At 52.7% G+C, this 57,671-nt stretch carries 51 protein-coding genes, 4 tRNA genes and 1 other RNA gene; 8 read left to right on the top strand and 48 right to left on the bottom strand.

The window, feature by feature from the left end:
• Positions 1-82: 82 nt before the first annotated feature.
• From Pmgp_RS07950 to glnA, 9 genes are all read right to left on the bottom strand, one after another.
• On the bottom strand, positions 83-2,911 hold the full coding sequence (locus tag Pmgp_RS07950; protein ID WP_134213463.1) for a DNA methyltransferase: 2,829 nt from the start codon (positions 2,909-2,911) through the stop codon (positions 83-85).
• Between the two features lie 15 nt (positions 2,912-2,926).
• Positions 2,927-6,604 carry a DUF6079 family protein gene (locus Pmgp_RS07945; protein WP_134213462.1) on the bottom strand — a complete coding sequence of 1,226 codons (3,678 nt, stop codon included), beginning with the start codon at positions 6,602-6,604 and terminating at the stop codon, positions 2,927-2,929.
• Between the two features lie 17 nt (positions 6,605-6,621).
• Entirely contained in the window at positions 6,622-7,080 is a 459-nt protein-coding gene (gene brxF, locus Pmgp_RS07940; RefSeq protein ID WP_192902847.1) for a BREX-3 system P-loop-containing protein BrxF, read from the bottom strand.
• Between the two features lie 619 nt (positions 7,081-7,699).
• Positions 7,700-8,126: RNase P RNA component class A (gene rnpB / locus Pmgp_RS07935), an RNA gene on the bottom strand.
• Between the two features lie 27 nt (positions 8,127-8,153).
• Positions 8,154-8,870 carry a zinc ribbon domain-containing protein gene (locus tag Pmgp_RS07930; RefSeq protein ID WP_134213460.1) on the bottom strand — a complete coding sequence of 239 codons (717 nt, stop codon included), beginning with the start codon at positions 8,868-8,870 and terminating at the stop codon, positions 8,154-8,156.
• Positions 8,871-8,919: 49 nt separating this feature from the next.
• Positions 8,920-10,038, bottom strand: coding sequence for a Nif3-like dinuclear metal center hexameric protein (locus Pmgp_RS07925; protein WP_134213459.1), 1,119 nt, complete (start codon positions 10,036-10,038; stop codon positions 8,920-8,922).
• Positions 10,029-10,718: a tRNA (adenine(22)-N(1))-methyltransferase gene (locus Pmgp_RS07920; RefSeq protein WP_134213458.1), complete on the bottom strand. Its 690-nt coding sequence runs from the start codon at positions 10,716-10,718 to the stop codon at positions 10,029-10,031. Before Pmgp_RS07920 ends, Pmgp_RS07925 begins: the two co-directional genes overlap by 10 nt.
• 110 nt (positions 10,719-10,828) lie before the next feature.
• The gene (locus tag Pmgp_RS07915) at positions 10,829-11,662 is read right to left on the bottom strand and encodes a nucleotidyltransferase family protein (RefSeq protein ID WP_134213457.1); all 834 of its coding nucleotides are present in this window, start codon (positions 11,660-11,662) and stop codon (positions 10,829-10,831) included.
• 95 nt (positions 11,663-11,757) lie between these two features.
• A complete protein-coding gene (glnA, locus tag Pmgp_RS07910; protein ID WP_134213456.1) occupies positions 11,758-13,176 on the bottom strand; it encodes a type I glutamate--ammonia ligase in 1,419 nt (472 codons plus the stop codon).
• A 326-nt stretch (positions 13,177-13,502) separates the two neighbouring features.
• Here glnA and Pmgp_RS07905 point away from each other — a divergent pair, with 326 nt between their 5' ends.
• Complete coding sequence (locus tag Pmgp_RS07905; protein WP_134213455.1) at positions 13,503-13,922, top strand: hypothetical protein; 420 nt, start codon at positions 13,503-13,505, stop codon at positions 13,920-13,922.
• Positions 13,923-14,014: 92 nt separating this feature from the next.
• On the top strand, positions 14,015-14,194 hold the full coding sequence (locus tag Pmgp_RS07900; protein ID WP_134213454.1) for a hypothetical protein: 180 nt from the start codon (positions 14,015-14,017) through the stop codon (positions 14,192-14,194).
• A 48-nt stretch (positions 14,195-14,242) separates the two neighbouring features.
• Here the strand turns inward: Pmgp_RS07900 and Pmgp_RS07895 are convergent, their stop codons facing one another.
• From Pmgp_RS07895 to thpR, 10 genes are all read right to left on the bottom strand, one after another.
• Positions 14,243-14,551, bottom strand: coding sequence for a YmaF family protein (locus Pmgp_RS07895; RefSeq protein ID WP_192902846.1), 309 nt, complete (start codon positions 14,549-14,551; stop codon positions 14,243-14,245).
• 129 nt (positions 14,552-14,680) lie between these two features.
• Positions 14,681-14,869, bottom strand: coding sequence for a hypothetical protein (locus tag Pmgp_RS07890; RefSeq protein WP_134213452.1), 189 nt, complete (start codon positions 14,867-14,869; stop codon positions 14,681-14,683).
• A gap of 141 nt (positions 14,870-15,010) precedes the next feature.
• A tRNA-Val gene (locus Pmgp_RS07885) sits at positions 15,011-15,086 on the bottom strand.
• 109 nt (positions 15,087-15,195) lie between these two features.
• Positions 15,196-15,271, bottom strand: a tRNA-Glu gene (locus tag Pmgp_RS07880).
• 111 nt (positions 15,272-15,382) lie between these two features.
• A tRNA-Ile gene (locus Pmgp_RS07875) sits at positions 15,383-15,457 on the bottom strand.
• Positions 15,458-15,463: 6 nt separating this feature from the next.
• Positions 15,464-15,538, bottom strand: a tRNA-Asn gene (locus tag Pmgp_RS07870).
• Between the two features lie 64 nt (positions 15,539-15,602).
• Positions 15,603-16,697, bottom strand: coding sequence for an RNA polymerase sigma factor RpoD (gene rpoD, locus Pmgp_RS07865; protein WP_134213451.1), 1,095 nt, complete (start codon positions 16,695-16,697; stop codon positions 15,603-15,605).
• A complete protein-coding gene (gene dnaG / locus Pmgp_RS07860; protein ID WP_134213450.1) occupies positions 16,690-18,585 on the bottom strand; it encodes a DNA primase in 1,896 nt (631 codons plus the stop codon). The genes rpoD and dnaG overlap by 8 nt, the downstream gene beginning before the upstream one ends.
• Before the next feature lie 196 nt (positions 18,586-18,781).
• Positions 18,782-19,792 (bottom strand): deoxyguanosinetriphosphate triphosphohydrolase, encoded by a 1,011-nt coding sequence (locus Pmgp_RS07855; protein ID WP_134213449.1) that lies wholly within the window; start codon positions 19,790-19,792, stop codon positions 18,782-18,784.
• 337 nt (positions 19,793-20,129) lie between these two features.
• Positions 20,130-20,696: an RNA 2',3'-cyclic phosphodiesterase gene (gene thpR, locus Pmgp_RS07850; protein ID WP_134213448.1), complete on the bottom strand. Its 567-nt coding sequence runs from the start codon at positions 20,694-20,696 to the stop codon at positions 20,130-20,132.
• Between the two features lie 273 nt (positions 20,697-20,969).
• Between thpR and Pmgp_RS07845 the strand changes: the two genes are divergently transcribed.
• Genes Pmgp_RS07845 through Pmgp_RS07835 form a run of 3 tightly spaced genes read left to right on the top strand, consistent with a single transcriptional unit; the run spans position 20,970 to position 24,489 of the window.
• A complete protein-coding gene (locus Pmgp_RS07845; protein ID WP_134213447.1) occupies positions 20,970-22,358 on the top strand; it encodes a hypothetical protein in 1,389 nt (462 codons plus the stop codon).
• A 13-nt stretch (positions 22,359-22,371) separates the two neighbouring features.
• Positions 22,372-23,139, top strand: a complete 768-nt coding sequence (locus tag Pmgp_RS07840; protein ID WP_134213446.1) for a PRC-barrel domain-containing protein — start codon at positions 22,372-22,374, stop codon at positions 23,137-23,139.
• Positions 23,140-23,145: 6 nt separating this feature from the next.
• The gene (locus Pmgp_RS07835; RefSeq protein ID WP_134213445.1) at positions 23,146-24,489 is read left to right on the top strand and encodes a VanW family protein; all 1,344 of its coding nucleotides are present in this window, start codon (positions 23,146-23,148) and stop codon (positions 24,487-24,489) included.
• A 355-nt stretch (positions 24,490-24,844) separates the two neighbouring features.
• Here Pmgp_RS07835 and ppdK read toward each other — a convergent pair whose 3' ends face one another.
• The 17 genes from ppdK to yqfC form a co-directional block, all read right to left on the bottom strand.
• A complete protein-coding gene (gene ppdK / locus Pmgp_RS07830) occupies positions 24,845-27,520 on the bottom strand; it encodes a pyruvate, phosphate dikinase (protein ID WP_134213444.1) in 2,676 nt (891 codons plus the stop codon).
• The gene (locus tag Pmgp_RS07825; protein ID WP_192902845.1) at positions 27,510-28,376 is read right to left on the bottom strand and encodes a pyruvate, water dikinase regulatory protein; all 867 of its coding nucleotides are present in this window, start codon (positions 28,374-28,376) and stop codon (positions 27,510-27,512) included. The genes ppdK and Pmgp_RS07825 overlap by 11 nt, the downstream gene beginning before the upstream one ends.
• Positions 28,351-28,989 (bottom strand): transcriptional regulator CcpN, encoded by a 639-nt coding sequence (ccpN, locus tag Pmgp_RS07820; protein ID WP_134213443.1) that lies wholly within the window; start codon positions 28,987-28,989, stop codon positions 28,351-28,353. Before ccpN ends, Pmgp_RS07825 begins: the two co-directional genes overlap by 26 nt.
• Positions 28,990-29,148: 159 nt before the next feature.
• On the bottom strand, positions 29,149-31,242 hold the full coding sequence (glyS, locus tag Pmgp_RS07815) for a glycine--tRNA ligase subunit beta (protein ID WP_134213442.1): 2,094 nt from the start codon (positions 31,240-31,242) through the stop codon (positions 29,149-29,151).
• 3 nt (positions 31,243-31,245) lie between these two features.
• Entirely contained in the window at positions 31,246-32,124 is an 879-nt protein-coding gene (gene glyQ, locus Pmgp_RS07810; RefSeq protein ID WP_134213441.1) for a glycine--tRNA ligase subunit alpha, read from the bottom strand.
• Between the two features lie 462 nt (positions 32,125-32,586).
• The gene (locus Pmgp_RS07805) at positions 32,587-33,000 is read right to left on the bottom strand and encodes a DUF4342 domain-containing protein (protein ID WP_134213440.1); all 414 of its coding nucleotides are present in this window, start codon (positions 32,998-33,000) and stop codon (positions 32,587-32,589) included.
• A 49-nt stretch (positions 33,001-33,049) separates the two neighbouring features.
• Positions 33,050-33,811: a DNA repair protein RecO gene (gene recO / locus Pmgp_RS07800; RefSeq protein ID WP_134213439.1), complete on the bottom strand. Its 762-nt coding sequence runs from the start codon at positions 33,809-33,811 to the stop codon at positions 33,050-33,052.
• Positions 33,812-33,927: 116 nt separating this feature from the next.
• Entirely contained in the window at positions 33,928-34,104 is a 177-nt protein-coding gene (locus Pmgp_RS20250; protein ID WP_243119769.1) for a hypothetical protein, read from the bottom strand.
• Positions 34,101-34,370 carry an MFS transporter gene (locus Pmgp_RS20245; protein ID WP_243119772.1) on the bottom strand — a complete coding sequence of 90 codons (270 nt, stop codon included), beginning with the start codon at positions 34,368-34,370 and terminating at the stop codon, positions 34,101-34,103. The genes Pmgp_RS20250 and Pmgp_RS20245 overlap by 4 nt, the downstream gene beginning before the upstream one ends.
• A gap of 35 nt (positions 34,371-34,405) precedes the next feature.
• Complete coding sequence (gene era, locus Pmgp_RS07790) at positions 34,406-35,314, bottom strand: GTPase Era (RefSeq protein ID WP_134213438.1); 909 nt, start codon at positions 35,312-35,314, stop codon at positions 34,406-34,408.
• Positions 35,315-35,352: 38 nt separating this feature from the next.
• The gene (locus tag Pmgp_RS07785; RefSeq protein WP_243119771.1) at positions 35,353-35,814 is read right to left on the bottom strand and encodes a cytidine deaminase; all 462 of its coding nucleotides are present in this window, start codon (positions 35,812-35,814) and stop codon (positions 35,353-35,355) included.
• 114 nt (positions 35,815-35,928) lie between these two features.
• A complete protein-coding gene (locus tag Pmgp_RS07780; protein WP_134213436.1) occupies positions 35,929-36,630 on the bottom strand; it encodes a diacylglycerol kinase in 702 nt (233 codons plus the stop codon).
• Between the two features lie 146 nt (positions 36,631-36,776).
• Positions 36,777-37,232 carry an rRNA maturation RNase YbeY gene (gene ybeY / locus Pmgp_RS07775; protein ID WP_134213435.1) on the bottom strand — a complete coding sequence of 152 codons (456 nt, stop codon included), beginning with the start codon at positions 37,230-37,232 and terminating at the stop codon, positions 36,777-36,779.
• Complete coding sequence (locus tag Pmgp_RS07770) at positions 37,186-39,369, bottom strand: HD family phosphohydrolase (RefSeq protein ID WP_134213434.1); 2,184 nt, start codon at positions 39,367-39,369, stop codon at positions 37,186-37,188. The genes ybeY and Pmgp_RS07770 overlap by 47 nt, the downstream gene beginning before the upstream one ends.
• A 28-nt stretch (positions 39,370-39,397) precedes the next feature.
• Positions 39,398-40,354, bottom strand: a complete 957-nt coding sequence (locus tag Pmgp_RS07765; RefSeq protein WP_134213433.1) for a PhoH family protein — start codon at positions 40,352-40,354, stop codon at positions 39,398-39,400.
• A gap of 23 nt (positions 40,355-40,377) precedes the next feature.
• Positions 40,378-41,622 carry a sporulation protein YqfD gene (gene yqfD / locus Pmgp_RS07760; protein ID WP_134213432.1) on the bottom strand — a complete coding sequence of 415 codons (1,245 nt, stop codon included), beginning with the start codon at positions 41,620-41,622 and terminating at the stop codon, positions 40,378-40,380.
• A 35-nt stretch (positions 41,623-41,657) separates the two neighbouring features.
• Positions 41,658-41,939: a sporulation protein YqfC gene (yqfC, locus tag Pmgp_RS07755; RefSeq protein WP_134213431.1), complete on the bottom strand. Its 282-nt coding sequence runs from the start codon at positions 41,937-41,939 to the stop codon at positions 41,658-41,660.
• 187 nt (positions 41,940-42,126) lie between these two features.
• On the opposite strand from yqfC, the gene Pmgp_RS07750 reads away from it, so the two are divergent.
• Genes Pmgp_RS07750 through Pmgp_RS07740 form a run of 3 tightly spaced genes read left to right on the top strand, consistent with a single transcriptional unit; the run spans position 42,127 to position 45,181 of the window.
• Positions 42,127-43,119, top strand: a complete 993-nt coding sequence (locus Pmgp_RS07750; protein WP_134213430.1) for a hypothetical protein — start codon at positions 42,127-42,129, stop codon at positions 43,117-43,119.
• A 3-nt stretch (positions 43,120-43,122) separates the two neighbouring features.
• Entirely contained in the window at positions 43,123-44,391 is a 1,269-nt protein-coding gene (locus Pmgp_RS07745) for a radical SAM/SPASM domain-containing protein (protein WP_134213429.1), read from the top strand.
• 31 nt (positions 44,392-44,422) lie between these two features.
• Complete coding sequence (locus Pmgp_RS07740) at positions 44,423-45,181, top strand: hypothetical protein (RefSeq protein ID WP_134213428.1); 759 nt, start codon at positions 44,423-44,425, stop codon at positions 45,179-45,181.
• Positions 45,182-45,285: 104 nt separating this feature from the next.
• Here the strand turns inward: Pmgp_RS07740 and rpsU are convergent, their stop codons facing one another.
• The 12 genes from rpsU to hemW form a co-directional block, all read right to left on the bottom strand.
• Positions 45,286-45,462: a 30S ribosomal protein S21 gene (rpsU, locus tag Pmgp_RS07735; RefSeq protein ID WP_134213427.1), complete on the bottom strand. Its 177-nt coding sequence runs from the start codon at positions 45,460-45,462 to the stop codon at positions 45,286-45,288.
• Positions 45,463-45,643: 181 nt separating this feature from the next.
• On the bottom strand, positions 45,644-45,988 hold the full coding sequence (locus Pmgp_RS07730) for a histidine triad nucleotide-binding protein (protein WP_134213426.1): 345 nt from the start codon (positions 45,986-45,988) through the stop codon (positions 45,644-45,646).
• Positions 45,989-46,066: 78 nt separating this feature from the next.
• On the bottom strand, positions 46,067-47,383 hold the full coding sequence (mtaB, locus tag Pmgp_RS07725) for a tRNA (N(6)-L-threonylcarbamoyladenosine(37)-C(2))-methylthiotransferase MtaB (RefSeq protein ID WP_134213425.1): 1,317 nt from the start codon (positions 47,381-47,383) through the stop codon (positions 46,067-46,069).
• Between the two features lie 2 nt (positions 47,384-47,385).
• Complete coding sequence (locus Pmgp_RS07720) at positions 47,386-48,153, bottom strand: 16S rRNA (uracil(1498)-N(3))-methyltransferase (RefSeq protein WP_134213424.1); 768 nt, start codon at positions 48,151-48,153, stop codon at positions 47,386-47,388.
• Positions 48,150-48,353 (bottom strand): 2-hydroxymuconate tautomerase family protein, encoded by a 204-nt coding sequence (locus Pmgp_RS07715; RefSeq protein WP_134213423.1) that lies wholly within the window; start codon positions 48,351-48,353, stop codon positions 48,150-48,152. The genes Pmgp_RS07720 and Pmgp_RS07715 overlap by 4 nt, the downstream gene beginning before the upstream one ends.
• Positions 48,354-48,394: 41 nt before the next feature.
• A complete protein-coding gene (prmA, locus tag Pmgp_RS07710) occupies positions 48,395-49,321 on the bottom strand; it encodes a 50S ribosomal protein L11 methyltransferase (RefSeq protein ID WP_134213422.1) in 927 nt (308 codons plus the stop codon).
• Between the two features lie 223 nt (positions 49,322-49,544).
• On the bottom strand, positions 49,545-50,672 hold the full coding sequence (gene dnaJ / locus Pmgp_RS07705; protein WP_134213421.1) for a molecular chaperone DnaJ: 1,128 nt from the start codon (positions 50,670-50,672) through the stop codon (positions 49,545-49,547).
• A 385-nt stretch (positions 50,673-51,057) separates the two neighbouring features.
• Entirely contained in the window at positions 51,058-52,896 is a 1,839-nt protein-coding gene (dnaK, locus tag Pmgp_RS07700) for a molecular chaperone DnaK (RefSeq protein WP_134213420.1), read from the bottom strand.
• 32 nt (positions 52,897-52,928) lie between these two features.
• Positions 52,929-53,519, bottom strand: coding sequence for a nucleotide exchange factor GrpE (grpE, locus tag Pmgp_RS07695; RefSeq protein WP_134213419.1), 591 nt, complete (start codon positions 53,517-53,519; stop codon positions 52,929-52,931).
• Positions 53,520-53,555: 36 nt separating this feature from the next.
• Entirely contained in the window at positions 53,556-55,118 is a 1,563-nt protein-coding gene (locus Pmgp_RS07690; protein ID WP_134213418.1) for a TCP-1/cpn60 chaperonin family protein, read from the bottom strand.
• A 14-nt stretch (positions 55,119-55,132) separates the two neighbouring features.
• Positions 55,133-56,173 (bottom strand): heat-inducible transcriptional repressor HrcA, encoded by a 1,041-nt coding sequence (gene hrcA / locus Pmgp_RS07685; protein WP_134213417.1) that lies wholly within the window; start codon positions 56,171-56,173, stop codon positions 55,133-55,135.
• Positions 56,174-56,284: 111 nt separating this feature from the next.
• Positions 56,285-57,421 carry a radical SAM family heme chaperone HemW gene (gene hemW, locus Pmgp_RS07680; protein WP_134213416.1) on the bottom strand — a complete coding sequence of 379 codons (1,137 nt, stop codon included), beginning with the start codon at positions 57,419-57,421 and terminating at the stop codon, positions 56,285-56,287.
• Between the last annotated feature and the right edge of the window lie 250 nt (positions 57,422-57,671).

The raw sequence follows: 57,671 nt of genomic DNA, 5'->3' as shown, positions 1-57,671 counted from the left end.
CCGCCACCAGCGAGGTGGCACCGGTTCCTGAAAATCCATCAGTACCTGATCGCGCCACGTGGTCAAAGCGGTCACCTGTTCTTCACAACATACCTAACCGGATTTGCGCGTTGTCGTAGTACATTAAAAGTTTATCGTCCTCTTGCAGGATGCTTTCCGGCAGACGCCGGCCAATGTCTACAATGGTTTGATAATCGTTATCTCCCCAGGCCTTCTTAAAGCCGGCCCGGATGGCCTCGGTACGGAACTGCTTTAATTTCTTCTTGCTCTTCTTCATCTCTTCCATATAGGAAGCAAATTCGCGCAGCAGGGATTTTTCGCGCAGTTTCTCTAAGTCTGCTTGTTTATTGGGGTCCGGTACATACCAGCGATCTTTCCCTTTACTCCGAAGGGTCTCGTCGTCCTTGGCCAAGTTGCGGAGGTCCTTGAAATTTGTGGATAGATAGCTGTGAATCTGGCCGGGCACCTCCCCACTACCATCATAACGCAGAAAGTTCTGCTCGAGCAGCTCCGAAAGTTCCAGAGGCTTCTCATACTTTTGCCAGCCACTGATCTCCTTAAAGAAAAGTGGATGAAGCTCCTGGAAGGTCTGCGGCTTTCTGGAAAGCTGTTGTTTTAGCCATTTGATTGCCGAAGATTCGTCGGTGACAAAAAGCTGAAGCTGCAATATCTCCCGGACCGTAAGGCGCTTTTTGTCATACTCGGCCACTTGGTCAGGTAAAAAATACATCCCGTCCCGCTCGGGGAAACGCTGGCCAAGTCCAATCTGGAACTCTTGGCTAGAGATGGGCACCGGATAGCCTTTGCGAACGTAGTAGGCAACCATCTGGTCGAATAGAATGCGTGGATCACGTTCTGGGATTATTTGCAAGAGAGATCCCTGCCACCTGGTGACAGGAAGGTATTTCAAGTGCGTTCGGACGAAATCCCAGACGCCTTCCTCAGTAGAGGCTTCTTTTTGGAAGCGTTCCTCAAACCCGCCATTAGGTTTGTAGGCAGAGATAACGAGGTCTTGCTTCACTGATGTTGGAGTGGTGATTGCATTGAAACTCCCTTGCTGTTTATCAAGTGCCGATAAATTAGCAACGATGAAGCCAGCCTCGGCAAGGGCGGTTTGAATGCTGTTCCAAACCGATGCCCTTGTGTTAGAAAACTCTACCGTCATCCAACGACCAGGCTTTAGGACACGATACGCTTCCTTGAAACATGCGGCCATAAGTGCACGATATTCATTTAATCCTTTTGATTGATGCTTGCTTACAATTGCCTCGTCTCTTTGCCTGGTAAAAACCTTCAGCCATCCCTCCCAAAGAAAATTTAATTCAGAATATGCTAGGTTGTCACCAAAAGGAGGGTCTAGGAAGATGTAATCAGCTGAAGAGTTAGGTTGACATAAGAGACAAGAAGCACTTTGTGTGGTAACTACTGTTTGCCCCATGGCATTGAATACTTTTTCATACATCCTAGTGATACCCTTAGTCTTTCCCTCTATCCATGAAAGCGCATTCCATTCTCGATGTAACGAACCGATATAAAGGGTCCCTGATCTGATCATATTAGGAAAGGTGCTCCCTGGAGTGTATCTCTGCAAACGTGAAAGACCAAGCATCGTCGCTGTTATCAAAAAAAGCCCTGGAAGGTAATCTGCCAACTGAGCACGAACTTCTGCTATAATTGCCAGTGGACGTTTTAGGAAAAAATGGTAATCGTGAGTCACATCGGAGTGATAGCCCCTTCGCCATTGGTCTCCCCACGCATGATCTTTAAACATCATTTTATTTACTGGATGCCACGCAAGACGAAATTCTTGAACACGTGTAAGTACTTCAAGGTCTTTCTGGTTTACCGGTCGCATATATTTGGAGTTCGTGTCTTTTTTCTTGCAACATACTTCTACCGGAACACTCTTGCTTACAAGTCGTGTTGTGTTGAGAATGGGTTCATATATTGTCTCATAGGCATGTTCAGCTGAACTCTTGCTGACTATTATATCGCAGTGTGGACAATGAAAGTTCCCTTCAATTTTCCCAACATCATTTAAAGCTGTACTACAAAAAGGAATATCGCCACCACATTCAGGACAAAGAAAAACATCTGACCAAACACAAAAAAGAAGCTCTTCAGAAGTTCCTGTTTCAGTATTTTCTGTTTCATACATCCAACCAAGTTTCTGTTTTACAGCGTGAAGTGCTTTCGAAATACGCTCCTGAAACTCAGCAACTTCTCCGTGTTGTGTATAATTTTTTGCAATAAAAGTGGCTGCAGGTGAAAGGTCATTCAAAACCGCACGTCGTGCACCAAGCTTTGAAAACGCTACCCAGGTATTTTTACCATCTTCATCGGTTTCTTCACGCAATATAGTGCCATCAGGTTTGACTTGATATCCAAGTTCCATAACCATATTCCGATCGCCACACATCTGAGCGGCCACACCAGTCATCCCCGTTCCACAGAAACTGTCAAATACAATATCTCCCGGCTCTGTGTAATGCAGGATGTACCGCATGATAGCCTTATGCGGCACCTTGGTATGGTAACTGTGCGCATTATAAATCGGGTCATTCTTCCCTTCCGATACATCCGCAGCAAAAGGTTCCCGGTGATCCTCCTGGTCTTCACCGTATAACTGTTTCTTTGCCTCTTCCCACTGTTTAATAAAATCCGGTATAAACGGATTCGGACAGGCTGTATAATAAGGCGGGTCCGAAAGGGCGAGGATATCTTCATCCTCGCCAACCGGAAACCCTTCCATTTGTTTCAACTCAGGCAGCCGCTTGCGCAGTTCCTCGGTAAAATACGTCCGGCGGGCTTCATCATTTTCAAAAGTCATCCCCAGGCAGGTAACCGGCTGGTTTTTGGTATCTTGTTTTTGATCCAACATCGTAATTTGTTCCGTATCCTTAAAAGCCATATGTCTTCTCCTCCGTTAATTATGCCCGAGCATAATGCGCACGCGGTTGGCAGCCTGGGCGCCGATGCGATCCTTTAATAACTTCTCCAAACGGAGCCTTACCTCTTCTACAGTCAGGGGGCTGCCGTTGCCGGCCACTTCCATTAAATCGTCCACAGTGATTTCTATCCGTTCGATACCCTGTAACAGTTCTTTAATGGCCTGAACCAGTTTTACATCAACGGGCAGTGTAAACTCTTTTTGCGCCAGTAGTGCGTTGATTAACTCCTGCTGCTCCGGTTTCAGCAAGGTGATATTTTCCTTTACATCCGGCTTGTTAAAGTTATCCAGCAACGTCCCGGTCCAATCATCCAGAAGCCCTTGCAGCTTGTCCGCCAGGTCGTTCAGGTTTTTCACCGCACCGTACTGCTCGTCTTTGGGCCGGAACTTGCAATGGGGGCAGATGGAATGATACTCCAGGTCATTTTTAGTCAAGCTCCAGCAGGTTTTAAGGGAATTAATCCTGCCCAGCAACTGGCTCAACTGGTTTTCCGGCAGTAAATCAATAGTGGCCAGTTGTTTTAAAGCGGACACCCTGGGATCATTCAGTAAGATATTTTTCTGGTTATCCTCAGAGGCATTCAGCCTGGCTTTGGTGTGCATAGCCAGGTAAAAGCCCTGGTATTGTTCCTTTAACACCCGGATTTGCCGCAGTTCCGCCTCATAGGGTTTTCCTTCTTTCAGGGCGAGCAGCAAGTCACCCAGGGCTGTTTCCACTTTTTCCTGCCACTGGTGGTCCAGGGGTAAATGCTGCTGGGCGGCAACCAGGTAGTTGGCCTGGTTGGAGATTTGTGTTACCCGCTGCTGCAGCTCTTTTAACTGTTTTAGCAGGCCAAGGGCTTCTTGCTTTTCGGTTACCTGTTCCAAGGTAAACTTAAAGTTGTGTAATTTGGCGGGAGTATTATAAATAAGTACCGCCTCCAAGAAGGCTTTTAGTTCCTCCAACTTCTCCTTATACCGCTGCTGTTCGGCGGCGGATAAAATAACACCGTCCCAGCAGGGAATCCCTGTCCGAACCACCTGCAAAATGTTAACGGTATCAATTAACCGGTTGTTGGCGTACTTATGCAATTCTTCAATACCCTTCGCCAGGGTATTCTGTTGCAGTAACCCGTGGGAAATACCAAACAAATCAAAGAGTGCCTGTAAGGCAGGCACCGGCAGCCCGCTGGGCTTTTTAATATGGCTGAATTCTTTGAGCTCCTGTAAGGATAACTTAATTAACTGTTCCATCTTCATGGCATCATAGGTGGAGCCTGATACCGTCACCACAATATCGCCGCTGTAGACCAGGGCTGCCAGCAACACCACCAGCAGTTCAGGTTCCAGTTTAAAAGCTGTGGTTAACTTTACATCCTCTGTTCCCTGGCAGCTATAGACCGTCTCAATTAACTCCGACTGGTTAACCACCTGGCCAGGGGCTTTATCCGCCAGTTTTTCTAATATCCACCTGGCATAACCGGACTGCCGGGGGGCTAACTTCTCATTATCCAGCAGCACCAGTCCGTCCAGAAGGGCTATCCCACTTTTGGTTTTAGCTCCGGCGATGCTCTTTAAAGCATCCAGCACATACCCGCACAGGTTTTCCCTGGTTAAAGGCATATTTAATTTGCTGAAATGGGGGTAATCCGGGTATTTTTCTTTAAACCAAGACGACAGGCAGCCGGCGGCCACAGCATCAATAATTTCCCGTACGCTGGCCTGGGGCGGCATGGTGGCTACCCACTCAACCACCTTTTTCGTAACGCCCTTATAGGTGACTTCAAAGGCACTTAAAAGATTTTCCCGCAGCCACTTGGTCAGCAGCTTTAAATTCTCCCCGGCGCGTCCTTCGTATAAATGCCTGGTGCCTGAAGCAGCGGTGGCGCTCAATTCCTTGGCCCCGGCGTAGAGGGAAAGAGCCCGCAGGAACTTCTCGTCTTTATGCTTTAATTTAAAGAATACTTCGTCAGCCCGCTCTTCGTTTTTAAACTTCGGCGGGTCAAAGGGCTGCAGCATATAGATATAAAAATCCCGGGGCGGCTGAGCGGTGCAACGATCATTGGGCGCGCCGAAGAACAGGTAGCCCTGGCGTGTTACCTTGCATTCCCACCAGGGCAGCTCATGCTGCCAGATGCGGTAGTTGGTGACGTAAGTGTTTTTGGCGCTGTCGGTCACCAGGGTAAGCGCTTCAAAATAGTAGCGATCTAATTGCTCCGGGGTTAGCCCCTCGGCTTTTTGCTCAATTAAATCGTCAATGGCCTCTACTTTTCCCAAATCCAGATAATACTGTCCATTGGCTTCATTAAAGGAAATAAATTGCCAGCTTACGGTTTTTAAAATCTCTTTTAATACGGTTTCAATGGTGGTACGCAGGAAGGTTGAATCTTCTTCGGGCAATGCCACATAAAGAAAGAGGTTGTCCCGCAGTTCTTCTGAAGTGACACCCAACTTGGCGTTAATATCCCCGGTGGTTAAGCGGTGCACAGACAAGGCCCGGACTATACGCAGGGCCATTGGTTTGTATACCGGACGGGTGAAAGCGTTTTGAATGCGGTCCTGAATTATTTTGGACTTGGCCATAACCTCTCTGATATCGGGGTTGCTTTTCAACGAGGGGTCGTTTTCTATATAGGGCCAATAACTGTCAAAGGATATTAAACCAGGTTGCTCAGTGGGAACCTCCTGATTCAGTAGTTTTTTCATTTCATAACTGATGGTTTTGAGAATAACACGTTTTTCCGCCACCACAACCTTTTCAAAGGTAGACAAATAGGCCGGGTGGATGGGAAATAGAGAAACATATTCCTCCAGACGCTCATTCAACTTTTCATAAAGGGTGGAAAACTTCTTTAGGTGTTCACGAATGAGAGCCTTTTGGTGGTCATCCTTCTTTAACAGCCGTTGGGATACCACGTAGGCGATATCTTCCCGCACGATTTGTACTTGTTCGAAACGTTCCCGGACCCGGCGCAATTGCCCGGCCACAAATTGAAATTTGGGATTATCAAATAACATTTCCTGAACACCGGCCATGAAGCGGAAACGGGTGGTGCGGCAGATTTCACCTACTTCACGCAAGAAGCTTAAATCCAGGATAATCTCCTGCTCTTTGCGCGCCCTCAAATAGTCCAACAGCTCGTCTACCACCAGCAGTAAACCCTGGTCAGGATATACTTCATGGAAGGCCGCCATCATCTCAATAAAAGAGTCTTTATTATTACGCACCTGGTTGGCCGGAGGGAATTTATAGACCACACCGATTTCGGCCAGGTGGTCCTCGATGTAGCCGCAAAGAATATCCCGGAGAGACATGATAGAAGCGCCAATCTCGGTACGGATTACCTGGAATTTGCCTTCGATTTCTTTTCCTTTGGCCGCTACCCGCTCATTGGTAATGCGCCCGCTGACTCCCTCTTGCTCGGCAATAGTGGCAATAACACTCATCAGGTGGGATTTACCGGTTCCGTAATTACCGACTACTAAGATACCCTTATTATCAGCATGGTGTTCGTATTGGAGTTGTTCGATAATAATTTCATCAATGGACTCCGCCATACGTTCTGAAATGACATAAGTATCTAATAACTGGAAGGCATATTCCTTATGGTTTGATTCCCGTAACTGGACGATTGATTCAATAGGTTCAAAATGAATTAGATCACTATACTTCATCCTTCTCTTCCCTCCGCTTAGTCAATGGTAATAACGCTCGCTTCCAGTTCATTATACACACGATATTCCGGGTGTTCCGGCTCAGCATAGGTTAACCTGCCATTTGCATAACGGCCGCTCCAGGAAACAACAATGATCTTGTTGCGGCTGATATTTTCCAATATCCTCATGGGGTCTTGTTGTAACTGTGGATGGAATAGCAATTCAATATGTTCAAAGCACAAGATTTCCCCTGTGCTTTCGCTTACTATCTTATCGACTAATTGGTTTACTTTTCTGCCGCGCTGGACAACCGGCACTTCCAGTAACTCTTCACTTAACTTTAAACTCAGGTTTATACAGGGAATAGCAAGCTCCCTGGTTATATCCTGAATTATCTTAGCATGTTCAACACCACAAATTATCAGCAGTTGGTGCCGGCGATACCCGATATGCGCCAGTTCTTTTTTTATGTTATAAATGGGGTTACCTGACATGCTTAGCACCTGCATCCATGCTGTTTAGAAAATTCCCCCACCAGTGTCCTGTGGCAGTACCTGGTGTCTCCATTTTACTGCGAATCATTTTTATTCTTCATAAACAGTTTTTCCTTTTTGAATTATATCCTATTTAATTTGAGTAGGGTAATTATATTACTTTAGATTATTTGGATTTTTCGTCAAGTTGTTCCAATATCCTGCAAAAAGCCTCAAAATAAAGTACTTGAAATAATTCTATCAATTTGCTATGACAATAGTATGACATTAAAGATAATAAAATCCGTCATATTCCATTCCGGCCTTATCCCAGAGCGGGCCGAAGATACAACTTAAAGATGTTATTCAGAAGGAAAAAATGTAGGCACGCAGCATCTTCTTTTCACCCAGTATATCCCATGAAAGTCAAAGGATGCGCTAATTCAATATTCGGCTACCCGGTCAAGCCTGATAACTTATTTTGGCCGGGGACAGGCTTATTTCGGCTTTGCTATAAAATGCCCCAGTGCTTTTTTAAAACGAGGGGATACGATAAAAAAGCATGGCCCAATGAGTGAGACATAATTACACTCAATGAGCCATAACTGAACGCGGTAAGTTATAACCGCGAAAAAAGGGCGTAGTGAGTAAATCGATAAGCCGAGTTCTGTCGTGGGTGATCATCTGTCTGGGACGCCGGTTACCCGGCGCCTCTAGCGACCTAACCCGGGAGCGGGACGGGCCGCCCCTCTGCCCCCCTATTTGGTCTTGCTCCAGGTGGGGTTTACCAAGCCGGCCGGTCGCCCGGCCGCTGGTGCGCTCTTACCGCACCGTTCCACCCTTGCCCAGCACTCAACCTGATACTTGATAGGTTCCCTCCCTGGTGAAGGCAACCCTTTTGGCTACACTTGCCTGCCAAACACCAGGTTGAGTGCTGGGCGGTCTTCATTTCTATGGCACTTTCCTTGGGGTCGCCCCCACTGGGTGTTACCCAGCACCCTGCCCTGCGGAGCTCGGACTTTCCTCAGGCGCCCTGGCCGGGCGCCCGCGACCACCTGATTTACTCACCTTGCTTTCCATGCTCTAAAATTATATCACCCCTGCTTATCCCAGTAAAGCATCCGGCCGCAGCGGCTGCAGAACACAAGGCCGTCTCCCTGTTTGAGCAGGCGCATGTCATGAAAAGGAATGTTCACCCGGCAGCCCATGCAGGTCGCTTTTTCCACCTTGGCCAGCGGGTCGTTCACCTTCTTCTGCAGCTCGGTGTACTTCTGCCAGAGGCCGTTGTCAACCCGCTCCAGCATCTTCTGCCTGGACAGGGGGATCTGCGCCAGAAGCTGCCGCACCTTTTCCTGGCTGGCCAGCAGCGTCCCGTGCTTGCGCCGGTAATCTTCGGCTTTCTTGCTCAGTTCGGCGCTCATTTCCTCCAGGCGTGCGCGGAGGGTGTCCTGCTGCTCCATGATGGACAGGATCTCGTCCTCCGTTTTCTTGACTTTCTCATCCAGGCTCTCCAGCTTTTTGTTGCTTGAGTTCACTTCTTTGGGGTTGGTGATTAAGCCTCCGTATAATTTTTCCCCCAGGCTCTTTTTCTGCTCGTTGGCGGTGGCCACATCCATTTCCTTCATTTTTTTCAGTTTTTTAAGCAGGTTGTACTCTTCCTTGAGTTTGTTGAAAATTATGCGGCCTTGCTCAATATCTGTCTTAAGAGTCCTTAACTCCCCGGAGATCTGTCCCTCCCTCAGTTTTTGCTCCAGTGCCCTTCTCTGTCCGTCTAGCAGCTGGATTTCCCAGAGCTGTTTTAAATCGGGCATGTTAACCTCCCCTTAAAAATAATAAAAGACAGGAAGCGCTGCCTCCTATCTAAAAATATGCGAACGGGTCGGTATTGGTTTGCGCCAGAAGCAAATCAATACGCAAATTCTCCGCGCGGCACCGCTCTGCCAGGAAGTCCTGCAATACGGGCATTATTACCGCTTCCGTGCCATGGTGCCCCGCGTCTATGAATTTCAGTCCCGCGTCCAACATTTCCTGGGCGACATGGTACTTAATGTCCCCGGTGACAATGGTGTCCGCGCCGGCTTTAAGGGCGGCCGGCCACAGGTCCGCGCCGGAGCCGCCGCACACGGCGACTTTTTTGACGCCGGCTGCCGGCTGCCCGCCGGTCCTCAGCGCCGGCAGGCGCAGGACTGTTTTCACTTGCTCCATAAACTGGCTGAAGGTAAGCTGCCGCGGCAGCTCGCCCACCCTGCCCAGTCCGTAGGACGGCCCCCGGTTTTCCAGGGGGTAAAGGTCGTAAGCCACTTCTTCGTAAGGGTGGGCCTTCAGCATCGCCTGAATCACTCTATTTATAATTCCCGTGGGGACAATTGTTTCCAGTTTAATCTCTTCCACCTGTTCCAGCTCGCCTGTTTTGCCCAGGTAGGGGTTGGCGCCGGCCAGTGGTTTAAAGGTCCCGGTGCCCCTGGTCATAAAGGTGCAGTCGCTGTAGTTGCCGATCCAGCCGGCGCCCGCCCCGGCAATGGCGTCACGGACGCCTGCCGCATGGTCCTCCGGCACGAAAACCGCCAGCTTCACGTAGCGCACCTGCCCGGACTGCTGCAGCACAGCAAGTTTTTCCAGACCCAGCCTGGCGGCCAGGATGTCGTTAACCCCGCCCGCCGCGGAGTCGAGGTTGGTGTGCGCCGCGTAGACGGTGATATTGTTCTTAATCAGAAAGCCGATCAGCTCGCCGGCGGGCCGGCTTAAGTCAATGGACTCCAGCGGCTTGAACAGCATGGGGTGGTGGCTGATGATCAGGCCCGCGCCTTTTTCCAACGCCTCCCTGGCCACATCAAGGTTCACATCCAGGGTAAGCAGCGCCCTGGCCACCTCCGCCCGGGGGTCGCCCGCCTGCAGCCCTGCGTTGTCCCAGCTTTCAGCCATGCTGCGCGGGGCCATCTCTTCTATTAACCTGAAGATTGCTTCGCATTTTACCGGCAACCTGTTATCCCCCTGATCCGCGCTATTTTCGTTCTTACTTCCTGTGCTTTTGCCCCGGCGGCGGCGCTGTTGGCGCGCTCCAGCCCGGCCAGCGCCTGCTCGTACATGCCCGCCAGCCACGCCGCGTAGCGGCCCAGCAGCGGGTCCTGCTTCTCCAGCAGCCTGGGCCCCAGCTCCAGCAGGAAAGGGTCGCTTGTCTCTTCCCGGCCGGGCTCGGCCATAATCACAACATATATTTTGCCGCTGTCCTCGACCAGCCTCTCGTCCCTTATGCGCCAGCCGTTGGCTGCCAGCCAGGCTCTCAGGTCGCCCGGGTCCGCCATGGGCTGCAGGACCAGCCTGCCGGCGGCCCTGGTGACACCCGGCGCGGCGGCCAGGATCTCCCTGATGGTGTTGCCTCCCATGCCGGCCAGGACCAGCACGCCGGCCTCGCCCGGCTGCAGCGCCTCCAGTCCGTTGCCCAGCCTGAGGTCAATTTTGCCGGTGAGTTTGGCTTCCGCAACCCTGCGCTGCGCGGCAGCGAAAGGGCCTGGTTTGATATCAGTGGCAATCACCCTGGCGCAAATGCCCTCTTGCACCAGGAAAACGGGCAGAAAGGCGTGGTCGGTGCCTATGTCGGCCGCCACGCTCCCCGCAGGCACGTAAGCGGCGATCGCGGCCAGTCGTTTGGCCAGACCCATGGTTTTCCTCCGTCGCTGTACTTAAGTCCAGTATAGTCTATTTCAGGCAAAAAGACAAACAAGCCGCCCGGTCGCTCAGGCGGCTTGAGGTCGTCTTTGTGCTGTTTTTTTTAATTCCCGGCCCCAAAACTGTCGCCGAGCAGTGACCTCCAGAGGCTGATAGCTTCCGCGGGGTTGTCCTCGTGCAGCGCCCTGGAGGATAAATTGATGGCCTCGTCAAGGACTTTTTGCCCGGCGGCGGAGTTGGCGCCGGAGGAGATGACCTCACCCGCGGCGGGGCAGTTGAGAAACTCGGGCAGAAAAAGGCGCATGCTCATCAAAAAGGAATGGACCAGCTCAGCGTATGGCTTGACAAAGTCATTGACCCTGTAATAGACCAGCAGTTCGAGAAAATATACGTTGAAAGGATGACCGGCCCGCAGGTTCCAGGCCTTGATTATTTTAACGAACTTGTAAAACCTCCCTGCGGAAAGCTCCTCTTTTTTCTTGAAAACTGTTTCCTCCTTGCCCGGGTTGATCCTGCACCAGCCGCCCTGGCCGTTGGGGCTGAGATATCCCTGGCGGCTGGTTTTGATCGTGGGCGTCAGGTCGAGGTCCAAGGCGCCGGGAGAGCTCAGCCTTACCACCGTGCCCCCTGCCCTGACATCCGCCGGGCTGAATTCTTCCGACAACTTCTTTCTTAAAAAAAATAACATTTTAGTGGAGTTTTCATTACAAGAAAAATAGTGTTTCGCCCCTAATAAAAGATGGAATTTGAGACTCTCCTGGGGCAGCGCGGTCCCCCTGCGGTAAGAGCCTCCGTAGAAGCTTCCGCTTGAATTCAGCCTCTGCCTGGCCCAGTTGTTGACCCGGCTGCTTTTTTCCAGGGCGGCTTGCAGCTGCTCCGCGGGCAGGGACAGGCCCGCGGCAAAAAGTCCAAATGCTTTCTCAACACTTTCAGGCAAGGGTATAACCCCCTGTGGGCTTGAAATATAAGGCCTCCGTCCTTACGGAACGAGAGGCCTGGCTAAACTTAAACACCGGTTGCCTGTGACCAGGTTTAGATATCATAATAAAGCATGAACTCGTACGGGTGCGGGCGCAGTCTGATCGCGTCGTGTTCCCTGGTAAGTTTGTAATCGATCCAGCTTTCCAGCAGGTCTTTGTCAAAAACACCGCCCTGCAGCAGGAACTCGTGGTCGGCCTGCAGCTCTTTGAGAGCTTCTTCCAGCGAGCCGGGGACGGAACGGATTTCTTTGGCTTCCTCCGGCGGCAGCTCGAAAATGTCCTTGTCCAGCGGCTCGCCCGGGTAAATCCTGTTCTTGATGCCGTCGATGCCGGCCAGCAGCAGAGCGGCAAAAGCCAGGTAGGGGTTGCAGGACGGGTCGGGCGGGCGGAATTCAATGCGCTTGGCCTTGGGGTTTTTGGAGTACATGGGGATGCGCACCGCCGCGCTCCTGTTGCGCTGGGAATAAACCAGGTTTACCGGGGCCTCGTAGCCGGGCACCAGCCTCTTGTAAGAGTTGGTGGTGGGGCTGGTGATGGCGGTCAGAGCACGCGCGTGCTTGAGCAGGCCGCCGATATAGTAAAGGGCTGTTTCGCTGAGGCCGGCGTAGCCGTTGGCGTCGTAAAACAGCGGCTTGCCGTCCTTCCAGAGGCTCTGGTGCACGTGCATGCCGGTGCCGTTGTCCTGGAACAGCGGCTTGGGCATGAAAGTCACGGTCTTGCCGTATTTTTTGGCGGTGTTCTTGACGATATATTTGTACATCATCAACTGGTCAGCCATCTTGGTCAGGGGGCCGAACTTAATGTCAATCTCCGCCTGCCCCGCCGTGGCCACTTCATGGTGCTGGCATTCCGCCGGGATGCCGGCCTCAAGCATGGTCAGGACCATCTCGGTGCGCAGGTCCTGCTGGGAGTCGGTGGGCGCGACCGGGAAGTAGCCTTCCTTGTAGCGCGGCTTGTAACCCAGGTTGGGGCCTTCCGCGCGGCCGGAATTCCAGATGCCTTCCACGGAGTCGATGTAGTAATAGCCGGAATGCTGGTTCTGGTCGAACCTGATGTCGTCAAAAATGAAGAACTCGGCCTCGGGGCCCCAGAAGCTCTGGTCGGCGATGCCGGTCGAGATCAGGTACTCCTCCGCTTTCTGGGCTATGTTGCGCGGGTCGCGGTTATATCTCTCACCGGTTATAGGATCCACCACGTTGCAGATAATGCTCAGGGTGGTAGCCTTGCAGAACGGGTCGATACAGGCTGTGGTCGGGTCGGGAATCAGGATCATGTCGCTCTCGTTGATCACCCTGAATCCACGGATACTTGAACCGTCAAAGCCCAGGCCTTCCTCAAAAGTATTCTCGTCAAACTCCTGAATGGGCACGGAAAAATGCTGCCACATGCCGGGCAGGTCGATAAACTTCACATCAACCATTTTTACATCTTTCTCTTTGGCAAAAGCCAGAACATCCTTGGCAGTCTTCATATTAATACCTCCTGTAAATTATTAGTACAAAAGAAGCGTATATTATAAGAGCCTTGAGCCTCCTTTCGCCGTCAGAAAATAAAAAAACCTCATACCGGTCATAAATTAATGACCGGCATGAGGCGTCTTTACCTCATAGAAACTATCTAAGTTTCCAGGGCCAGAAACAACTTTGTTTCCAAATATCAGATTTTTATGGCTATATTATTGCAAAAAAGCAAACTAAAATCAATACCCTGCGAAAAAGATATTTTTGTTTTTTAGTTTTGACACTCCCTGGTTAATCTTTGTATAATGAACAATATTATGTTTAAGGAGAAGATCTCATGAGTGAATTATTCGGAGCGGACGAAATTAACCCTGAAAACATGCGGATCAGAGATGAATGGGTCCTCGCGCTGAAGGAATTTATGGACCAGGTTAAGCTGTGGATAGATGAAGCTCAGCTGGACCAGGCACTGCAGGTACAGGAGCACTCGCTGGAAAAAAACGAGGAGTACATCGGCAGCTACACGGCGCCCGCGCTGACTATCCTGGCCCCAAGCTGCAATATCGAGGTGCTGCCGGTGGGCAGGTTCGCCATCGGGCCCATAGGGCGTGTGGATGTAACCAATCACCAATTGTCTTACACGCTGCTGTTCTCCAGCAAAAAAGGCTGGGCTTCCCTTGATCAGAGAAAACCCCTGACCAAATCTTTGTTTTTGGAATTAGTGCAAAAAATGATTAATCGGACTGAAGTACAATAAGGCTGCCAAAAATTGTTCTTTTTGCCAATTGACAAAATTTTCAGAAAAGTCGATATTAGTACTAATCCGATTTTTCAAGGGGAGGGGTTCATTTGGTAGGTAACAGCGCAAAAGTTTTGGTTGCCGGCAAAGAGTACACCGTCCAGTTTTACGAAACCGACCCGGGTAAACTTGTGATTGAGATCTGCGACAAAGTTCTCGGCTTCAGTGTGGACCAGATTAAGATGGACAGCAAAATTTTCTTTGAACTGCTGATCAACGCGATATACTAAGATATATTAGTGGTAAAACCCGGCACGGGCCGGGTTTTTTTACGCATCCTAATAAAAATAGGCAACAGGCGGCATTGTGATTTCATCATAGTCGTGCGCATGCGCCGGCCTGCCGCGGCGTCTGGTTCTTCCAAAAAAGCGGTGCACGTGCCCTCTGTCTGTGTAAATCTCAGGCCCGGTAATGACTTCTATTTCGTGAACATGACCGTCTTCTATATCTATTATTATCACTATTCTGTGCACATGCTTGTCACCCACATAGCAGACCGGGCTACTGCTCCCCCTGTAGCGGTGGTGGTGGTCATTGTCAAAGCTTGTGACTCCTGCACACTCATGCACATGGTTGTACCCGTGCATTTTTATTCCCCCTCTGCAAGTCATTATTACTATCATACACAAAGAGGTGTCAGTTGTTGACTGGAGCGAAAAAAAGCCCTCCGAAAACTTTGGTTTCCGGAAGGCCCGGTTTTCTGGCAAAGACAGCCTTTACTGAAAAACACAATCCGGAGGGCACTCTTCATCCAAGCCATCACACGGCGCCGGCCAAACGAAACGTTCCAGGTAGTATAAACATACCTTTGCTTCACGGTAGCCCGGGCAGGTAGAGGGGACCTGCGTCTTTTCGGGGTGTTTGCAATAAGCGCAGCCAAATTGAGATGTCCGGCATAAGATCATGCTAAAACTTCCTCCCCTGTATCATTCTGCTATATTATTATACACCGCCGCAGATTATCCTTTTTTTACTAAACAAAAACTTAAAATAAAACCTGTATTAAAAAAGCGCGGAACCTTTCCGGCACCACGCTGTGTCTTAAGTGGTGGGCGATGACGGGATTGAACCGCCGACATCCTGCTTGTAAGGCAGGCGCTCTCCCAGCTGAGCTAATCGCCCATATTTCGAAGTTCGAGGTTCGATGTTCGATATTCGATGCTTGTTGGAATTGGCCTTAGGCCAATTCCTTCTATTCGAACTTCTAACTTCGAACTTCCATTCTCGAAAGTGGTGACCCCTACGGGATTCGAACCCGTGTTACCGCCGTGAAAGGGCGGTGTCTTAGACCGCTTGACCAAGGGGCCATATTTTGTGGTGGGTCTTTGGTGGTTGGTGGTTGGATTCTTGTTGAAATTCGGCATAGCCGAATTTCTTCTATAATCTAACGACTAACGACTTACCACTAACCACTAAGCTGGTGGGCCCACCAGGATTCGAACCTGGAACCAGCCGGTTATGAGCCGGATGCTCTACCGTTGAGCTATGGGCCCAAAGATTGGCTCCCCGAGTAGGATTCGAACCTACAACCTACCGGTTAACAGCCGGTTGCTCTACCGTTGAGCTATCGAGGAACATCGGCAAAAGTTATTATACGACACTTTGGACCCTTCGTCAATGTGTATACGTCTGAGAATTTTAGTCAAGATAATCTTTTAGCTTTTTGCTCCGGCTGGGATGGCGCAGTTTGCGAAGGGTTTTGGCCTCTATCTGCCGGATCCGCTCCCGGGTAACACCGAATTTCTGCCCGACTTCTTCCAAGGTGCGGGCGCGCCCGTCGTCCAGGCCGAAGCGCAGGCGCAGCACCCGCTGCTCACGGTCGGTCAGGGTTTTTAAAACCTCGTCCAGCTGCTCGCGCAGGAGGGTAAAGGAAGCTTCTTCGGCCGGCGCCCTGGCGTCGTGGTCTTCGATAAAGTCGCCCAGGTGCGAGTCTTCCTCTTCACCGATCGGCGTTTCCAGCGACACCGGTTCCTGGGCTATTTTTTGAATTTCCCTGACTTTATCCTCGGAAATGTTCATTTCCTTGGCTATTTCATCCGGGCTGGGCTCGCGCCCCAGCTCCTGTAAAAGCTGGCGCTGCACGCGAATTAATTTATTAATGGTTTCCACCATGTGCACTGGGATGCGGATGGTCCTGGCCTGGTCCGCGATGGCCCTGGTAATAGCCTGGCGGATCCACCAGGTGGCGTAAGTGCTGAACTTATACCCCTTGCGGTAATCAAACTTTTCCACGGCCTTGATTAAGCCCAAGTTGCCTTCCTGGATCAGGTCAAGGAAAAGCATGCCCCTGCCGACATAGCGCTTGGCGATACTGACCACCAGCCGCAGGTTGGCTTCAGCCAGCCTCCTCTTGGCTTCTTCCTCGCCGTCTTCCATCAGCTTGGCCAGCTCCACCTCTTCTTCCGGTGTGAGCAAGGGCACCCGGCCGATTTCTTTCAGGTACATGCGCACGGGATCATCTATACCAACGCCTTCCGGGATGGTAAGGTCCACTTCCGCTTCTTCGGGCGGCGGCTCCTCGAGGGCGGCGGTGTCGATTGGTTCCAGGTCGGCTATTTCGGGCACTACTTCTATACCCATGCTGGACAGTTTTTCGTAAATGTCATCAATCTGCTCGGGGCTGAGGTCGGTTCCCTGCAGGCTGTCCATAATCTCGTTGTAGGTCAGGACCCCGCGCTTTTTCCCTTTTTCGATTAACTCCTTTACGCCTTCAAGGATGAGATCATCACTCATGTACTGTCCCCCCCCTCTCTAAGGTGCTTTCCGTATCAAAACAAAAAATTTGCTTGTACTCGCCTGTTAATTTCCTGACGCGGCCAAAGTCGCGCGCCTTTTCAGCTTCATCAATATTTTTAAGAAAAACCAGCTCTCGCAAGAGGTTTTGATGTTGAAAATCATTACCGGATTTTTCCGCCGCGCGTATCTGCCGCAAAAGTTCTTCCCTGCGCTCGTGGCGGGCACAGCGGTTTACCGAACGTATATAGTCATACATTATCTTATCGGGATTATCTCCGGGAATATCCAGTGTTAAGATATAACTTAAAATATTTTGACCCTCATTTTCAAAAGTGCTGAACATTCCTTCAGGCCGGTACTCAGGGTGTTGGCCCGCTTCCAGACAATGTTTAAAAATTGTCATATATTGTTGATTTCTGAAGGGCTCTTCACCTAATTCAGCCAGGATTTTATAGCCTCGTGCAGGATTTTCCAGCACTAACCTCAGAAGAACAGCCTCTGCTTTGCCCCTGGCATCCAGTTTTTCCCCTTTTCGTATAATAGTATGCGTGTTTTTAGCAATATTATCCGGATTTGTCCATTTTTTACCCAAATTTTCCTCAAATCTCTTGAATTCTCCCGCTACCGTCTCCCAGCTCAGATTCAAAACACGCGCTATAGTTTTTAAATCTTCCTCTTTTTGCACACCGCTTTTGGCAGCTAAACCGGGAAACACCTGGCGCATCACTTCAGTTTTGTCAGCCACAGTTTTCACATGGCCCCTGGCGGCTGCCTGCTGAAGTTTATATTCGATTAAAGTGTAAGCTCTGTCAATTAACTCCTCCCATGGCCCCGGCCCGTGTTTGCTGAGAAAATCGTCAGGGTCCTTGCCGTCCGGCATGGTAATCACTCTGACCTGGCAGCCCAGTTCCAGCAGCAGGTCGAGCCCCCTGATAGTGGCGGCCACACCTGCTGTGTCGGAGTCATAGGCGATGATTATATCCCTGCTGTAATTCAGCAGCAGCTTGCCGTGCTCCGCAGTCAGGGCGGTGCCCAGTGAGGCCACAGTGTTGGTTACCCCGTGCCTGTGGGCGGTAATCACGTCCATGTAGCCCTCGACTATAATTACCCGGCCCTTTTCCCTGATCGGCTGTCTGGCCAGGTGCAGGCCGTAAAGGGTCCTCCCTTTGCTGAAGAAAGAAGTCTCCGGTGTGTTCAGGTACTTGGGCTGAGAGTCGTCGAGTACCCTGCCCCCAAAACCAACCACCTGGCCCAAAGTGTCCCAAATAGGAAACATCACCCGGCTGCGAAACCGGTCATAGTAGCGCCCGGCTTCATTCTTAATAACTAAGCCGGCCTCGACCAGTTCCTGAGGCCGGTAGCCTTTTTTGCCCAGGTGATCGAGCAGTGAGGTCCATCCAGGCGGGGCAAAACCTATTTGAAAACGCTCCAGCACCTCCGGAGTGAGGCCCCGCCCGGCCAGGTACTGCCTGGCTGGGGCGGCGGCGTCGTGGCGCTGCAGCACCTGGCGAAAGAAATCTCTGGCCAGGTTGTTTGCCTGTTTCAGCCCTTTGCGTTTGAGGTCTTTCTCCTGCCAGGCCGGGCTGTCGCTGACAGGTATGGCCACCCCCGCCCGCTGGGCCAGCACCGTCACCGCCTCGGAGAAGGTAAGGTTTTCTTTCAGCATCAGAAATCTGAAAACATTGCCTCCGACCTTACAGCCGAAACAGTGAAAAAACTGCTTATCCTGCGATACGGTGAATGAAGGTGTCTTTTCATGGTGAAAAGGGCACAGTCCGAGATGGTTCTTGCCCGCCTTTTTCAACTGGACGTAGCGGGACACCACCTCAACGATATCTGACCGCAGGCGGACTGTTTCAATTATCTCCTCAGGGATTAAGCCCACCTGATCACCCTTTTCTTATAAAACCAGTATTAAGAATAGTTCAACATTTGTTTATATTGTCCTGCCGGGCACTTTATTAATTATCCGGCCCGGCCCTCGCGTCCGATTTATAGAAGATTCGCTTCAGCTTAAAAATCTCCTTCATATATCGACACTTTTTATTGTGTAATCCATATATTTACATTTTAGTTTTTTGTTAAAATCCCGGCTCGACCCAGGGCAGGGGCAAAAAATACTTCTGGTAGACGCGTATGGCAAACCTGTCCGTCATGCCGGCTATATAATCGCAGGCGACCCGCTCCCCGCCCTCGGCCAGGGTGCGCTCCCGGTACTCGGACGGCAGGTCGTCCGGGTGTTCCAGGAAGTGCCCGTAAATGCGCTGGACAACATAACAGGCTTTGGCTTCCTCGCGCTTGGCCTCCGAGCCGACGTAAACATGCTCAAACATAAACTCTCTGAGCTTGTCGGTGGCCGCCTGGATGGGCGGGCTCATTTTGATCGGTCCGGCGCCGCTCTGGTTCGTTTCAATCAAATCCAGCACCATGGTGTTGATCCTGTCCCGGTGTTTTCTGCCGAGCACTGCCAGGCATTCTTCCGGCAGCTGCCCGGCGGTAAGCACCCCGCCCCGGATCGCGTCGTCTATGTCATGGTTGATATACGCCACCCTGTCGGCAATTTTTACAATCTGGCCTTCCAGCGTGGCCGGCCTGTCCGGCCCGGTATGGTTTAAAATACCGTCCCGCACCTCCCAGGTCAGGTTGAGCCCACGTCCGCCTTCAAGTATATCCACAATACGCAGGCTCTGCTCATTATGCTTGAAGCCGGGCGCAAAAATCTGGTTCAGCGCCATTTCCCCGGCATGCCCAAAGGGGGTATGGCCCAGGTCGTGACCCAGCGCAATCGCTTCGGTAAGGTCCTCGTTCAGTGCCAGCGCCCTGGCCACAGTGCGGGCAATCTGCGCCACTTCCAGCGTGTGGGTGAGCCTGGTGCGGTAGTGGTCGCCCTCTGGTATGATAAATACCTGAGTCTTGTGTTTTAAGCGGCGAAAACCCTTGGAGTGGATGATCCGGTCGCGGTCACGCTGGAAAGCGGTGCGGACGCCGCACTCCTCCTCCGGCCTGGCCCTGCCTTTGCTGGCGGCGCTGCGACAGGCCCGCGGTGAAAGCACCTGCCGCTCCAGCTCCTCAGCACGCTGGCGTATATTCATCACAGTCACCCCATCCCTGCTCCTGAATTGGTGTGGCTTAAAAATATTCTACGGATAAACTATTAATCCTGCTAAATACTTTAACAAACTTAGGTACCGGGTCCCTAAGTTAATGAGTTATTACACACAATTTGCCGGCGGGAAAATAAACCCCCGCAGATAATAAACCCACCGGGGATAAAATTTATGCACCAAATTCTTTTTCTAGACCTTTTTAGCCGCCAGTCAATAACTTAAGGTATCGGGCATCCCTGAAATGGCTTCTGGGCTGCCAATAAATGCAGGTGCGACTTTAGTCGCACAACGCTTCAATTACCTAAAACCTTCTTAGTTATTACTAGCCGTTACGCAGCTTTATTCCAGCCATCACTGTGTACCTGGGTCCCCGGGGGCTAAGCTCGCTCAGCATCAAATCAACCGACATGACTTTCGCGCGGCCAAATTCTTTGCCCCGGGCCAGCTTTTCGGCCCGGTCGAACACAGCCACAAACCCCTGCGGCGAGCGCAGCCTGGCCAGGGTCAGGTGAGGCGAAAAACGTTTTTGGTCAGGCGTGAAGCCAAGCCGCCCCAGTTCTTTTTGCACCCTGCGGTGCAGCTCCAGCAAAGCGGTTGTTTCGCCGTGCACACCGGCCCAAAAGACACGGGGGCGATCCTTGGAGGGAAAAACGCCAACCCCGCCCAGGGTAAGGTAAAAAGGTGAAACACCTTTAACAGAGCGTTTTAAAGCTTCTACAGTTGACACAGCTTTATCCTCGGGTACGTCTCCAAGAAACTGAACCGTTAGATGAAGATTTTCGCTGTTCACCCATTTTGCGTCAGACGGAAGCACTTTGAGATCTTTTATAAAAGAGTTAAGACTATTTTTTATTTCATTAGGAAAATTAATGGCAACAAATAACCTCATTTGCCGCAAAGAATAACACCCCAGTAAAAAGAATACCAAAATAATACTTCTTCAATACCACCTGCAACATCCTTCTTTATAAAGAAGTTTTACTTGTTTTTAAAAATAATTCTTGATTTATAGGCGAAATATGTCGATAATGTTTAAAAAAGGACGAGATGAACAATGCTGGGATACCTGACCATGTTATTGGTCATAAGTCTTATTTTAATAGCCATTCTCAACCTTGTTAAAGAACATATCCCGCTGCGCCCCCCAATTGTTTACAGCACTGTGGGAATTTCCTTTGCCCTGGGATCTGTTTTTCCAATAGCCATTTCCAACCTCACCCTGGTCGAGGTTCTTGTCATTTACTTCGGGTTAATTACTCTTATTGCAATTGCCTTAAGCTACAACGAGAACAGGGTTTATTTTAATATATCCCCCACTCCACTGAAAGTGGCTGATTTGGAAGCTAAAAACTTACCGGAGGAACTTGTTCAAGATTCCTTTTCCAGTATTCTGGCGAAGGAAATAACAGCTCTTGATGCCTGCGCTACCCTTGACAATACAGGTATGCCGGAAGAAGAACCGGAGGCTTTCCCACCCCAAGAAATGGTATCCTCCGCACATGGCAAGGATGACCCTGGCCTGGATGTTTCCACGGAATACTCGCATCCGACTGCCGAGGGTAGTATAGAAAAAGAAAATATACCTCTTGAGGAAGAACTGCCGCTTAAATCTAACGTGTCCATGGAAGATACGTCTCTAATTATAGAAGAAACTCCTGTTAAAGCAGATTTACCTGAATCCGCGGATGAACCAACAGATAAACCGGTGGATGTTCTGACAGATGAACTTGCGGAAGAACCACCAGATGATCTACCATACGCTCTACCAGATGAGCCAGAGGATGATCTACCATATGCTCTACCAGATGAACCAGAGGATGAACCGGTGGATGAACCACCGGATGATCTGACAGATGAACCAACAGATGATATACAAGATGATCTACAAGATGATCTATATGATATAGATGAAAAGATGCCTGAAGAAGAAATGTTGTATGATATTAACCGGGATTTGCCCGGGGCAAGGGAAGAATACCCGGTCCAAGAAGTTTTTTCTTTAGCTGAAAAACTGCCTGCCGGTGAAAAGTTACCTGATCAAAGTGGGACAGCGGTGGTTGGAGCCCCGCCTGTTTGGGAAGAACCCGCAGAAGACCCAATCGCGCCAAACCGGGATAATGAGAAAATCGGGGAAGATACTATGGATTCAGCAACCGCTCCAGTTACAGTAAACGACTATATTTCCGCCGGGTTCAAAGCCAGGACCACAGGTGACCTGGCCGGCGCGGTTAAGAATTTCATCACAGCCCTCATGATGAGCCAGGAACAGCAGATTACAGCTGCCCTGTCTCTTGAGATAAGCGCGATTTATCAGGAACTGGGCCAGTATTTCCAGGCTGGGATGATTTTGAGATCAGTTATTAAACAGAAAAACATTATTAACGACTTTACTTTGAGACAAAAACTACAAGGCCAGCTTATTTACCTGGACACTCTGTGCGAACTTCTTAGGATTACAAAGATGTCTAACGCTCCTTATTCAAAGATACCAAACATAATAAAAATAAAAGCAAATCTTGAAACAGCTGAAAAGCTAAAAGAAATAACTTAAGGGGGCGAAACAAGTGAAAAGCAGCCAGCAGATTTTAAGGTTACCGGTTCTTAGTATTGAAGAAGGCAAACAAATAGGTGAGGTTAGGCACCTGGTACTTAATCCACAACAGGGGAAGATTGATTTTATCCTCGTGGAAGACAAGACATGGTACTTTGGGCTAAAAGCAATGGCCTTTAATGCTATACAGGGGATTGGAGAGTTTGCCCTTACCGTAGCGGGTCGTTCTTCCCTCTCAGTGTTGTCGGAATGTGCCGGGTTAATTGATTTATTAGAGAATAACATATGTCTGTCCGGCATAAAAGTCCTGAGCAAAAAAGGTCGTTTGGTTGGCTCCATCAGCGAATATTTTATCAATGACAATACTGGTGACATCATAGGCTGTCAGCTCATTCCGGTCAACAGTGAAAAACCGGCCGGTATGATTCCGAAGAAATTGATCCTGACCTACGGGTGTGACTTCCTGGTTGTAGAAGAAGGGGTAGAGGAAAAACTGGTAGCCGAACTACAGGAAGAGAACATTGCTGATAATTGGGAAAACTCAACAAAAACCAAGGATACTGCGGCGGTTCCTGCAATTGGCAAACAGCCGGCAGAAGCTCTGAAACATTTTGAGGAACAACAGCGGCAGTATCTGCTGGGCAGAAAAGTTACTATGCGGATTGTAGCCGACAATGGCGAAGTCGTGGCTGAGGATGGAGAAACAATTACTGACGAGATTATCGAACGGGCCAAGGCTGCCGACCGGTACATTCAGCTCACTATGAACATTCGCGAGTAAGAGCCGGTGGTTAAAAAAGCTGTATTCCTGTCACTAATCCTTCTATTACAGTCGGGCGCAGGTATATTCGGCTCAGCTGCGATTCTAAACACGAGGTCTTCCGGGTTAATTCAGCAGGGCCTTACCATTAAAGGTGTCCCTGTGTGGGGCTTGAGGCCGGATCAAGCGGCACAAAAGCTGGAAAACGAACTGCCCAGTCCAGCTGAAGGCGCTTTTATAATTGAAGATGCGGGAAAAAGCTATACAATTATACTCTCAGATATTGACGCAAAATATGAATACCTTTCAACGGCTAATGACGCCCTGGCGTACATTAATAAGGGCAATTACCTTAACCGGTTAATTTCCGTCCTGCGGCTCCGGGCGGCACCAGCTGACCTGGCCCTTAAGATTGCGTTTTCTGATGAAAAACTGGAGGAAAGAATTAAAACCCTTCAAAATGAATGGGATACGCCGCCACAGGATGCGGCAGTCACGATGTCAGATAAAGTTATAATCATTCCTGAAAAAGCCGGTTACAGACTTGACCTTGAAAAAACTCTGGAACAAACGCGCCAGGAACTGGGCAGGGGAAATCTGTACGCGGCTGCTTTCGGCCAAATTTTGAAACCAAATATTACTTCCGTGGATCTGGAAAAAATAAATACATTGCTGGGGGAGTATACCACAGTCTTTGACGTTAACGCCACGAACAGATCGCACAACATAGCACTTGCCAGCGCTACAGTCAACGGTTCCTTAATAAGACCCGGGGAGATATTTTCATTAAATAAACGGCTTGGCCCTCGCCTGGCGGAAAGAGGTTATTTAATGGCCCCTGTATTCATAGACGACAGCCTCGCTCTTGATATAGGCGGCGGTATATGCCAGGTTGCCACTACCCTCTATAATGCGGTGATCTTTGCTGATCTCCCAGTGGAAGAACGGTACTCCCACCCGCAACCGGTAAACTATGCGCCCCCAGACCGTGACGCTACAATAGCCGGCGATTACCTGGACTTTAAGTTCTCTAACAATATGAATACCCCGCTGTATATCTCCAGCCTGGTCGAAGGCGGCACAATAACAATGCGTATTTTCGGGGGGGAAAAGAACAGAGGCAGCATGGTCAGGATTACTTCGGAAAAGGTTGTTATTGACCCGAAAACTGTTATAATCCAGGACAACACTCTGCCGGAAGGTGAAACCCGTATAATAAATCCCGGTAAACCGGGATACGAAACACGGGTCTATCAAGAAGTTGTTGTTGACGGGAAGGTTAATTCCAAAACTCTGATTTCAAGCGATTTTTCCAAGCCAGAGGATAAAATTATTCATATGAACCCAATGCCGAATAAAGAAGAAAAGTAGAGAGACCTTGCTCGGGTCTCTCTACTTTTCTAAGCCAGACAGACAAGGGGACGGTTCTGACTAGGCAATCGGAAGTTTTGCGCCAAATACAACTACATGATCAGTGAGAGCAATACCTGATCAATAAGAGTAAAGTCTGTTAATTATACTAAGTGGCGCAAAATTTTTGATTGCCTGAGAAGATGGAAGTCGCGGATTTTTGTGATGATTAAGTGAGAAGATGTAAATGAAGTTTTTGTTACAGAATGTTCTACATTCAACTTGCGATTTCCTTCTTCTCCTGTCTCACTCTCACGTCCTATATAAGAAACCTGCCGGGGTTGACGGCAGGCTCCTCTTATTATGTCAACAACTGTTATAGTGTACCGTAATCTTTTTCCGTGCCGGGATCGCTTTTGACGCGGGCCTGGGCGGCGGCGAGCCTGGCGATGGGCACGCGGAAGGGCGAGCAGCTTACGAAATCGATGCCGATAGCGTGGCAGAAGCCTATTGATGAAGGCTCCCCGCCATGCTCGCCGCAGATGCCGACCAGCAGGCCGGGCCTGGTCTGGCGGCCCAGCTGAACAGCCATCTTCATGAGCTTGCCCACACCCTTCTGGTCAAGCACCACGAAGGGGTTGTCGCTGAGTATTTTTTGGTCCAGGTAGGCTCGCAGGAATTTTCCCTCGGCGTCGTCCCGTGAGAAGCCGAGCGTGGTCTGGGTGAGGTCGTTGGTGCCGAAGGAGAAGAAATCAGCCTCCTGGGCCACCTCGTCAGCCAGCAGCGCCGCCCGGGGTATCTCAATCATTGTGCCCACTGTGTAGTGGAAATTCACACCTGTCTCCCCGGCCACCTCTCCTGCTACTTTGACCACCAGCTCACGCAGTAAGGCCAGCTCTTTGATATCGATTACCAGAGGTATTTCAACCTCCGGGACCGGGTTAAAACCTTCTTTAACTAACTGGGCTGCAGCCCTGAATATGGCCCTGGCCTGCATGGCGTACACTTCCGGGAAGGTAATCCCCAGGCGGCAGCCCCTATGGCCAAGCATCGGGTTAAACTCGGACAGAGACCTTACTTTTCTTAAAAGGTCCTCTTTCGCCTTGATCACCGCCGGGTCCCCGCCGCTAAGCCGCAGGCGTGTGATTTCAACAGTCAGTTCCTCGGAGTTGGGCAAAAACTCGTGCAGGGGCGGGTCGAGCAGGCGGATGGTCACCGGGAAGCCGTCCATGGCCTGCAGAATTCCGTAAAAGTCACCCTGCTGCACGGGCAGCAGCTTATCCAGGGCGGCCTGCCTCTCTCTGAGGCTGGCCGCCAGAATCATCTCCTGTACTATGGGCAGGCGGTCCTGCGCCATAAACATGTGCTCAGTCCTGGTCAGTCCAATCCCGGCAGCCCCGAATTCCCGCGCCTTGGCGGCGTCCTGGGGAGTGTCGGCGTTGGCCCTGACGCCCAGGGAGCGGATCTGGTCGGCCCACTCCAGCAGTTTTTGAAATTCAGGAGACAGCTCCGGATCGATCATCGGCACTGTGCCCAGGATAACGTTGCCGGTGGAGCCGTCTATGGAGATAATATCGCCCTGTTTGACCACCAGATTGCCGATCCTGAACTCTTCATGCTCGTAGTCAATCTGCAGCGCCTCACAGCCGCTGACACACGGCTTGCCCATACCGCGCGCGACCACCGCGGCGTGGCTGGTCATACCGCCCCGGGAGGTCAGGATCCCCTGAGCGTTCAGGATGCCGTGAATATCATCGGGTGTTGTCTCGGTACGCACCAGAATCAGTTTCTTGCCTTCCTGGCCGAGTCTTTCCGCCAGGTCGGCGTCAAATACCACCTTGCCGGAAGCAGCGCCGGGCGACGCCGGCAGCCCCCTGGCGATTATGTCAAGCTTAGCGTCCGGGTCGATGCGGCGGTGCAGCAGGTGGTCAAGCTGGCCGGGCTCGACTCTGAGCACAGCTTCTTCCTTGGTAATCAGCCCTTCGTTGACCATGTCCACGGCAACCTTGATTGCCGCCTGGACACCCCGCTTGCCGTTGCGGGTCTGCAACATCCACAATTTACCCCGCTCGATAGTGAACTCAATGTCCTGCATATCCCTGTAATGCTTTTCCAACTGGCCGCACAGTTCTTTAAACTGCTTAAAGATCTCGGGCATTTCCCGGGCCAGGGAGGCGATCGGCTGCGGTGTGCGTATGCCTGCCACCACATCTTCTCCCTGGGCGTTGATCAGGTACTCGCCGTAAAGCTCCTTCTCACCGGTGGACGGGTTGCGGGTGAAGGCCACGCCGGTGCCGCTGTTGTCGCCCATATTCCCAAAAACCATGGCCTGGATGTTTACCGCCGTGCCCAGGTCGTCGGGGATTTTGTTGATCCTGCGGTAGACGGCGGCGCGGTCATTGTTCCAGGAATTAAAGACGGCGTAAATGGCCATAAACAGCTGCTCCAGGGGGTCCTGCGGGAAAGTCTTGCCTGTCTCCCTCCGGATCATTTTTTTATAGTCAGCAATCACTTCCCGCCACTCCGCGGCGGAAAGCTGGTTGTCATAGCGCACCTGCGCCTTTTCTTTCTGGCGGTCCAGCACTCTTTCAAACTTGCTGTGCTCCACACCCATGACCACATCGCCGAACATGTTGATGAAGCGGCGGTAGCAGTCCAGGGCGAAGCGCTCGTTGCCGCTTTCGCTGATCAGGGCCTCTACGGTCTGGTCGTTTAAGCCGAGGTTCAGCACCGTGTCCATCATACCGGGCATGGACACCGGCGCGCCGGAGCGCACCGACACCAGCAGCGGGCTGGTTTGGGCGCCGAATTTGCGGCCCAGCTTGTTTTCCAGAACAGCGATTTTCTCCCTGACCTGGTCCTCCATACCTTCCGGGAACTTCTGCCCCGCGGCGGTAAAATCCTTGCATGCTTCTGTGGTAATAATAACACCGGGAGGTACAGGCAGGCCGATTTTGGTCATCTCGGCCAGGTTGGCTCCTTTACCTCCCAGCAGGTCTCTCATCTTGGCGTTTCCCTCTTCAAAGAGGTAGACGTACTTCTTACCTGCCATGCCGTTCCCCCCTATAATAAATTTCCATGATCCTGGTGGCGGTTTCCTCAAGAGCCTTGTTGGTGACGTCAATAATGGTGCAGCCGGCTTTTTTCATCACGCCTTCCGCGTATTCAAGCTCTTTTAAGATACGCTCCATGCTGGCATAATCGGCGTTGGAAGTAAGCCCGAGGGTGTTCAGCCTTTCCCGCCGGATCTCATGCAGGTGCTTGGCCTGGATGGTCAGGCCGATCAGCTTGTGGGTAGGCAGGCTGAAAATCTCTTCAGGCGGCGCCACCTCCGGCACCAGCGGCACGTTGGCGGCCTTGATCTGCTTGTGCGCCAGGTACATGCAGGCGGGTGTTTTCGAGGTGCGGGACACGCCAATCACCACCAGGTCGGCCCGGACGATGCCCCTGGGGTTTTTCCCGTCGTCATATTTTACGGCGAACTCTATGGCTTCCACTTTTCTAAAGTATTCGTCGTCCATTCTGCGCACGAGACCCGGCTCTAATTTCGGCCGGCGGTGGATCACCCCCGCCAGAGCGTCAAGCATCGGGGTCATAATGTCCACGGTGGGAATACCGTATTTGACCGCCTCTTCCACCAGTTTTTCCCGCAGCTCTGGAATCACCAGGGTATAGGCAATAATGCTGTTGGCAGCGCTTGCCTCCTCCACGATTTCAGGTATCTCGTTGATATCGTTGACATAAGGCACCCGCCGGATGTCCACCCCGCCGTGATTAAACTGGCTGGCGGCGGCCCTGGCCACCAGTTCCGCTGTTTCACCCACGGAGTCGGATACAATGTAGATAACTGGTTTGTGATCAGTAATAATGGCTGATACCCCCTTAATATCCTTCTCCCAGTTCGACAAAAAGCCGGGTGATATTGGTTTTGCTAAGTCGGCCGATTACTTCCAGCCCTTCACTGCCGTCTTCCAGAGGCACTTTGCGCACCACCGGCAGGGCGTCGACTTCGTGCTCAATGATTTTTTTGGCGGCCAGCCAGACAGTCTCCTCCGGTGTGGTGTGCACCACATTGGGCATGCGGGTCATCACCACTTTTACCGGCAGGTTGTGAATATCATGGCTGCCCAGCGTTGTTTTCAACAAATCCTTGCGGGAAAGGACACCTTCCAGCAGGCCCCCTTCCCTGACCACAAAGAGGGTGCCCACATCCTCGATAAACATGGTTACCACAGCGTCATAGACGAAGCTCTTTTCATTCACAACTATCGGCACCGACTTGACACTGTCCACCAGGACGCTGTTCAGTTTTTCCGCCACTACCCTGTACCTGGACTTGCCGCTGTGGAAATAACCCACCCTGGGGCGGGCGTCCAACAGGCCGGACATGGTCAGGATGGCTAAATCCGGCCTCAATGTGGCTCTGGTCAGTGATAACATCTCCGCAATCCGCTCACCGGTGATAGGGCCGTAATTGTTGACAATCTCCAGAATACTTTCCTGCCGCTTGCTAAGTTTCAAATCTATCGCCCCTTAAAGAGCATATGTGACATACTATTTAGCTTCAACAATATATAATATATATTATATTTATGATAATTTCCATACTTTTTTTCCATATTCTTTTTAGCATTTATCCTAATATATGCCAAATTGTGGCATTTGGGGAATGGCGCCGGTTTATTGATTTTCTACCACTACCCTGGTTAAATCAGCTGTTTGCTTCACCATAGCCGCTAAATTGGCCAATAGGGACAGGCGGTTTTCACGGATTTCTTTCTGATCCACCATAACCATGACTGAGTTAAAAAACTTGTCCAGCGGCTCGCGCAGTGTTGCAATGGCCGCCAGCAGGCTGTGGTAGTCCTGCTTTTGCAGGTACGCTTCCGACTTGGCCTTGACCCCAGAAAGACAATGGTAAAGCTCTTTTTCCGCGGGATCTTCCAGCAGGGACGGCTCGACCCTGCCGGGCGGAGTGTTCTTGGACAGGTTATTAGCCCGGTTGAAAGCAGTGATCAGGTTGTTAAAGTCGGGGTCCTGGCGGAAACCGGCCAGCGCGCCCGCCCGCAGCAGGACATCCCGGAAATCGTCGTAGCCGGAAGCCAGTACCGCTTCCACGGTGTCATATGAGTAGCCGCGGTCGGATAAAATACCTTTAAGCCGCTGTTTAAAGAACTCAGCGACGTCCTCTTTGACTTTCGCCAGGCTGTGTTTAAACTGCACTTTGCCCTCATAGCCCTTATAGGCCGCCTCAACCAGCTGCTCCAGGGAAATGGTGAAATCCCCTTCCAGGATGATGTGGCTTATGCCCAGAGCCTGGCGCCGCAAGGCGTAGGGGTCCTGCGAGCCGGTGGGCTGGATGCCGATGCCGAAACACCCCGTAATAGTGTCAATCTTATCGGCAATACTGAGGATTTTACCCGGCAGGGTGGCGGGGAGGCTGTCCCCGGCGAAACGCGGCAGGTAATGCTCGAAGATGGCGTCGGCGACAGCCGCGCCTTCCCCGGAGCGCCCGGCGTATTCTCTGCCCATGATGCCCTGCAGCTCAGGAAACTCATAAACTATGTTTGTCACCAGGTCGGCTTTAACCAGGTAGGCGGCCCTTAAGGCAGTCTTCCGGTCCTGCTCGCCGGCGCCTATGAGGCCCGACAGGTAAGCCGCCAGGTCGCCGATGCGCCCGGTCTTGTCGTAAACTGAGCCCAGGCTTTCCTGGAAGACGATCTTTTTGAGCGCCGGCGTCTTTTCAGCCAGGGGTGTTTTCAAATCCTCCCGGAAGAAAAAGTCGGCGTCGGCCAGCCGCGCCCGCAGCACCTTTTCGTTGCCCTCCCTGACTATGTCCAGGTGATCGGCGGCGCCGTTTTTAACAGCGATAAATTTGGCCATAAGCGAGCCGTCCTGGCTGACTACGGGGAAGTAACGCTGGTGCTCGCGCATTGGTGTGACCAGCACCTCTTTGGGCAGCTTCAAGTAATCCGCGCTGAAATTGCCGATCAGGGCGGTGGGGTATTCGACCAGGTTGTTGACTTCACTGAGCAGGTCCTCATTCTCTTCCACCAGGCCGCCTTCGCCGGCGGCAACTTCCCGCACCTGCCGCCAGATCTCCTCTTTGCGCCGTTCAGTGTCGACTATGACATAATTATTCTTCATCTGATCGATGTATTCTGACGGGGAGGCTAAATTTACCGGTTTTTTGCTCAGGAAACGGTGGCCATAGGTGGTCCGCCCGGAGGCAAGCCCCGCGAACTCAAATTCCACTATATCCTGGCCGAAGAGGCAGACGATCCACCTGATCGGGCGGGCGAAACGGACCTCCAGGTCTCCCCAGCGCATGGGCTTGGGAAAACGCAGGCCTTCAATCAAGCCGGTCGCGATGGACGGAAGAACTTCCAGCGCCGGGCGGCCGGCTTCCCGTTTCAGGGCGAAAACATATTCCACGTGGCCCACCGCTTTTTTAATCAGGTCGTCCACCTTGACGCCCTGGCCGGCGGCAAAGCCTTCCGCCGCCCTGGTCGGCGCACCGTCCTTGAAAGCTACTTTGACAGCGGGGCCCTTGACCTCGGTTTCCAGCGACTGCTGGAAGTCCGCCAGGCCGGCGACGTACAGGGTCAGACGGCGCGGGGTCCCGTATGTATTGATCTGGCCGTAAGACAGCCTGTTGCTGCTTAAGGCCTGGGCAGCCTTTTCCTTGAGTTCAGCCAGTGCGGGGTCTAAAAACCTGGCCGGCATTTCCTCCACACCGATTTCCAGTAAAAAATCTCTCACCTTGCCTGCCATGCCTTACGCCTCCTTCCTTTTCAGCAGCGGGTAGCCCATTGACTCGCGCTGCTCAACATAGGCCTGGGCGCAGACCCGGGCCATATTGCGCACCCTGGCGATAAATCCTGTGCGCTCCGTAACGCTGATGGCGCCCCGGGCGTCCAGCAGGTTAAAGGTGTGGGAACATTTCAGGACGTAGTCATAAGCCGGCAGGATGAACCCCTTGTCAATCACCTTTAACGCTTCCTGCTCGTACATGTCAAAAAGTTTAAACAACATGTCCGTGTCGGCCAGCTCGAAATTATAGTGGGAGTGCTCCACCTCACCCTGGTGGTGCACGTCGCCGTATTTGATACCGCCGACCCAGGTGATGTCATAAACATTGTCCACTTTCTGGATAAACATGGCCAGGCGCTCAAGACCGTAGGTGATTTCCGCGCAGACCGGCCGGCAGTCGATGCCGCCGCACTGCTGGAAGTAAGTGAACTGGGTTACCTCCATCCCGTCCAGCCAGACTTCCCAGCCCAGTCCCCAGGCGCCGAGCGTGGGCGACTCCCAGTTGTCTTCAACAAAACGGATGTCGTGCTCGTCCGGGTCGATGCCGATGGCCTTCAAGCTTTCCAGGTAGACTTCCAGGACATCGTCCGGCGATGGCTTTAAAATAACCTGGTACTGGTAGTAATGCTGCAGCCGGTTGGGGTTTTCCCCGTAGCGGCCGTCAGTGGGGCGCCTGGACGGCTCAACATAAGCTACCCGCCACGGCTCGGGGCCCAGCGCCCGCAGAAAAGTCGCCGGGTTCATGGTCCCCGCTCCTTTTTCAACATCATAGGGCTGCTGGATGATACAGTTTTGCCGTGACCAGAAATTATTCAGCGTTAGGATTAGTTCCTGAAAATTCATGTCCTGCCTCCTTGGATAACATTTTGACCGGCTTTAAGGGGGCCAATAAAAACTAACTCCCTGCCCCAGGTATTTCTACCAGGGACGGGAGTTTTTCCCGCGGTTCCACCCTGATTGGCCGTATTGGTCGCCGGACGCCAGCCGTTAGACGCCGGGCGTCAGAAAACAAAGATTGACCCTCTTTAAGGTTGTGCGGGCTTTACTGGCTTAAACCAGCCTGCCGGTCATCAAGACGAACTCCCGTGTTTTTAACCTACGGCTTACGACCTACGACCTGTTTCAGCGTTCCTCCCGCGGCTCGGAAACGCCTTTCACCGGCCGTGTTTTACCCGCTCCCACCTGCCGGGCTCTCTAAAAAAACAACTGGCGGTTACTCTTTTCCTCATCGCTCATATTTTTTCACCAATTTATCAAATTCCGGGGTTAAAGTCAATGGCTTGCAATAAATATGAACTTTTCCGTTTATATTTCTGGTGTTTTGACGTCAGGTTCACTACGCCGCTCAAACTCCAGGGTGTACTTTTTAGCCATGGCGGTCGCGGTGCCCAGCGCGCCGATTAGGGCAATCTCGCTGCTGGCCAGGACCCCGAGGAGGCCCAGGGCGCCGACAGACGCGGGGACTTCGAAGACTGTCCTTTCACCCTGCTTAACTTTGATCTTGTACTCCTGCCCCTTGCTTACCAGTTCTTTGATCTGCTCAAAGACTTCCTGGCCTTTGGCCTGGAAGCGCCCGCCCGTATTTTTCGACTTTTCCTCAAGGTTGATTAACGCCTGGACCACATCACCGCCCGCCGCCTCCAGTGCTTCTTTGGCTTCTTTATATCCGACATTCAGCCTGGCCCTGATCAGGTCAATCTTTTCCAGTTCGCTGGTCATTTTAAAATCCCCCTCCTTTTTATTATTTACTACCTTAAAAAGAGTAATTTTATACATCACTGCCGGACTGCCCCGGGTGCAGCCGGTTTAAAAAAGTGGCGGATTTCAGATCCTGCTCCAGGTGATATTTCAAATACTCGTATAACAACTTCTTAATCTGCTTTCTGTCCGTCTCTCCCACCCTGAGCTGGCGCAGCCTGGCCGGGGGCCAGCTCAGGAAAACTTTCATGGTTTCCGCCACGCCCCTGCTGCAGGGCATAGCGTCCGGCTCCGATTGGCCGCAGTTCTCGCACAGCACCCCGCCCTGGACGGGGCTGAAAAGTATATTTCCCGTCAGAGGACCCTGGCACAGGGCGCAGAATTCCAGCACGGGGCGGTAGCCCAGAAACGCCGCGGCGTTGATCTCGAAAGAGCGGGCCAGTATTTCAGCGTCTGCCGCCTCCATCAGCCTCATCGTCTCCAGCAGGAGGGTGAAAAGGGATTCGTTGGGCTCTCCTTCCGGGGCGAGGGCGTCGACCAGCTCAGCCAGGTGGCTGGCGTAGCCGATTTTGGCGAGGTCGCTCCTGATGAAAGAAAACATCTCCACACCCTCGCACTGGCTTACCGAGTCCAGTTCCCGGCCCCGGTGCAGCAGAAAGTTGGTATGGGAAAACAGCTGCACCGAGCCGCGCTTCCTGCTGGAAGGCTTGGCGGCACCGTGGGCGACAACTTTGATTTTGCCGTGCTCCCTGGAATACAGGATTAACAGCTTGTCCCCGCCGCCCAGGTCCCTGGAGCGCAGCACCACGGCCTCGACCTTATAAAGTTTCATAATAAAAGCCCCTGCTTTCAAAAATCTGTTTACGGTAGTGCATTATATTAAATCTATTGTATAATACGGAAAACCAGCTCCCGCGGCGCTGGGGTGAGGAATAAGCCATACTCCTCCTATTGCTGCTCCGGCAGAACCCCGGTGTTTCTGGCATCTTTTGTATAGAATATTGCTGCTGGTATGATTACGATCAAGCCGCAAACCAGGTACATGTATGCCAGCCCGGTTTTACTGGACAGCAGCCCCAATAGGATAGAGCCCACGCCGATGCCCAGGTCAAAAGCGCTCATCATGGTGCCGTTCGCCGCCCCCGGCGAAACGGCTCAACACGGTTAATGGCCATGGCCATGTTGGTGGGCTGGATAATACCGAAACCTATACCCATGACCACCGCAGAGATAATAAAAAGCAGGATGCCGCCGGCCAGAAAGAGCAGGACAAAAGCCAAAGCCAGAGCGCCAAAACCAACCGCCATTACCTGCACTGGCCCGCTTTTGTCAAATACCCTGCCTGCGTAAGCAGATAAGTATAAAGTCTTTAGTCCAAAGCGGCTGTTTATGATCCATTCAATCTCCCCGCAGTCATCTGATTTTTTTACTCCTCGTCCCTGTAGCCTAAATTGCGGATTTGCGCCTCTTTATTCCGCCAGCCCGGCTTTACTTTTACCCACAGCTCCAGGAACACCTTCGCCCCAAGCAGCCGCTCTATCTCCTCACGGGCAGCCTGGCCGATTTTTTTCAGCAGCTGGCCGCCCTTGCCGATCAGGATGGCCTTTTGCGACTCTTTTTCGGTGTAAATGATGGAGCGGACGGCGACCACACCGTTCGGCCTGTTTTCCATCTCCTCAATCACCACCGCCACCGAGTGGGGCACCTCCTCGCTGGTCAGGTGCAGCACCTTCTCCCGGATCAGCTCGGTGATGATAAAGGTCTCGGGCCGGTCGGTGACCATATCCTCCGGGAAATACTTAGGCCCCTCAGGCAGGTAGCCTGTCACCGCGTCAAGCAGGCGGGACAGGTTCTCCCCGGTCAGGGCGGAGACAGGCACGATCTCGGAGAAATTGTACATCCTGCTGTACTGCTCGATCAGCGGCAGCAGTTCCTCGCGCCGGACCAGGTCAATTTTGTTGATCACCAGCAGCACCGGCGTCGCCAGGTCCTGAAACTGCCTCATAATGTAATTGTCCCCGGGCCCGGGCGGCAGGTTCGCCTCAACCAGAAAAAGGACGGCGTCCACTTCCTTTAAGGTGCCCAGCGCCTGCTGCACCATCTGCTCGCCCAGCCTGTACTTCGGCTTGTGAATGCCCGGCGTGTCTAAAAAAATAACCTGGGAGTCTTCCCGGTTCAGCACACAGAGGATCTTATTTCTGGTGGTCTGGGGCTTCTCTGAAACGATCGCGACCTTCCGGCCCGCCAGTTTATTCAACAGGGTTGACTTGCCCACGTTGGTCCTGCCGACGATGGCCACAAACCCGGACTTAAAGCTGCTCTTCTCTTCTGTCAAACAAATCACCTTTCGCTCATTCAGCCTGGACTGCCAGGCTACCGGTTTACCGGTTCAATTAGTTTGGTTATGGTTTTATGATCATTATGCCCGTCTGCCTCTGAATTTAGCGTCTCCTGGCTAAACGCCTCGGGCAGCAGTTCCGCCACAGTCCGCATGCGGTAATCGCCCGCCCGGTTGACCATGTAAACCTTAATTTTCGCCCCAAACTCCGCCAGCGCCTGCCGGCAGGCGCCGCACGGCGCGCAGTAGTCTTCGGTGCCCGCTGTGACGGCGATAGCCTCGAAGTCACGCTCCCCGTTGGAAACAGCCTTGAACAGCGCCACCCGCTCGGCACAGCAGGTCAGTCCGTACGACACGTTTTCCACGTTGCACCCGGTGTAGTAGCGCCCTTCTTTAGTCAGGATAGCGGCGCCCACCCGGAAATTCGAGTAAGGGGCGTAAGCCCTCTCCCTGGCCGCCACGGCGGCGTTGATCAGTTTTTCAACAGGGAAAATCACATTCACATTTACCCCACCTTAATAGTCGTCGGACTTCGGGGTGCGACTGAAGTCGCACCTACAGATTCTCACTTCTCACTTCCAACGTCTCACGTCTCACTTCCCACGTCCCAATCACCAGCCGGCGAGGGTGAAGACGGCCATGGTGGCCAGGATGCCGAGAAGCGCGCCGGTGCTCACCTCAAAGAAGGTGTGGACCTCGGTGTCAAGCCTGCTGTGGGCCACCAGCAGGGCCATGATAAAGGCCACAGTGCTCACAAGGGCGTTGCTGGTCAGCAGGGTCAGTGCCGCGGCCCCGGCAAAAGCCACAGCTGTATGCCCGCTGGGCAGGCCGCCTTTGACAAATGTGCCCTTGCCGGTGAGCGCTTTGCCGATGCCGACCAGCAACGCTACAAACAAGAGGGCCAGCAAAGTCACGTTAAGGGGTGTTTCTTTCAGCCTGGGGCCGATATAGAAGGAAAACCCCTCCAGGCGGGGGTAAATAATTATGTAAGCGACCACAAGCGAGTTCAGCGCGGTTATCAGCACCGCCCCGGCCGCCACGTTTTTGGCTATGCGCGCCAGGGGGTGGAACTCCTGTACAACCAGGTCAACCACCGCTTCTATGGCTGTATTGAACAGCTCAGCCATAATTACCAGTGTAATGGTGAAAAACACGATTAAAAGCTCGCGGGAGCTGAGCCTGAGATAAATAGACAGCCCCAGCACCAGCAAGGCTGCAATAAAATGGATGCGCATGTTGCGCTGGGTTCGGATTGAATAAATGATTCCGGCGATGGCGTAGTTAAAGCCGTCTAAAAGTTTACGCAGGAACATGAAACGCGATACCTCACAATACATTCTGACTTTCTTATAAGCTGTAGGTGCGACTTCAGTCGTCAGAGGAATGGAGACACACCTCTGTTTCGGGTATTCCTTTGTTGACGAGGAATGTCCCCAGGTGCCGTCAGGCGCCCTTGCCGTTAGGTCAGGTCAAAACACGCCAGCACTTCCTCCTCTTTGGCGCGCATGATCTTCTGTTCATCCTCCTGCCCGTGGTCGAAGCCGAGCAGGTGCAGTACTCCATGCACGGTGAGATAAGCTATCTCCCGGCGGAAGCTGTGCCCGTAGCCGGCCGCCTGCCGCTGGGCCGCCTGCATTGATATGACCACATCTCCCAGGATAACTTCTTCTTCATCACCCGCGACAGGCTCCCCTTCCAGCATGGCAAAAGAGAGCACGTCCGTGGGGCTGTCCACACCCCGGTACTGCAGGTTCAGTTCGTGTATATATTCGTCATCTACAAACACCAGGCTTATTTCGGCATCCTCGCGGTAGCCGGCAGCGGCCAGCGCTTTACTCGCGACACCTGACAAGAATTCGGTCAGTTCATCATCCACCGTTACTTCTTCCTGTAAGTTGTTTACGAGGACCGGCATGTTTATTCCTCCTTTCAATTTCCTGAGACATATCCGGGTATTCCACCCGGTTGTGGAAGATACCGGACATGACCCTGACAAAAGCGGTGGCTATGACCGCCAGGTCCTTAAAGGTAAGGTCACACTCTTCAAGCTGGCCGTCATTTAATTTATCTTTTATTATTTTCCTGACCAGTCCTTCAACCCGGCCCGGGGTCGGGTTTTGCAGGGAGCGGACAGCGGCCTCCACAGAATCCGCCAGCATCACTATGGCCGCTTCCCTGGTCTGGGGCCTGGGGCCTTCATACCTGAATTCCTCTTCGGTAACTGTTTCATTCCGGTCACACTCCAGCGCTTTGTGGTAAAAGTATGTCACCAGGCTGGTGCCGTGACTCTGCTCTATTATATCTATTATACCCTGGGGCAGCTTGTTCTCCCGGGCCATTTCCACCCCGTCCTTCACATGCGAAGTCAGGATCAGCGTGCTGAGCGAGGGAGTGATCTTGTCATGCGGGTTGTCGCTGGTCATCTGGTTTTCGATAAAGAAATAAGGCCTTTTTGTCTTGCCGATATCGTGGTAGTAAGCCCCCACCCGCACCAGCAGGGAGTCGCCGCCTACCGCGTCGGCCGCGGACTCGGCCAGGTTGCCCACGATAATACTGTGGTGGTAAGTGCCGGGCGCCTCAAGCAGAAGCTTCTTCAACAAGGCGTTGTTCGGGTTGGAAATCTCCAGCAGCCTGACAGGTGAAGTGATATGGAAGGTGTTTTCCAGGAAAGGCAAAGCGCCGTTGGTCAGTATGGAAGATAAAATACCATTGATCACACCGAGTGCCAGGCTGGATGAAATCAACAGCGCCAGGGGGGTCCCGTTAACCAGCCCCATTATGAATATGGCTACAACATTGGCAACACTGGTGTAAAAGCCGGCGCGCACCAGGTCGCCTCGCTGGCTGAGCTTGGATACGCTGTAAACACCGGTTATGCCGCCGATCAGCCCCACCACGCCGAAGCGCAGCTGGTTGCCGGTCATAACGCCCAGCATCAGGCTGGTCACCGCCACCACCAGCACAGCCAGGCGGGAGTCAAGCAGGATAGCGATCAACATGCCTACAGCGGCCACCGGCACCATATAGCCGAACTGGGCTCCAAACTCCGGCCACTGGTTAACATTTATAGCGACTATCGCTTTGCCCACCCCAAGGACCACCAGCACGATCATGCCCAGCAGGTACAAATGCCCGGCATGCTCGTAAATATCCCGGTTCTGCTGATAGATATAAAAGAGGACCACTGTCATCAGCATGGACACCAGCAGGAAAATACCAAGGATGGACGGAAAGGGAAGCCGCTGGCGGGTAAGGCCGAGGGCCTGAAGTTTAACCATGTGCTCCTCGGTGACAATTTCACCTTCCCCGATAATCTTTTCTCCTTCCTTAACCGAGATCATCGTCGGGGGAACGGCAGCCATTGCCTCGTCCTGGTTCTGTTTGGTCTTCTCGTAGTTGATGAAAGTATTGGCCCGTAAAAATCTATCAATTAACCCTTTGGCGAAGTTTTCGTATGATTTGGTGAGGCCCAGCCCGCTGATTTGGTTTTCCAAAGATTTTTTAACATTACTCAGGTTGTCCTGTATGATCCCTTCCCCGGCATCCATACTTTTGACTACCAGGCTGTTGATCGTGTTTTCAACAAAAAGGGTGTCCTTGGCGGTTGCACGGGCCAGTTCGTTAAGATCTTCTTCGGGCAGAATAAAGGGGAGTACCTGGCGCAGCTTGGCAACCTTGCCGGTATTGTCAAGACTGGCGTCACCCTGGATCTCCCGCACCTTGCCCCCCAGATCGGAGATATCTTTTTGCACAGCGATGCTGACCTGCGGGTCCTTGTAGTAGACCTTGTCCGCTTTTTCAGCAGCAAGCCTCTTCTGCTCCGAAGTCTTTTGCTTATCTTCAAAAATAAGGTTTTTCTCAGCTTTAAAGGTCTTGGGCGATACCTGGCCGACCACCAGGTTGGACTTTTCCGGGACAAATTCAATCGCCATAATCAGGGTAATCAGCAGTAAAAATAAAACCGCAGCGCTGCCACGCCTTAACTTGCGCTGCTTGCTCAAATAGGCAAGGGCTTGCAAAAACTTATCCTTGACCCAGCTTAAAAAGCGCATGGGTTCACTCCCCTTGACGAAACAACAGTTATTTCATTTTTTCATAAGCCCTGATGATCTCTTCCACCAGCGGGTGCCGGACGATATCTTCCCCGGTCATGGTGTGGATACCCAGCCCCTTTATGTCTTTGAGCACTTTAAGAGCGTTGATCAGGCCTGACACCTGTCCCCGGGGCAGGTCAATCTGGGTGATATCCCCTGTGATAATAGCCTTGGAGCCGAATCCCAGGCGGGTCAGAAACATTTTCATTTGTTCCGGGGTGGTATTCTGCGCTTCGTCCAAAATTATAAAAGAATCTTCCAGTGTCCTCCCTCGCATGTAAGCCAGAGGAGCGATCTCAATAATATTCTTTTCCAGATACTTCTGGGTGTTTTCCACGCCAAGTATATCGTAAAGGCTGTCGTACAGCGGCCTGAGGTAGGGGTCTATTTTTTCCTGCAGGTCACCGGGCAAAAAGCCCAGCTTTTCCCCTGCCTCAACAGCCGGGCGAGTCAGCACTAATCTGCTCACATCTTTGCCGCGCAGGGCTTTGATCGCCATCGCCACGGCCAGGTAGGTTTTGCCGGTGCCTGCCGGGCCGATGGCAAAAACCACATCGTGATTGATAATGGACTCAATATATTTTCTCTGGCCGATCGTCTTGGCTTTGATCTGCTTGCCGCGGGGTGTGACCATGGCCACATCGGCGGCCAGGCTCTCCAGCGCGTTTTTAACACCGCCCTGGGCGGTCCTGATGGCATATCCAACTTCATGAGAGGTGAGACGGTTTCCTGCGCGGTAATACTTCTGCAGCTGGGCTAAGATCCCCTCGGCCTGCTCAACCTTTTCCCGGTCTCCGGTAATAACCAGTTCCTGGCCGCGGGCCACAAACCGGACTCCCAGCGCCTTTTCCATCTGAACCAGGTGCTCGTCGTGCTTTCCGAATATTTCGGCCGCAGCGCCAATATCACTCAGCTCAACCCTTGCTTCAAACCTCTCCGTCAATATACGGTCAAACCTCCTTGTTGTTACGGATTAATAATTTCTTCTTCCCCGATATCTTCAACTGTTTCGATTACAGCCTTCACCCGGACCACATTCTCCTCAGGTCCGGTCGAAACATCCTCCATCCACTGCTCCTGGATCCTGGCGCCCGGCGGCATCTTACTCCCCGCGTCCGCCAGCGCGCGCTCCCAGGCAATGCCGCGGGCTCCCGCCCGCCCGTGGTCTTCCTTATAATCAACCAATTCGTAATATTTAACAGTTATTAGTTCGACGGGTATGTTGAGATTCCTCCATTCCGGCACCCTTTTAACCAAAGTATTAGCTTCGTACAGTTCGTAGGGAATATTTTGGCTCCCTGCTAAAATTATTTCCTTCCCGTAGAATTTCATACTGACCCGCGTCTCACTCCTGCCCGACAGGCGCCGCCCGGTCTCAATCACTGCGGACTCCCCGTATCCCTCGTACCAGACTCTGGCGCGGGCTATGGCACTGGCGTGCACCAGCCGTGCGGGCTGGACCGGTTTAGGCTTTTCGCCGGGTTTTTTTACCCCGCCAGGCGGCAGCGGCTCTTCCGGCGGGGGTATGGCGCCGGCAACCAGCACCTGTCCCTGGCTGACAGTATCACCTTCCTTGACCACTGGGTGGCCGTTTAAAACCAGTATTTCCTTAATCAGCCCCGACTTTTTGGCGATAATATTGGCAGGCCGCCGGTCCTCTTCGCCGGGAACTGTCCGCTCGGCCACCTCTATAGTAGCTTTGGCGCCTTTAATATAAACGCCTGTCCAGGACACAAGGGGGAGTTTTTCTCCGATATTAGCCTCAACCCTGCCGGGGTCAACCCGCCATTTAGGAGTTCCCCTGCTCAGACCGGCTTCCGCCGCGGCCTGCAGGACTTCATTGACTCCAAGCCTGTCATTGCCCCTGACTTCAATAAACCAAACAAAGGAGGAAAGAAAATAGAGCGCCCCTACGAAGAAAACGGCGCCCAGCGCCAGTGACTTTCTCTGTTTTAGCCAGGCCAGGTAAAAAGGAAATCCAACACGCCTTTTTATTCTGAACCGGCAGCTTGTCCTCCTGGCAATGTGCCGCAGGGGTTTTACGGCGCGCAAATGGACTTTCATCACAACGGCGCTGTCACTCACCCTGGTAATGTCCCAGAGGTAAATACCCCTGCCGGCGGACATGTTGACAAACTTTTCAGGCGCTGAGCCGGTAACCAGGATCAGCAGATAGCCCTGCAGGTAAGACATCAGTTTAAACAAAAACATAAACATCCCTCCTTGCCTGTTATTCTCCTCATTTCTCACAGGAAACTGATAGATTTGATTTTCCCTTCCACGCACAATTCGTCAGGCAGCACGTTGCGCAGCAGCAGGTTTTCACCTGTAATGGCCACTTCGTCTTCCATCACGTTGACTCTGACTTTCTCGGTGGTGTATTCAATAATACCCCTGTGATTTTCAATAAATATTTTTATGTTCCCGAACAGCACTATCTTGGGCAGGTCCAGCATTACATCCCCAGGTATCTCAAGAAACTCGGAAAACTGCCTTTTTATCTTTTTTTTGTAATCATGCCAGGCCATAGAAATCACCCTCCTTTGCACATTTTATGTCTGCAGCCCTGGATAAATTACTATTAAATGGAAGCCGGGCTGATTGTGCGGAAAAGTCCTCTAAAAAAACACTTTCCGGCAGGTTAAATTAACAAACCCGCCTGCTCACACATACTTTACATAAGGATAAAATAACCAATGAAAGGGAGTAATCAAGTTGCTTGAGCAATTATTAGCTAATCAAGGCAAAAAGCTTGTTATTGAGCTGGTCAACGGGAGAAAAATATCAGGCGCCGTCTTGTCAGTAAACCAGCAGTACCTGCGGCTGGAAACGGAGGAAGGGACAGGGAACATACCTCTGCAGGCAGTTTATATTGTCTGGGAGGCCCCAACTCGAACTCTAACCCAGGAAAATATGGACGAGATCGCTCAAAAGTTAAGGGATAGTGTAAAAGCTGAAATTGCCTGTACCGGTGTACAATTCATCTGCAGTCAGCAGTATATTTGCAGGCCGCCTGACTTTTGCAGCGGTGCCTTTGCCTGTCCCGGCAGCTATGTACCCTTCAAGGGAGGCTCACAATGTCCGGTTGCCTTTGCCTGTCCGGGCACACAGTTTTTCGGGATTGTCGGACCAGAAATGGCCGGTCACTTTGAGCAAGATGATCTAAAAACTCATATTGCCTGCACCGGCTTCCCCGGCTTCACCTGCGCCCGCAGCTACATCTGCCGGCCGCCGGACACCTGCACCTTTAGATTTGCCTGCCCGGGCAGCTACGTGCCCAGCTTCCCATCCGGCGGCGGCGCGTGCCCCTTCTTCGCCTGCGGACCCTTCCAATTCGGGCAGCCCTGTACTTTCGCGTTCCAGTGCGGGCCGTTCCAGTTCGGAGGCTGCGGGCCCTTCCAATTCGGAGGCTGCGGACCTTTCCAATTCGCCTGCAGGCCTTTCGTATTCGGTGGTTCCCAGTGCGGCGTACCGGGCGGCTTCATCTGCGCCGGCCAGCAGTTTTTCGGCATAGCGCCGGGACCGGGAGGCGGCGGTTCCCAGTGCGGCGTGCCGGGAGGCTTTATCTGCCCCGGTCAGCAGTTTATTGGGGTGGCCGGACCTCCCAGACCTCAGCAGACGACACAACCAAAACCGCCATTTTCACCACTGGAATTTTCGGTTAAGCCGGAAGAGCCAAAAGATGAAGATAAACCTAAAAAGGAATAGATTATGGAAAAAAGAAAACAGGATTCCCTGGTAAGTGAGATAGTTAATTTCATAGGGGAGCAGACCAGATTAAACCCTGGCTGCTCCCCCGGGGTTCTCAGCGCGGCTATACAGAAAAGATTTCGGATAAGCTCTGATCAAGCCGAAAAGCTGGCAGGGCTGGTGAAAGAAAAACCGGAAGCCGGTAGGCTGGGCCTGGCCGCTATAGAATTAAACCTGACCTTTAATTGCAACCTGACCTGCGCCTACTGCTTCATCCGTGAAAAGAACCAGCACGAAAGAATGTCCTTCGCCACAGCGGCCAAGGCTGTTGACCTGTTAATGGAGCGGGCGGCCTTCCCGACTGTAAACATTACCTTAATCGGCGGTGAACCGCTCCTGGAGTTCGAGTTAATCAGGCAGATTGTTCCCTACGCCCACGAAGCGGCCAGGCGGCACAATATTTTTGTCACCTGGTCGGTAACAACCAACGGGACCCTGCTCAACGAGACTATCCTGGAGTATTTCGCTCAAAATAGGATTAACATGCTGCTGAGTGTTGACGGGGGAGAGAAAAACCACGACCGCTACAGAAGGACAAAAAGCGGGGAGGGCACCTGGCAAAAAATTGCCGGCCTGATCCCGCTGATCAAGAGCTACCAGCCCTGGCTGGGCGTGAGGATGACCGTCAGCACTGAAGCGGTAGGTGATATGAGGGAGGATTTTAAACAGCTGGTGGAACTGGGCGTCAACCAGTTCATCATCGCCCCGGCCCAGGGGGCTGAATGCTGGAGTAAAGAACAGATAGAACAGTACGGCCTTAACCTGGTGGAAATACTCCAGGACTACCATGCTTTAAAACGCCGGGGGATACCCATATTCATAGAGGAATTTGAGAAGGATGAAAACGAGTACAAGGGTTGGGGATGCCGGGCCGGCAGCACTTCCCTGGCACTGGCGCCTGACGGCGCTGTCAGCCCGTGTTCAAAAATGCTTGGCTTAACTGACGAAGGCGGCAAATATGTTATCGGCAATATCAATGGGGAACTCGATCTTAAACTGCTGGAGCCCTTCCAGAACCCCATCTCCCGCCAGCCTCAGCACTGCAGGCACTGCACCAGGAAGTGCAGCGGCGGCTGTTACGCGGTAAACTTCGAGCAGACCGGCGACCACTTTACAGCATCCGAAGAAAACTGCCTGTTCTGGGTGGTGTGCCAGGAAACCAAGCGGATATCCGGTATGCTCAGCGCCGGCGGCGCACAGTGTCAAAGCTGCCGGGCCAGGTGTCAATAAGTTAACGACCATAAGAAAGCGGTGATTTTAAATGTTCGAGCAATTACAGGCCAACCAGGGCAAAAATGTTGTCCTGGAGCTTGTTAACGGCAGGATCGTTTCAGGTAATTTATTGGCGGTAAATGAACAATTCTTGCGGGTGGCAAGCCCTGAGGGAACCGCTGCCATACCGGTCGGCTCAGTATATATTGTATGGGAAAACCTAAAGCGCCAGTTAACCAGGGGAAGCATTGAGCCGGTCGCGGAGCAGGCAGAGGACGTAAAAGAACAGATTGTCTGCCCGTCGGCTTACACCTGCAGGCCCAGTTACAGCTGCACCCCGCCGCACGTGTGTAATATGGGATTTTCTTGTCAATCGGCTGCTTTTAATATGTCTTCGATCGCCTGCACGCCCGCGACATACACCTGCGGGCAGCAGTACGTCCCATTTGCGGGCAACTGCCCGACAGGGGTTTCATGCCCGGCGTTGTTTAACGGCTGGATGCCGCCAACCACTCCTGCCCCAGGGGTCATGAATCCCGGCATGCCGGGAGGCGTACAGGGAATCAGCGCGGCGGATGAGAGCAGAATCCCGGTTTGCAGGCCTTTTCAGTTCGGCCACTGCGGGCCCTTCCAATTCGGCCAGCCCTGCACTTTCCAGTTTGGCTGCGGGCCCTTCCAATTCGGCCAGCCCTGCACTTTCCAGTTTGGCTGCGGGCCCTTCCAGTTCGGGGGTTCTCAATGCGGCACCCTGGGGGGCTTCACCTGCTTCGGCCAGCAGTTTTTCGGCCTCAGACCCCAGGGAGAATAAATTTACAGGCAAAAAAGGAAGCAAGAGAAGCCTCCCCTTGCTTCGGCCCTTGCTTCGGGAGATAAAAAATGCTTGGCTGTTAATGCCAAGCATTTGTTTTGCTTTTAATGAAATCTCCTTTTCCGGGCCGCTTCTGATTTTTTCTTCCTGCGCACGCTGGGTTTTTCGTAGTGCTCATGTTTTCTGGCCTCAGCCAGTACACCAGCTTTTTGACATGTACGCTTAAAACGCCGGAGGGCACTGTCGAGTGTTTCATTTTTGCCAACTTTTACTTCCGCCACTATACTTTCCCTCCCTCCGCATAACCATAAAACGATACTTTATCTATCAATAGACAAAAGCAGGATGTGAACAAATACTTTATAATTATACAACAGTTCGAAGCATTGAGTCAACAGCACTCTTTACTAGGTTTTTTACCGGCAGCCTGGGTGAAACCAGTTTATTCCTTTTTTATTGATCTTAGCCCGGAGGCCACTTCATTGCCCTGCCGGCCAGGAAATGATAATGGATATGGTAGACAAGCTGCCCGGAATCGCGGCCGCAGTTGCAGACCAACCGGAAGCCGGATTCGGCAAGGCCCATTTCTTTGGCCAGGCGTGTCGCGGTCAGCTGTATATTACCGGCCAGATCACGGTCATCTTCCTGCAGTTCCAGCAGTGAAGGAATATGCTTTTTAGGAATCAACAGGAGGTGGACAGGCGCCTGCGGGTTGACATCCTTAAAAACCAGAATGTTTTCATCTTCGCTGACAATCTGGGCCGGTATTTCCTTTTTAACAATTTTACAGAATAAGCAATCTTCCACTTTCCCACCCCCTCCCGCAAAACTAACTATTTTTCCTAAACTAAATTAATTCAACAAAAGAGCGGTAAATCCTGCAATTCACCGTGCAATAATTCTGCCCTCCAGCAGGACTCCCCTTAGTTTTTCAGCCTTGACCCGGACAAGCCGCCCTTTCAAAGCATCGTCGCCGGGGAAAACGACCCTGGTATAGTCGCCGGTCAGCCCCTCATACAGGTTGCTGCCGCCCTTATAAGTTTGTTCGGCCAGGACGTCAAGCTCCAGGCCCAGGTGTGAGGAGGCGAACCGCGCCGACAGCTTCCTGCCAAGCTGGATCAGCCTGCGGCTGCGCGCATCCATTGTTTTGGCGTCAACCCGCCCTTCAAACGCGGCGGCGGGGGTGCCCCGGCGGGGCGAGAATTTAAAAACGTGCAGCCCGCTGAAGGATACTTTTTGGACCATCCTGCACGTGTTGAGGAAATTCTCGCCGGTCTCGCCGGGAAAGCCCACCATCACATCGGTGGTAAGGCCAAGTCCGGGCATGTTCTCCCGCAGAACATCCACCAGCCGCAGGTATTCAAAGGTAGTGTAGCGCCGCCCCATCCTGACCAGGATCTGGTCGTCCCCGCTCTGCAGCGGGACGTGCAGGTGCCGGCAGAATACCGGTGATGCAGATAAAGTTTCCACTAATTCCAGGGTAATATCGTGCGGCTCGACCGAGCTGAGCCGCAGCCGGAGCAGCCCGGGTATACCGGACAGCCTCCGCATCAGTCCGGCCAGGGTAATTTTATTATCCAGATCTTTCCCATATGCCCCGGTTTGAATACCGGTAATGACAATTTCCTTAAAACCCGCCTCTACCAGTTTCCCGGCCGCCGCGATAATTTTATCCGGCTGCCTGCTGCGCAGCGGGCCTCTGGCATAAGGCACGATACAATATGTGCAAAAGTTGTCGCAGCCATCCTGAACTTTCAGGTACGCCCGCACCCTTTCCTGCATGGGCATGGCGGCGATCTCCTCAAATTCGTCGCCGGCCTTGTAGTCACTTACCGCATTGACCGGGCTCCGGCCTTTGGCGGTATTCTCCACGAGCTCTACCAACCTGGCCCTGTCCCTGGTGCCCACGACCAGATCGACGCCTTCTATTTCTGTCAGCTCGCCGGGAGAAGTCTGGGCGTAACAGCCTGTCACCGCGACCACAGCCGCGGGATTGGCTCTTACAGCGCGGCGGATCAGCTGCCTCGACTTGCGGTCCCCCAGGTGGGTGACGGTGCAGGTATTAATGACATAAACATCGGCGGTATCTTCAAAATCAACCACTTGATAGCCCCGCTCGCTGAAAAGACCCGCCAGCAGGGCGGATTCGTACTGGTTAACCTTGCAGCCCAGGGTATAAACAGCCACCCTCTTCTCAGCCAATGCTACTCCCCTCCGAGATCCCCCCACTGGTAGAGGATCATTGTTAAAACCGCCAGGCCGGCCGTCTCTGTGCGTAGAATGCGCGGGCCCAGAGTAACCGGGCGGATGCCGTGCTCCATGGCCAGTTCAACTTCTTCCCTGTCAAAACCCCCTTCGGGGCCAATGAAAACATATATCTCTTTACTAATATTATGTTCTCGCAGGAAATCTTTTAATGACAGGTTGTGCTCTTCTTCCCAGGGAATCAGCGCCGGGGTATGTTCCGGCAGGCCGGCCAGAGCCCGGCCCCAGTCCATAGGCCCGTCCACCACCGGGATATCCGGGCGGCCGCACTGGCTGGCCGCCTCACAGGCTATCCGCTGCCAGCGCTCCCGCTTTTTATCGCCGCTGCCGCCTTCCAGCCTGACCACCGTCCGCCGGCACATAAGCGGGATCACCCGGCTGACGCCCAGTTCGGTACCTTTTTGAATGATAAAATCCATTTTGTCGCCCTTGGGCAAGCCCTGCGCCAGGGTGACCCTGAGCGGGGGAGCAGCCGGCGCGGGCAGTTCCGCTGTTATGCGGCAGACAATTTCACCCTTGCGGAGAATCTCGATCGCCGCCTCGTAAGACTTGCCCCTGCCGTCCAGTATATTAATCACGTCCCCCGCCCCGAGCCGGAGGACTCTGGATAAATGCCCCGTTTCAGTTCCTGTTATGCTGACCAGGCCGTCCTTAATTTGTTCTGGGGCAACAAAAACGCGGGGGATGTTGGCTTTAAGCGCGTTCATCTTTCAGCGCGCCTGCGGGCAGTAACGGTTTCCCCGCCTATGCCCCAGTTGTCAGTTTCAACTTCCTCAATCACAACAACAGTGGTCTGCGGGTTTTTACCCAGCACATCCGCCAGCAGGCTGGTAACCCCCCGGATCAGCTCGGCTTTTTGTTCAGCGGTGGCCCCTTCCCTGGTTATTTTAATGTTAACGTAAGGCATCTGCACCATCCTTCCATAATACTAATATATCGAAAGTGATCTCACAGCTCCTGTTTTTTACCTGCCAGCGCCACCCAGGGGCCTTCAGCCAGTTGTTCCTCAACCGTCAGGCCGGCGCCGGTGAACGCGGCGACGACCTCCTCCGCCCTCTCACGAATAATGCCGGAGGCTACAAATATCCCGCCGGGCGCCAGCGCTCCCGCCGCCTGCGGGGCCAGGCCGGTAATGACACTGGCGATAATGTTGGCCACAATCAAATCAGCCCCCGCGCCTAACAGGTTCATCAGGTCGCCCTGCACTACCCCGACCCGGTCTGCAACTCCGTTTCTCTCTATGTTTTCACCAGCAGTACGGCAGGCCACGGGGTCAATATCAACCGCGGTCACCTGTCCTGCCCCGAGCAAAGCCGCCGCCACCGCCAGGATACCTGACCCGGTACCAATATCATAAACGGTCATGCCCGGCCTGATGTATTTTTCAAGCAGGCCCAGGCAAAGAGATGTTGTGGCGTGCGTGCCGCAGCCAAAGGCCATGCCGGGATCAATTTCTATGACCAGTTCCCACCCGCGCGCGTGATATTCCTCCCAGGAAGGCTTTACTACCAGGCGCCTGCCTACTTGGACGGGCTTGTAGTACGCTTTCCAGGAGTTAGACCAGTCTTCATCCATGACCTCGCGGGTGCTCACTTCAGGCGCCGGGCTTAAGGCCAGGAGGTCCAGTGACTCGACCAATTCCGCAACCCTGCGGACCAGCCCTTCTTCCAACGGCAGGTAGCCTTTGACCAGGGGCAGACCATCCGCCGCCGGTTCAGGAACACCCCATTCCTCAGGCTGGGTCCGCGCGGCATATTCAAGAATAACGGCGGGATCTTCAATTGCAACCCCGCCAGTTCCTATCTCCAGTAGTATTTCTGAAACCCGCTCCACTCCCTCGACAGGAGTCCGCACACTGATCTCAAGCCATTTCACCAAAAATGTCTCCTCTGATTCAAACGATGGATAAGTCGTAGGCTATAGGTCGTAGGCCGTAGGCATATCCTGCATTCCTAATAAGACCCAGGAGAATTACATTCAAACCTACGCCCTACGACCTACGACTTACGGCCTAAAGCTTACGGCCTACGACATTCTCCCGTGCTTACGCCTTCTTTCAGGGCCCACGTCCCACTTCTCAAATCCCACTTCCAAGTTCTTAGCCCATGAAGGCGTCCTTCATTTTTTCAAAAAAGCTCTTATCGGCGCCAGGATTTATATTTTTCGTATGTTCGCCGCCCAGGTTGGAAAACTCTTTGAGCAGGGTTTTTTGCTTATCGCTCAATTTGGTAGGTGTAACTACCCTGACCACCACGTGCTGGTCTCCCCGGCTGTAGCCGCTCACATTGGGAACGCCTTTTCCTCTCATCCTGAACACAGTGCCGGATTGGGTGCCCTCAGGTATTTTCAGTTTGGCTGTCCCTTCCAGGGTCGGTATTTCCAATTCATCGCCCAGGGCCGCCTGGACAAATGAAATCGGCATTTCACAGATTAAATCATCGCCGTCCCGCTTGAAAACCCGGTCCGGCTTGACATGGATATACACATAGAGGTCGCCGCGCGGGCCTCCTCTCAGTCCGGCTTCACCCTCTCCGCTTACCCGCAGGCGGGAACCGTTGTCAACTCCCGCGGGAACCTTGACACTGATACTGCGTGTCCGTCTGGTCTGCCCCGTGCCGCGGCAGGTCGGACAGGGTTTTTCAATAATTTTGCCTGTGCCGCGGCAGCGGTCACAGGTGTGTGACTGTACTACCCGGCCAAAAGGTGTATTCTGGGCGAACTGTACCTGGCCGGTCCCGTTGCAGGCGGAACAAGTGCTGGGTCTGGTGCCGGCGGCTGCCCCGCTGCCCCCGCAGGTGCTGCAGGATTCAGTGCGCGGAACTTTAATTTCCCGCTCCAGGCCAAAAGCAGCTTCTTTTAAGGTGATCTCCAGATCCGACCTGATATCGGCGCCTTTTTCGGGGCCGCTGCGGCGACGGCCGCCGCCCCCGAAAAACATATCAAAAATATCCCCCAGGCCGCCAAAGTCGCCAAAACCATTGAAACCGCCAAAACCTTGCCCGTCAACCCCCGCGTGGCCGTAGCGATCATAGTTTGACCTTTTTTCCGGGTCGCTCAGGACCATATAGGCTTCACTCAGTTCTTTAAACCGGGCCTCGGCATTCGGGTTATCCGGGTTGGCATCGGGGTGATACTGACGGGCCAGCTTCCTGTATGCCTTTTTTATCTCATCCATAGAAGCGCCTTTAGCAACACCCAGCACTTCATAATAGTCGCGTTTTGACATCTACCCACCACCTTGTAAAACTAAAACAAAGCAAAGGGGAATAATGATTCCCCTTAAAAGGACCTCCAAGAGCGCCGGTTAGGCGGCATCAGTAATCTTTTCACTCTATTCGCTATTATATACTATCTTCCTGATCAGGCACAAACATAAATTCGCAGCAGGCCTTTTAGTCGTAAGCCGTAGGCCGTAGGTATATTCTGCATTCCTAACAGGTCTGCAACCCAATAAAATCACATGCATACCTACACCACCGTACGTCATATGGCTTACGACATAGTTTTTCTCACGTCTCACTTCCCACTTCTCACGTCTAAAAAGGCTAGCAACTTTGAAAACCGTCCCCGGTTTGCTACCTTCTTACGTCCCACGTCCCAATTCTCACTTCTTACTTGTCTTCTTTTACTTCAAAATCGGCGTCGACGACGTTTTCTTTAGGCTCCCGGGCGGTATTGGGACCGCCGGGGCCTGCTTCGCCCGCGCCGGCCTGCTGCTGGGTCTGCTGGTACATGGCCGCGCTCAGTTCGTACAGGGGGCCTGTCATAGCTTCTGACTTAGCCTTAATTTCATCTATGCTTTGGCCTTTCAAGGCTTCCTTCAGCTCATCAAGGGCTTTTTTCAGTTTTTCGACAGCAGCCGGGTCGGCTTTGTCCTTGAAGTCCTTGATCGTCTTTTCAGCCTGGTAAACCATGCTGTCGGCCTGATTGCGCGTTTCAACCTCTTCCTTGCGCTTGCTGTCTTCAGCGGCGTACTGTTCCGCTTCCTTGACCATCTTTTCGATTTCCTTGTCATTAAGGTTGGTGGAAGCTGTAATGGTCATGCTCTGCTCCTTGCCCGTTCCCATATCCTTGGCCGCGACGTTAACGATGCCGTTGACGTCGATATCAAATTTAACCTCAATTTGCGGCACTCCCCGCGGCGCGGGGGGGATGCCGGTCAGAGTAAACCTGCCCAGGGTCTTGTTATCCCCAGCCATGGAACGCTCACCCTGCAGCACGTGGATCTCCACAGTGGTCTGCCCGTCGGCGGCAGTTGAGAAAATCTGGCTTTTTGAAGTGGGAATGGTGGTATTGCGCTCGATCAGCCTGGTGAACACACCGCCCAGAGTCTCAATTCCCAGGGACAGCGGGGTCACGTCAAGCAGCAAGACGTCCTTGACCTCACCTGCCAGCACTCCGGCCTGGATCGCCGCGCCGATGGCTACACACTCGTCAGGGTTGATCCCTTTATGCGCTTCCTTGCCCAGCATCTTGCGGATAGCTTCCTGAACCGCCGGCATACGGGTGGCGCCCCCGACCAGCAGGATTTTATCAATATTTTTGGGGTCCAGCCCGGAGTCCGACAGGGCTTGGCGGGTCGGTCCCATGGTTTTTTCAATCAAGTCAGCCGTCATTTCTTCAAACTTGGCCCTGGACAGCGTAATGTCCAGGTGTTTGGGGCCGCTCGCGTCAGCGGAAATAAAGGGCAGGTTGATATTGCTTGTGGCTACCCCGGAGAGCTCGATTTTAGCTTTCTCCGCCGCTTCTTTCAGGCGCTGCATGGCCATTTTGTCGTTGCGCAGGTCAATTCCCGAGTCTTTCTTGAATTCTGTGACCAGGTAATCCATAATCCTCTGGTCAAAGTCGTCGCCGCCCAGACGGTTATTGCCGCTGGTGGACTTAACCTCAAAAACGCCGTCCCCCAGTTCCAGGATCGAGACGTCAAAGGTGCCGCCGCCCAGGTCATAAACCAGGATGGTCTGCTCCTCTCCCTTATCCAGCCCGTAGGCGAGGGCCGCCGCGGTAGGTTCGTTGATAATGCGCAGCACTTCCAGGCCGGCAATTTTACCCGCGTCTTTGGTGGCCTGGCGCTGGGAGTCGCTGAAATAGGCCGGTACCGTGATTACAGCTTTGTCGACCTTGCCGCCCAGGTAAGCCTCCGCGTCAGCTTTTAGCTTCTGGAGGATCATGGCTGAAATCTCCTGGGGAGTATAATTCTTGTCATCTATGGTAACCTTGTGGTCAGTGCCCATATATCTTTTAATAGAGCTTACCGTGCGGTCGGGGTTGCTGACCGCTTGCCGCTTCGCGACCTGACCTACAAGCCTCTCACCTGTTTTAGAGAACCCTACTACCGAGGGGGTGGTCCTGGCCCCTTCCGCGTTGGGAATAACAACCGCCTCGCCGCCTTCCATCACGGCAACACAGGAGTTGGTGGTTCCAAGGTCTATTCCAATTACTTTAGACATTCTATTCTACCTCCAGTCTTTTTGTTTCCTTATTAAAGTGACTTGGCTACCTTGACCATGGCCGGCCGGATTACTTTATCCTTAAGGTAGTATCCCCGTCTCAGTTCTTCCAGTACCGTATTGTCGGGGTGTTCACCCGACTCGTCCCGCAGCGCGGCCTCGTGCTTTTGCGGGTCAAACTGCTCGCCCACTGCCGGGACGGGCGCCAGACCTTCCGCCGCCAGCGCTTCCTGCAGCTGTCTGAAAATCATCTGCACTCCTGACTTATAGCTTTCTACCGAGCTGCCTTGGTCCGCCGTCAGCGCCCGTTCAAAGTTGTCGAGCACCGGCAGCAGCGCGCTGATCAGTTTCTCTGAAGCATACTTATAAAAATCTTCCTTCTCCTGGCGTGTCCGCCGTCTGAAATTCTCATAGTCGGCCTGCAGCCTGGCCAGCCTGTCAAAATACTCCTCGGCGCGCGTGGTCTGCTCAGCCAGCGCCTGCCGCAGCAGCAACGGGTCATCCGGCTCCGCCAAGACCTCACCGTCGGAAGCCTCGGCGCCGGCCGGCTCTTCTACTGCCGGCTCAACATCCCCCGCGGTTTCTTCCAATACCGCGTTGTTTTCTTCTTCCTGCTTACCCACTGTATCACCTCACCAATAAAATTCTAAAGTTATCATTTAAGATGGCATCTCTTTACGCGTGTCCTTTTCTTCACGCTTTTTGATGATGGTATCTATCCTCAAAATCGCCTCGGCCACTTCACCGGCGGCTCTGAGAGCGTAGGTTTTCACAATAGCGGGGTCGGCTATGCCCATTTCCAGCATATCCGCCACCTGGCCGCTGTCACAGTCGACTGCCAGGGAGTTTTTCCCTGTTTCAGCCTGGGCGGCTATGACATCCCCGAGTTTCTCCAGAGGATTGAACCCGGCGTTGGCGACAATCTGGGACATGGGGCGCTTGAGCGCCTCAACAACACAGTCCACGCCGTAAGCCGCCATCCCGCGGATTCCTTCCCTAACCTTTTCCACCTCACGGGCAACAGCCAGTTCCAGGGAACCACCGCCGGGCACAACGCCGCCCTTGATCGCCGACTGCACCGAGGCCGCCGCGTCCTTGGCTATGCGCTCCCGCTCGCCAACCACCTCGGCTGTGGCGGCGCCGACCAGTACCGTGGCCATCGGCTTGCCGCCGCCGCCCAGCACCCAGACCTGCTCCAGTTTTTCATCGTTATAGGCTTTATCAGCCTGCCCCAGGAACTTTTTCAGCTCATCAGGAGCTTTTTTCAGCCCAGTGCGCTTGATCATCCTGGCGCCTGTATGCTCAGCCGCCTTGCGCAGCTCCTTGTTGGCCACCCTCTGTACAACCATCACACCCGCGTCGGTAAGGATTTCCTCAGCGGCGTCATTTACACCCCGGTCAACCAGGACCAGGCCCACGCCCAGACCGGCTATCTTTTGCACATTCTGCTTGAATTCCTCCTGGAGTTGGAGGTAACGCGCGAACCCGGATTCGGTGCTGAGGGCCTCGTCGTCTATCTCTTCCGGCTCCAGGGCGTCGTCAATTACCAGAACACTCAGCTGGCTCAGTTCCCTGGGCATCTGGCGGTTAATCCTGTCTTTGTTGATGATTACGCCCATAAACACCTCGTTTTCAGCACCTTCTTCAGCGACAATCGCCTCTGAGAACTTAAACGAGGGGTCTTTCAGTTTTTCCTGTCCTATCATTATCGCCGCCTGGACCACCAGGTCGGCGATGTCCTCATGGCTGCGGCCCGCTACCAGGGCCACCTGGCGGACCACCGGGTCCTGCAGGCTTGTTACCGGGCGGGCTTCCGCGCCCATAAAATCCAGCGCTTTTTTAAGGCCGACTCTGAGGCCTTCGATAACACGCGCCACCGGCACGCCCCTGGTCACCTGCTCAACACCGGAGCCGACCAAAGCGCCGGCCATAACCGTGGCTGTGGTCGTACCGTCACCGACCTCCTCCTGCTGTGCCCTGGCAATATTAATAAGCATCCGGGCAGCGGGATGGTTGGCCTCCATCATAGTCAGAATGGTAACTCCGTCATTGGTAATAACAACCTCACCAAATTTGTCAACCAGCATGGTGTCCAGGCCTTTAGGCCCTAAAGTGCCTTCAACCGCGCTGGCAATAGCCCGGATAGCGTTGGCATTGGTGATTAAAGCCGCCAGCCGCTCGTCAACATCGGAACCTGAAGCCGCTTCTTTCTTTAAACTCAAATTTAGGTACCTCCCTATCTTCCCCTACCCAGGAACATTCGCTCCAGGGTTTTGGAAAGATTCTTGGTCATAAAATCAACTACGCTGATTACTTTGGCGTAATCCATCCTGGTCGGGCCCAGCACTCCGATCGAGCCAATCTTGCGCCCGCTGATGGAATACGGGGCTGCGACCACGCTGTAATCTTTGATATCGTAGTCTGTGATCTCACCGCCGATGCGCACGGTAACCCCTTTATCCCAGCTTTGCCCGGTTAAAAGCTCGCAAAGCAGTTTTTCCTGCTCCAAAATACTGAGCATGGTTTTAACTCTCTCCACATTGTGGAACTCGGGCTGGTTAATCATGTTAAACACCCCGCCCAGGTAAATCTTATCTTCGTCTTTCAGCCCCAGGCTGTCCTGGATCATTTCCATGGCCAAATCCAGGACCTGCTTGTGTTTCCCCAGCTCGAAATATATTTCTTTTAATAAAGTCAGCTTGATGTTTTCCATGGTAAGGCCCTGCAGCTTGGCGTTGAGCACCTTGGATAGGGTTTCCAGGTCGCTGGGTCTGATGCTTTCAGGGGTTTCAATCATCCTGTGGTGCACCGCCCCGTTGTCCATGACCACAATAACCATGGTCTGGTTAATGCTCATGGGTACGAGCTGGACATGCTTGAAGCTGCTGCCCCCCATCTGCTGGGTCAGCACCATGGCGGTGTAACAGGTCAGCTGGGAGAGGAGCTGGCCGGTTTTCTGAATCACCTGGCCCACATCTCTAACCTTTATTTCAAACTCACGGCGGATGAGTTCTTCTTCATCCCTGGAGAGCTCTCTCTTTTGCATTAAATAATCCACATAATAGCGGTAGCCGCGCACCGAGGGGACCCTTCCCGCGGATGTGTGCGGCTGTTCAATATAACCGAGCTCTTCCAGATCGGCCATTTCGTTGCGAATGGTGGCCGGGCTTACACCCAGCCCGTATTTTTTAGCGATAGTCCTTGAGCCAACGGGTTCGGCGGTAGCTATGAAATCTTGAACAATAGCCAGCAGTACTTTTTGCTTGCGTTCTTCCATTTGCCGGAACCCCCTTTCTGTTGTTAGCACTCGATGGCATTGAGTGCTAAAAGCACTTAAATAAAAAATAGCAAACCTCTATTTATTTGTCAAGGGAATAGGAAAAAGGTTTCAGACAAATTCTCCAAAAACCCTGTTAGCCAGAGGCAAACCCCTTGCCGTAAGGCGCAGTCGCTCACCGGCGAATTCAACCAGCCCTTCTTTGACCAGCCCGGCAATTTCCCTGCGGTAAACAACTTCCGCACGCCTGCCGAAGCGGTGGTAAAACATATTCAAGTCGACCCCCTGGAGCAGCCTCAAGCCCAGAAACATGGTTTCCGCCATTTCTGTTTCAGGTGTTATTTTCTCCCTGGTTTCTACCGGGTATTCTTCCCTGCAAAGCTTCTGAGAATACCTTGCCACAGAAGTTTCATTAGCGAAACGCTCGCCCCTGAAGAAAGAGTGGGCGGCCGGGCCCAGTCCAAGGTAGGGCCGGTTTTGCCAGTAAACCAGGTTATGGGCGCACTGCCGGCCAGGCCGGGCGAAATTGGAAATCTCATAATGCTCGTAGCCGTTTTGGGTCAGGCTGTCGATAGCCGCCAGGTACATGCCGAGCTCCAGTTCTTCCGGGCAGGGAGTTGTTTGGCCGCTTGCCACAGCCCGCGCCAGGGGTGTGTTTTCCTCAATTTGCAGGCCGTAGACAGAAACATGCTCGGGCGCCAGGGCCAGCGCGCCGCCGAGCGTTGCCGCCCATGCCGCGCCGGTCTGGCCTGGTATGCCGAAAATAAAATCCAAATTCAGGTTCCGGAAACCGGCCTTTCTGGCCAGGTTAACCGCGTCCAGCGCCTGCCCGGCTTTGTGGATGCGCCCGAGTTCGTCCAAAAGATGGTCCTGCAGTGACTGGACCCCGATGCTGAGGCGGTTAACCCCCGCCTCAAGCAGCCCGTTCAGGTAAACATCGTCAACTGTGCCGGGGTTCACTTCCACGGTAATTTCGCAGCCGGGAAGGAACAAAAATGATGATCCCAATTGATCAAAGATTGCCTTCAGCCCGGCAACAGGCAGGCAGGATGGCGTGCCGCCCCCGACAAACACGCTGGAAACGGCCCTCTCCGTGTGTGACAGGGCACTGCCGTACATGTTAATTTCCCGCGCCAGGGCTGTCAGGTACGTTTCAGTCAACTCCCTGTTTACGGGATATGAAGTAAAGCTGCAGTAAAGACACTTTCTAATACAGAAAGGCACATGAACGTAAACGCCAAGAGCCAATTTCAGCACCCCCCGGAGGCATTACGGGGACGGTTCTGACTAGGCAATCGGAAGTTTTGCGCCAAATACAACTACATGATCAGTGAGAGCAATACCTGATCAATAAGAGTAAAGTCTGTTAATTATACTAAGTGGCGCAAAATTTTTGATTGCCTGAGAAGATGGAAGTCGCAGAACTTTGTGATGGTTAAGTGAGAAGATATAAATAAAGTTTTTGTTACAGAATGTTCTACATTCAACTTGCGATTTC

Origin of the sequence: Pelotomaculum propionicicum, from assembly GCF_004369225.1 — a bacterium.
Taxonomy (GTDB): domain Bacteria; phylum Bacillota; class Desulfotomaculia; order Desulfotomaculales; family Pelotomaculaceae; genus Pelotomaculum_B; species Pelotomaculum_B propionicicum.
Note: the sequence above shows the minus strand (reverse complement) of the source record. Positions and strands in the feature narration are given on the sequence as shown.

Bases quoted from the DNA above. Each gene is read 5' to 3' on its own strand.
- Pmgp_RS07805 (WP_134213440.1), bottom strand. From the start codon at position 33,000: ATGACCAGCGAACTGGAAAAGATTGACCTGATCAGGGCCAGGCTGAAT.
- Pmgp_RS07715 (WP_134213423.1), bottom strand. From the start codon at position 48,353: ATGCCTTACGTTAACATTAAAATAACCAGGGAAGGGGCCACCGCTGAA.
- Pmgp_RS07770 (WP_134213434.1), bottom strand. From the start codon at position 39,369: ATGCGCTTTTTAAGCTGGGTCAAGGATAAGTTTTTGCAAGCCCTTGCC.
- yqfD (WP_134213432.1), bottom strand. From the start codon at position 41,622: ATGTTTTTGTTTAAACTGATGTCTTACCTGCAGGGCTATCTGCTGATC.
- Pmgp_RS07950 (WP_134213463.1), bottom strand. From the start codon at position 2,911: ATGGCTTTTAAGGATACGGAACAAATTACGATGTTGGATCAAAAACAA.
- brxF (WP_192902847.1), bottom strand. From the start codon at position 7,080: ATGTCAGGTAACCCCATTTATAACATAAAAAAAGAACTGGCGCATATC.
- Pmgp_RS07740 (WP_134213428.1), top strand. From the start codon at position 44,423: ATGTTCGAGCAATTACAGGCCAACCAGGGCAAAAATGTTGTCCTGGAG.
- hrcA (WP_134213417.1), bottom strand. From the start codon at position 56,173: ATGGAAGAACGCAAGCAAAAAGTACTGCTGGCTATTGTTCAAGATTTC.
- Pmgp_RS07945 (WP_134213462.1), bottom strand. From the start codon at position 6,604: ATGAAGTATAGTGATCTAATTCATTTTGAACCTATTGAATCAATCGTC.
- dnaK (WP_134213420.1), bottom strand. From the start codon at position 52,896: ATGTCTAAAGTAATTGGAATAGACCTTGGAACCACCAACTCCTGTGTT.
- ybeY (WP_134213435.1), bottom strand. From the start codon at position 37,232: ATGCCGGTCCTCGTAAACAACTTACAGGAAGAAGTAACGGTGGATGAT.
- glyS (WP_134213442.1), bottom strand. From the start codon at position 31,242: ATGGCAGGCAAGGTGAGAGATTTTTTACTGGAAATCGGTGTGGAGGAA.
- thpR (WP_134213448.1), bottom strand. From the start codon at position 20,696: ATGAGGTTATTTGTTGCCATTAATTTTCCTAATGAAATAAAAAATAGT.
- Pmgp_RS07920 (WP_134213458.1), bottom strand. From the start codon at position 10,718: ATGGGTCTGGCCAAACGACTGGCCGCGATCGCCGCTTACGTGCCTGCG.
- ppdK (WP_134213444.1), bottom strand. From the start codon at position 27,520: ATGGCAGGTAAGAAGTACGTCTACCTCTTTGAAGAGGGAAACGCCAAG.
- recO (WP_134213439.1), bottom strand. From the start codon at position 33,811: ATGAAACTTTATAAGGTCGAGGCCGTGGTGCTGCGCTCCAGGGACCTG.
- Pmgp_RS07895 (WP_192902846.1), bottom strand. From the start codon at position 14,551: ATGCACGGGTACAACCATGTGCATGAGTGTGCAGGAGTCACAAGCTTT.
- Pmgp_RS07930 (WP_134213460.1), bottom strand. From the start codon at position 8,870: ATGCCCGATTTAAAACAGCTCTGGGAAATCCAGCTGCTAGACGGACAG.
- Pmgp_RS20250 (WP_243119769.1), bottom strand. From the start codon at position 34,104: ATGATGAGCGCTTTTGACCTGGGCATCGGCGTGGGCTCTATCCTATTG.
- yqfC (WP_134213431.1), bottom strand. From the start codon at position 41,939: ATGGCCTGGCATGATTACAAAAAAAAGATAAAAAGGCAGTTTTCCGAG.
- Pmgp_RS07905 (WP_134213455.1), top strand. From the start codon at position 13,503: ATGAGTGAATTATTCGGAGCGGACGAAATTAACCCTGAAAACATGCGG.
- Pmgp_RS07890 (WP_134213452.1), bottom strand. From the start codon at position 14,869: ATGATCTTATGCCGGACATCTCAATTTGGCTGCGCTTATTGCAAACAC.
- dnaJ (WP_134213421.1), bottom strand. From the start codon at position 50,672: ATGTCAAAACGCGACTATTATGAAGTGCTGGGTGTTGCTAAAGGCGCT.
- Pmgp_RS07780 (WP_134213436.1), bottom strand. From the start codon at position 36,630: ATGTTCCTGCGTAAACTTTTAGACGGCTTTAACTACGCCATCGCCGGA.
- Pmgp_RS07745 (WP_134213429.1), top strand. From the start codon at position 43,123: ATGGAAAAAAGAAAACAGGATTCCCTGGTAAGTGAGATAGTTAATTTC.
- glnA (WP_134213456.1), bottom strand. From the start codon at position 13,176: ATGAAGACTGCCAAGGATGTTCTGGCTTTTGCCAAAGAGAAAGATGTA.
- rpoD (WP_134213451.1), bottom strand. From the start codon at position 16,697: ATGAGTGATGATCTCATCCTTGAAGGCGTAAAGGAGTTAATCGAAAAA.
- glyQ (WP_134213441.1), bottom strand. From the start codon at position 32,124: ATGAATTTTCAGGAACTAATCCTAACGCTGAATAATTTCTGGTCACGG.
- Pmgp_RS07855 (WP_134213449.1), bottom strand. From the start codon at position 19,792: ATGAATATACGCCAGCGTGCTGAGGAGCTGGAGCGGCAGGTGCTTTCA.
- Pmgp_RS07720 (WP_134213424.1), bottom strand. From the start codon at position 48,153: ATGAACGCGCTTAAAGCCAACATCCCCCGCGTTTTTGTTGCCCCAGAA.